Genomic DNA, 55,770 nt, shown 5'->3' on the forward strand with positions numbered 1-55,770 from the left:
GGGTCGACGTCGCCGTGGCGGTCTGCGAGGACCTCTGGCAGGACGGCGGCCCGGTCGCCGTGGTCGGCCAGGCGGGAGCGGGCCTGCTCGTGGTGCCGAACGCCTCCCCGTACGAGAAGGAGAAGGACGACATCCGCCTGGAGCTGTGCGCGCGCAGGGCACGCGAGGCCGGCAGCGCGCTCGTCTACGTCAACCAGGTCGGCGGGCAGGACGAGCTGGTCTTCGACGGCGACTCGCTGGTGGTGGACGCCCGCGGCGAGCTGGTCGCGCGGGCCGCCCAGTTCCGTGAGGAACTGCTGGTCTGCGACCTCGACCTGCCGGTCTCGTCCGCCGGGACCGGTTCCTTCCCGTACGACGCCGGCGACGGCACCACCATCACCGTGGACCGGCTGGTGCTGTCGGACGACCCGCTTCCCGCGTACGAACCGGAGCCCCCGAGCGTGGCCGAGCCGCTGGACACGGTCGCCGAGGTCTACGAGGCGCTGGTGCTGTCGGTGCGCGACTACGTGGCCAAGAACGGGTTCGAGTCGGTCATCCTCGGGCTGTCGGGCGGCATCGACTCCGCCCTGACGGCCACCATCGCCGCCGACGCCATCGGCCCGTCGCGGGTGCACGTGGTGCTCATGCCCTCCCGCTACTCCTCCGAGCACTCGCTGTCGGACGCCCAGGACCTGGTACGGCGGCAGGGCCTGCGGGCGCAGGTGGTGCCCATCGCGGAGATCGTGACCTCGTTCGAGAAGGAGATCGAGCTGTCCGGCCTGGCCTCCGAGAACCTCCAGGCCCGGGTGCGCGGCATGATCCTCATGGGCCTGTCGAACCAGCACGGCCACCTGGTGCTCACCACCGGGAACAAGAGCGAGCTGGCCACCGGCTACTCCACGCTCTACGGCGACTCGGCGGGCGGGTTCGCGCCGATCAAGGACGTGCCGAAGCTCATGGTGTGGGAGCTGTCGAGGTGGCGCAACGGCGGTGGCGACCCGTCGTTCCGGCTCCAGGTGGACGAGCCGATCCCGCCGAACTCCATCACCAAGGAGCCCAGCGCCGAACTCCGCCCCGACCAGCGCGACACCGACTCCCTTCCGCCGTACGAGGTCCTGGACAAGCTGCTGGACGACTACGTCGAGAAGGACATGGGCTCCCGGGAGCTCATCGCCGCCGGGCACGATCCGGCGCTGGTCGCCCGCGTCATCCGGCTGGTGGACCTGGCCGAGTACAAGCGCCGCCAGTATCCGCCGGGTCCCAAGATCACCCCGAAGAACTTCGGCCGCGACCGGCGTCTCCCCATCACCAACCGCTGGCGCGAGACCACGTAGGCCTTCTCCCCTACGGAAAGGCCCGCCGCGCGGCGGGCCCTTCTCCTGGTCAGGGGATCAGCCGCAGTGCAAGTTGTTGAGCTCGAGGATCGTCCAGGCGGGGACGGTCGCGCTGACGTCGATGCACTGGCCGGGCGCCGAGACGTACACCGGGCCGGCGTAGTACTTGTAGTTACCCGCGTCGGTGTCCGCCCCGCTGCCGTCACCCCTCGAGATCGTGACGTGCTTCCAGCTGGTGGTGCCGTCGTACTGACCGTAGCCGTAGGTCAGGGCGCAGTTCTTTCCGGTGCTGGAGCTGTAGTACACCTCCAGCGTGCCCGTGCGGGTGCCGTTCTTGGAGACCGCGTAGACGCCGACCCGGGAGTAGCTGCTGCCGCAGGGTCCGGCGGCGCCGGCCGGGGCCGCGCCCGCCACCAGCGTGGTCGTCGCGGCCAGGGCCGTGCCGGCCAGGAGGGTCGCCAGCTTACGTGTGCGCACGAATATCCTTTCGATCTTCCGTCGGGAAGTTGTCAGGATGGCACTGACTCATGGTTGCCGCCCGCGTGTCGCCCCCGATGTGACTGTTCGCACATTTCCTCCCCGGCCGTCAGGCCAGGAGGAGGGTGAGGCCGCCGAGGGTGTAGCAGAGCATGAGGACGAACAGCGGGATCTGGCCCGCCACCGCCTTGGCCGGGGGAAGCAGCCGGACCGAGCGGTCGTGGGCCGCGACCACGCCCGCCACGTGACCGGCGATGATGGCCAGCACCTGCACGGTGGCGATCACCGGGGGCGACACCAGGTCCGGGTTCACCTCCGCGTCCAGCCCCAGTGACAGGATGACCGCGCGCTGGCCCTCGATGACCAGGAGCGAGAAGTAGTGCGCGATCAGGTAGCCGATGGCGATCGGGACCAGGGAGTGGGCGAAGCGCGGGGCCAGGTCGCGGGCGCCGCCGATCCGGCCGGCCAGCCACAGGCAGGCTCCGTACAGGAGGGCGACGGCGGCGATGGCGGCGAGCAGGCCGGCGGTGCCGAGGCCGGCGCGGCCGAGCGGGCCTGACTGGAGGGCGTCCACCCAGGCAGGGGTGGTGGAGAAGCCGTCGTAGCCGGTGCTGCCGAGGAGCACGCACACGGTGGCGACCAGGCCGGGGGCGGGCCGGATGGCGTCGAGGCCGTCGAAGGGGCCGCGCAGCACGAGGGTGCCGTCGGCGCGGCGGCCGATGGGGGCGAGCTGGCCGGCCAGGGTGGAGTACACCTCGAACGGGTCGCCGCGTTCCAGCCATCCGTGCCCGTACACGAGGGTTCCGGTCGTCTGCGCGGCCGCGTACAGGGTGAGGAAGGCGAGGAGGGTGGGCGGGGCGGCGGGTTCGGGGGCGACGAGCTCCATCCAGGTGAAGGCGAGCAGGCCGAGGGCGGCGGGCCAGTAGCCGAGGCGCGGCGGGAGCGGGCGGCGGGGGCGGTCGGGCAGCAGGCGGAACGGGTTGAGCAGCCGCCACACCGGGCCGAACAGCAGCGACGCGGGGATCAGGCCGACCCAGAAGAGCACATAGACGAGGTACGCGCCGGCGTTCCCTGCTTCGGGGCCGAGCAGCAGCCAGCCGACGGTGTAGGCGGCGGCGACCAGGGTGAGGACGCGGAGCGGGCGGGCGGGGAGGCGGAGGTTCAGGGTCACGCCGGCGCGGTCGCCGCGGAAGCGGGAGTCGGCCCAGAGCAGGCCGAGCGCCAGGAAGGACACGACGAGGGCGGCGAGCGCCCCGGCGTAGGCGTAGAAGAGCGGGATCGGCAGGTCGGCGCGGTCGCCGATGCCGTGCGCGAGCAGCGCCTCCCCTCGCCGGGCGACGTCCGGATACCCCGCCGCCCAGGGCGCCGCCCCGTGCGGGAGCGCCGTCATCGGACCGCCACCTGGACGAGGACCAGATGGCTGTTGTGGGTCTCCACCTCGAACACCCCGGTCATGTCCGCCACGAACCGCACCGTGGCCGGTTCGCCGGGTCGCAGGGCCGCTTCGACGTCGTAGCCGTGCACGTGCAGCTCGTCGGGGACGTCGCTGGTGACGGTGATGCTGACGGTCTGGCCGCGGGCCGCCTCCAGCCAGCCGGACGGGGGCCGGACGCGGCCCGCCTCGACGGTGATCTCGGCGTGCGCCTCCCCCGGCACGGGCGCGGCGGTGGCGACCTCGTGACTGTTCCCTGGCCTGTGATGGGTGTCCGAGAGCGGCCCGCATCCCGCCGTCGCGACCACGGCGATCAGGACCGCGCAGACGCCGCGACCCCTCACGCGACGGCCTCCCTGTCGCCGGGGGTCTTCTCCTCCGTACGGGTGCGGCGCGGGGCGAGGTGGACCACGGCCCAGAGGACCCAGACGCCCGTCAGCAAGCCGCGGATCCAGCCCGGTCCGAGCGGGATGAGGGGGATGAGGCCGACCATCCGGTCGTAGGCGTCCGCCACGGTCAGCAGGCCGAGCACGATCGTGAACCAGGCGAACGCCCCCGGCCGCAGCGCCGCGCCCAGGCAGATCGACCACCCGGCCACGAGCAGCAGCGCCACCCCCGTCAGGTACGGGTCGTCCATGGCGGCCGCGACCACGTCCAGCGCCAGCCCGGTCAGCCCCACGACCGACCCGGCCGAGATGAGGCGCAGCCGCCGCTCCCCCGCCTCGCCCACGCCCGGCGGCACCCCGTTCCCCCCTGGGGTGCCGCGGCGCCGTCTGGCCGCGCGGTGCGCCCGTACCCAGAACAGGACCGCGACCAGCCCGAGGACGAGCGAGCCGCCCAGGGCGAGCTGGGTCTCCACCCGGCCGGGTCCGGAGGCGCCGAACCAGTCGCAGCCGGCCGGCAGGCGGGCCTGGGCGGCGTTGAAGTCGGAGCAGAGGAACAGTTTGGCGATCTTGACGGGTTCGGCGAGCAGCCGGTCGGAGCCGCCCGACAGCTCGGGCGCCCGCGCGCCGCAGCGGGGCAGCGCGGCGGGCGTGGTCAGCGCGACGCCTGGCTGCCAGCAGTTGCCGGTGCCCTGACCGTCCCACCACACGTCCCTGCCGTTGGGCCGCCGCTCGCCGGTGGGCGCGACGCCGAGCACGTTGGCCTCGAACCGGTTGTGGTTGGAGGTGTCGGCCTGTTTGGCCAGGTCACCCTCGCCGCGGATGAACGCGGGGACGCCGAAGAGCTGGAAGGCGGCGCCGCGGTTGTTCCACAGGTGGTTGTTCCTGAACACGTTGTGGTTGCCGCCCGCGACGATGACGCCGGTGCCGGGCGGGACGCCCACCTGGGGGCAGACGACGCCCTGCTCGTAGCCGCGTTCGGCGGGCGGGCGGGAGCAGGTGCCGTCGCGGGTGAAGCGGTAGTAGTCGCGGTTGTTGTCGTAGATCTTGTTGTTCTCGAACAGCGCGTGGTTCTGCGGCAGGCCGGGGTGGTCGGGCCAGAGGCTGTCCATCGTGGCGCCGACCATGTTGTCGTAGAACTCGTTGTCGTGCGCCCATACGGAGTCGCCCGCGGTGCCGGAGTAGCCGAGGGCGTTGTCGTGGCTCTTGCAGCGGCGGATCTCGATGGCGTAGCGGGGGACGTCGTGGCCGCGGCCGTCGTTGATGTTCGAGGCGCTGCCGGGGTAGAGGCCGCCGTCGCCGTTGCCGTACGACTCGCAGTCGGTGTAGAGGCCGTGGTCGCTGGCGAAGGTGAGGAAGCCGTACTCGTCGTTCCAGCGGGTGAGGACGCGGTCGATGGCGAATCCGTCGGTTTCGAGCACGTACAGGGAGTTGAAGGTGGTGCGCTGGGCGGTGAGGTTGCGGAAGTAGATCCCGTTCGTGCGGTCGGCCCTGATGGCGTTCAGCTTGCGGTACTCGGCGTCGACAATCACGTCGAGGGGGCCGGCGCCGGTGCCCTCGATCTGCAGGTTCTCCTTGCCGAGGATGGCGACGAGGTTCTGGTTGTGCGGGCACAGGACCTGCTGCTCGTAGGAGAGGATCTGGTAGCCCCAGTCCGACCAGCGGGCGGGGAGCCGGGCGCACTCGCCGGTGGGCGGGGCCTGGCTCGGCTCCTCGCGGTAGAGGCCGGGCAGGATCGCGATCGTCATGCCCGGCTCGTCGACCCGGTCGACCGCCTCCTGGAGGTGCCTGACCCCGTTCTCCTGGCAGTCTGCGAACAGGCGGAGGTTGCGTTCCCTCAGGTCCGCGGGGAAGCCCGCGACGCGCCGCTCGAAGTCGGCCCGGTCGGTCTTGCAGACCAGCAGGTCGGGATCCTCGGTGCGCAGCACGGGGACGCTGCCGGACCCGTCGGGGAACGTGACCGGCCGTTCCTCGTGCGCCAGCGCCGCGCCGGCGGGCGCCAGCAGGGCCAGGGCGAGCGCGGCGAGCACCGTGATCCTGCGTAAGGGACGCATGATCGCGAGAGTAGAGCAAGGCTCACCTTGTGCCTACCCCTAGCGGCGTGAGACGAGCCCTTCCAGGGCGTGGTCGACGACGCGCTCGGCCAGGTCTTCGGGCAGGTCGCCCTCGGGGCCCCACTTGCTGAACCAGATCATGGCGCCCGACAGCAGCGCCATGCCCAGCTCCACGTCCAGGTCGGGGCGGAGCTCACCGTTGGCGACGCCGCGGCCGAGCACCCGCCTCATGGCCACCCGCCTCGGCTCCAGCGCCAGCTTGAAGAACCGCTCGCTGACCCGCTTGGACCGGTCGGTCTCGCCCATCGCGACGTTCATCACACAGCGGGCCCGCCGCTGACCGGCCTCGCGGCGGACGACGTCGAGCAGGGCGATGAGGTCGTCGCGCACCGACTCGCCCGCCAGCGGCGGGAGCGGCTCGCGGAGCGTCGCCAGCGCGTCGACGACCAGATCCTCCTTGTTGGCCCAGCGCCGGTAGATCGTGGTCTTGCCCACGCCCGCGCGGGACGCGATCGCCTCGATCGACAGCTCGGCGACGCCCATGCCCTCGGCGATCAGGTCGAGGGTGGCCTCGATGATCGCCTTCTCGGCCTTCTCGCTGCGCGGGCGGCCCGCCCGGGCCTGGTGCTGGGTGGTCATGTCGATCTCAGACTACCGCTGGTTCCTGCTGCTCCGGCTGGGAGACCGGGCGTGGCTTGCCGGGCATCCACCGGGCCACCACCGCGGCGCCGGCCAGGGCGATCCCCGCCGAGGCCAGGGAGGTGACGTGCATGCTGTGCACGAACGCCTCGTTGGCCAGGCCCAGCAGCGACTCGCCGCGCTCGCCGAGTGAGTGCGCCAGCGCGGCCGTCGCCATGACGGACTCGCCGCCCGCGTGCTGGACGTCCGCGGGCAGGCCCGCCAGGGCGGGCGCGATCTCGCCGCGGTAGGAGGAGGAGAGCACGGAGCCCAGCACGGCCACGCCGAGCGCGCCGGCGACCTGGCGGACGGTGTTGCTCATGGCCGAGCCGACCCCGGCCTTCTCCCGGGGCAGCGCCTCCATGATGGCGGTCGTGGCGGGCGGCATGATGTTGGCCATCGCGACGCCCTGCACGAAGAACACGGCGAGCAGCACGGGGACCGGCGTGTGCAGGTCGAAGAAGGTGTAGCCGAGCAGGATCGCGGTCAGCACCAGGAGGCTGACGGTGGCCGACAGCTTGGCCCCGAACTTCTCGTTCACCCGCTGGCTGAGCGGCGCGAAGATGAGCTGCGCGACCGCGAACGGCAGCATGAGCGCCCCCGCCTGCACGGGGCTGAACCCCAGCGCCACCTGCAGGTAGAAGGTGAGGAAGAACATCCCGCCCATCATCGCGAAGAAGACGATGCCGATCGTGGCGATGGCCGAGGTGAACCGGACGTCGCCGAAGTAGCGCACGTCGAAGGCCGGGTTGTCGATGCGCCGCTCCCACCAGACGAACGCGGCCAGCACCGCGACGCCGGCCAGCACCGGCACGAACACCTCGGGCGAGGTGACGGTGGCCAGCTCGCCGCCCCGGATGATGCCGTAGACGACGGCGACCAGGCCGATGATCGACAGCAGCACGCCCACCGGGTCGAGCCGCGACGGCCTGGGGTCGCGCGACTCGGGCACGACCGGGCCGATCAGCGCCATGCTGATGAGCACGATCGGCACGTTGATCAGGAAGACCGAGCCCCACCAGAAGCGCTCAAGGAGCAGCCCTCCGGTGATCGGGCCGATGGCGACGGCCAGCCCGACGCCGGCCGCCCACACGCCGATCGCCTTCCCGCGCTCCCGTGCCGGGAAGACGTTGGAGATGATGGCCAGCGTGGCCGGCATGATCGCCGCGCCGCCGATGCCCATCGCCGCCCGCGCCAGGATCAGCTGGGTGGGGTCCTGGGCGTAGGCGCTGGCCAGCGACGACAGGCCGAACAGCACCATGCCGACGAACAGCATGCGCTTGCGGCCGGTGCGGTCGCCGATCACGCCGAAGGTGAAGAGCAGGCCGGCGAAGACGAGCGTGTAGGAGTTGATCGCCCACTCCAGCTCGCTCTGGGTCGCGCCCAGCCCGGCCACCGGGTCGGCGATGGTCTTCATCGCCACGTTCAAAATCGTGTTGTCGAGCACGACCGCCAGCAGGCTGAACACCAGCACGCCGAGGATCGCCCACCGGCGCGGATGTCCCGCGTTCTCGTCCATGAGCACACCCAAATTCCGATACGGTCAAGTTTCGCAACGTGACCGTATCGCAGGGCGTTCCGATACGCAACCGTATCGTTTCGTATCAGGTCAGGCGGGGAGCTCCTCCGGCACCTTCGCGGGATCGGCGGCGACCGGGGCGATCTCCCTGCCGCGCCGCCAGAACGGCAGCGCCACCAGCACCATCACCCCGCCTGCCGCACCGGCGACCACGAACGCCCAGGACGCGCCGTACAGGTCGATGACCTTGCCCGCGATCGGCGCGGAGGCCGCGCCGCCGATCAGCAGCGCGGTGCCGTTGAGGCCCATGGCCTCTCCTCTGGCGCCCGCCGGCACCCAGCGGCTGAGCGTCTCGACAGTGGACGACAGCGAGGGCGCGCAGAGCAGGCCCGACGGCAGCAGCGCCAGCACCAGCCACCACCAGCCGCCGGAGACCAGCGCCACCGGCATCGTGAGCAGCCCTATCAGGCCGATGAGCACGAGCGGCGAGAACCCGCGCGACAGCATCCCGTAGAGGAACCCGCCCAGCAGCGAATAGAAGCACCAGATGCCGACGGCCAGGCCGATCCACTGGGTGTGGCCTGAGTCCTTCATGGTGCCGACCACGGCCAGCTCGGTCGCGGTGAGCACGAACGTCGCGGCGGCGGCGGTGCCCAGCAGCGCGACCATGCGCGGGGTGAGCCACGCCCGCCTGGGGATCCTGACCTCCGGCTCCGCCAGCTCGGCCGCCGACCTGGTCGGCGGGTTGAGCAGCAGGAGCCCGATCCCGGCGCCGGCGGTGCCGACCGCGATGGCGGTCATCGTCGGCCCGCTGCCGAGCACGGTGATGCCCGCCACCGCCAGCGCGGGCCCGGTCATGTAGGACACCTCGACGAACATCGAGTCGAACGAGAACGCCGTGCGGCGCTGCTCCAGCGGCACCATGGCGGCCAGGCACTGGCGGACCACCGAGAACACCGGCAGCGCGAGCAGCCCGGCCACCAGCGCGGCGCCCGTCAGCACCGGGAACGGCAGCTTCCAGGCCGACGACCAGAACAGCGCCTGCGCGGCCGTGGTGACGATCAGCACCGGGCGCAGCCCGTAACGGTCGACCAACCTCCCGGCCAGCGGGGAGCCCACGGCCATGCCGAGCGTGATCGCCGCCGTGACGGTCCCGGCCATGACGTAGTCCAGCTTGAGCGTCTCCACCACATGCAGCGTCAGCGCCATGCTCATGGCCGTGGTGGGGACCCGGGCGGCCAGTCCCACCAGCAGCAGCACGCCCACACCCGGCAGCCGGAAAAGACGCCGGTAAGGTTCGATTGCCATCTAGATTGCTTACCTCCAGGCCCATTGTTCCAGCCCCCACCGACACTTCCGCCACGGGTTTTCCTGCCGGGGCCGCGCCTGGCATCATCGGAGGGAGTCCGGGGACGCCACCAGGGCGCCTCGAGACGCTTTCGGAGGTTGACCTGATGTCCTCAACCACCCTGTACGGCGGCGTTTCCGGCCGCCGGGTCACCGTGCGCGACCTCGCCGCGGCCAAGGAGCGCGGGGAGCGGTGGCCGATGATCACCGCCTACGACGCGATGACGGCCCGGGTGTTCGACGCGGCGGGCATTCCCGTCCTGCTCGTAGGTGACTCGGCCGCCATGGTGGTGTACGGCTACGACTCCACCCTGCCGGTCACCGTCGACGACCTGCTGTCGCTGACCGCGGCCGTGGTGCGCGGCTCCTCTCGCGCGCTCGTGGTCGCCGACCTGCCGTTCGGCTCCTACCAGACGTCACCGGGGCAGGCGCTGGAGTCGGCGGCCCGGTTCATGAAGGAGGCCGGCGCGCACGCGGTCAAGCTGGAGGGCGGCCGGCGGGTGGTGCCCCAGGTGGAGGCGCTCGTCTCGGCGGGCGTGCCGGTCATGGCCCACCTCGGCCTGACCCCCCAGTCGGTCAACGCGCTCGGCGGCTACCGCGTCCAGGGGCGTGGGGAGGCGGGCGACGAGCTGATGGCCGACGCCAAGGACCTGGAGCGGGCCGGCGCGTTCTCGGTCGTGCTCGAATGCGTGCCCGCCGACCTGGCCGAACGGGTGACGGCCTCGCTGTCGATCCCCACGATCGGCATCGGCGCGGGCGCCGCCACCGACGCCCAGGTGCTCGTCTGGCAGGACATGATGGGGCTGACCCCCAGCCCGGCCCGATTCGTCAAGCGCTACGCCGACCTGGGCGCCGAGCTCGACAGGGCCGCGCGGGCGTTCGCCGACGAGGTCGTCGGCGGCTCCTTCCCCGGCCCCGAGCACACGTACAGCTGAGCCCGGGTGGGGGTCAGTAGTAGCCCTTCTCGCCGTCGACCAGTTCCCTGATGGTGTCCAGGTGGCCGGCGTGCCTGGCGGTCTCCTCGACCATGTGGATCAGCATCCAGCGCAGGCTCGCCGCGCCCGAGCGGTAGTCGGGGTGTTTGCCCACGTCGTCCAGCGAGTGGGCGGCGACGATCTCGTTCGAGATCCGGCACTGACACTCGTACTCGTCGAGGAGCTTCGCCAGGGGGACGCCGTCGATCCGCATGTCGGCGTCCTCCTCCGACAGCCCCGCGCACTTCCACTGGACGATCGCGCGTTGCATGTCGAGCCAGCCCACAAGCTGGGTGCGTTCATCGGCGACGAAAGGGGGACGTTCCCGGGACATGCTCATGAGGGGCGACGCTATCCCGGCGATCCCGGCATCGCATCCTGTTTCGTCCTGAAATCACCGCGCGACCGTTCCACCCGACGCCCGGCCCCGTGGACGGTCACTCGGCGGCGAGTGTGGCGGGGTCGGTGTTGGAGCCGCAGACCACCACCGCCACCCGCTCGCCGGGCGCGGGGGTGTAGGCGCCCGACAACAGCGCGGCGTACGCGGTCGCGCCGCCGTGCTCGGTGACCAGGCGGTGCCTCTCCCAGAGGGCGCGGCGGGCGGCCACGATGGCGTCCTCGGCGACCAGCACGCTGCGCGCGCCGGACGAGGCGAGGATCTCGTACGCGATGTCGCCCAGCGCGGTGGCGCCCAGCGAGTCGGCCGCCACCCCGCCCACCTCCACGGGCACCGGCCGGCCCGCCTTGAGCGCCTCGTGGAAGGTGGGGATCCGCTCCGGCTCCACCGCCACGATCCTGGGCCGCCCCTGCCGGAAGCCCTGACCCGAAGCGAACGTGGGCGAGGCCTCCGAGCCGGACAGCGGCGGCTCCTGGGAGGAAGGCGGGACAGCGGAGCCGAGGGCGATGCCCGCGGCGAAGCCGCCGCCGCCGACGGCGACCAGGATGGTGTCGACGCCGCCCGTCTGCTCCATCAGCTCCAGCCCGGTGGTGCCCTGCCCGGCGACCACCTCGGCCTGGTCGTAGGCGTGCACCTTCAGCGCGCCCGTCTCGGCGGCGCGCTTGGCGGCCGCCTCGGCCGCCTCGGAGTAGATCGCCCCGACCTGGTTGATCCGGGCGCCGAGCGCCCGCAGCCCGGCCATCTTGACCGGGCTGGTCACCTCCGGCACGAAGATCTCGGCCCGCGCCCCCAGCGCCCGCGCCGCGTACGCGACCGCCAGCCCGTGGTTGCCGCCACTGGCCGCGATCACCCCGCCCGGCGGCAGCTCGCCCGCCGCCAGCATCCGGTTGAACGCCCCGCGCACCTTGAACGACCCGGAGTGCTGCAGCAGCTCCAGCTTGAGCACGAGCCCCGGCGCGACCTCCAGGACCGGCGTGCGCAGCACGTGCGCCCCGATCCGCCCGGCCGCCGCCACCACGTCCTCGTACGTCACCGTCACAGCTCCCCCTCGATCATCCGTTTGAGCTGTGCTATCCGCTCCTCGTCGCGCCGGTAGAACACCCACTGCCTGATCCGCTTGCCGCGGATGAGGCCGGCGCGCTCCAGGATCTTGAGGTGGCCGGTGGCGCTGGGCTGGGTCATGCCGAGCTTGCCGGCGATGGACCGGCCGCACACCCCGTCGGCCACCAGATCGCCGTCGACCTGGGGCGGGAAGTGCGCGACCGGGTCCTTGAGCCAGTGGAGGATCAGCAGGCGCGGCTCGCTGGCCACGGCGCGGAGCTCGGACAGCACTTAGGCATTTTCCTCAATGCCTAAGGACTAAGTCAACGCCTGCTCGAAGTCCGCCCAGAGATCCTCGGGGTGCTCGATGCCGACGGCGACCCGTACCGTGCCCTCACCGATGCCGTGCCTGGCCAGCTCGGCGGCGGTGAGCGAGCGGTGCGAGGTGGTGGCCGGGTGCAGGATGAGCGTCTCGACGCCGCCCAGCGACGGCGCGACCAGCGCCAGCCGTACCGACCGCATGAACCTCTCCCCCGCCGCGCGCCCGCCCGTCAGGTCGAACGAGAAGAGGCCGCCGAAGTCGGGCAGCAGCTTGGCCGCCACCTCGTGCGACGGGTGCGAGGGCAGGCCCGGCCAGTGCACGGCCGCCACCGACGGGTGCTCGGCCAGGCGGGTCGCGAGCAGGCGGGTGTTGGCGCAGTGGCGCTCCATGCGCAGCCCCAGCGTCTGCATCCCGCGCAGGCTCAGCCAGGCGGCGAACGGGTCCGGCGACGGCCCCAGCTCGATCGCGAAGTGCCAGACGTCGCGGTAGAGCGCGTCGTCGGCGAACACCGCCATGCCGCCGACCACGTCCGTGTGCCCGGACAGGTACTTGGTGGTGGAGTGGACGACGACGTCGGCGCCGTGCTCGATCGGGCGGCACAGCAGAGGGGTGGCGAAGGTGTTGTCGACCACGCTGACCAGGCCCAGCTCGCGGGCCGCCGCGCACATCGCGGGCAGGTCGGCGACCTGGCACATCGGGTTGGCGATGGTCTCCAGGTAGACCAGCTTCGTCCGCGGCCCGACGGCGGCGCGGAGCGCGGCGGGGTCGTGCTCGGGCACGTAGCTGACCTCGACGCCGAACCGCGACACCAGCTCGTTGATCATGCCCGCGGTGCCGCCGTACAGGGCCCGCTGGGCGATCAGGTGGTCGCCCGGCTTGAGCAGGCCGAGCAGCACGGTGTTGATGGCGGCCATGCCGGAGCCGGTGGCGATGGCGGCGACGCCGCCCTCCAGACCGGAGACGGCCTCCTCCAGGGCGCGGACGGTGGGGTTGCTGTAGCGGCCGTAGACGTACGGGCCGTCGGGCCTGCCCATGCCGTCGGCCATGACCGCCGGGTCGTCGAAGGTGAACCCGGAGGTCTGGTAGATGGGCACGGTGATCGGGCGGCTGCCCTCGACCACGGGGTGGGGCACGTGGACCGCGCGGGTTTCAGGACGGTATTCGGTCATGTACGTAAGGATGTCCGGAAAAGTCGCACGAGATCAGAGCCAATCCCACAAGATTGGTCTATGAATGGGGCCAATGTCGACCATCTCGTCGATCTGCTGGGCCGCTGGGCGTCCGGGCGCGGGCCGCTCTACCTGCTGCTCGCGGCCCGGCTGAGGGCGCTCGTGGACGACGGCGTGCTGCCGCCCGGAGAGCTGCTGCCGCCGGACCGGGTGCTGGCCAGACGGCTGGCGGTCGGCCGCGGCACCGTGGTGGCCGCGTACGAGCTGCTCCAGCGGGAAGGGCGGGTGATGCGGCGGCAGGGCAGCGGCACCCGCGTCGCCGAACTCGACCTGCCGGCCACCCGCACCGGCGACGGGGTGACGGCGAACCCGCTGCTGCTGCACATCCTGCACCCGCCCGACGGGGTGACGCTGCTGACCTGCGCCGCCCCGGACGAGCCGCCGCCGGAGCTCGCGGAGGCGTACGAGGAAGCGGCCGGGCGGCTCGCGGGCATGCGCGACCTGGGTTACCAGCCCGTCGGCCAGCCGGATCTGAGGGAGGCGGTGGCCGCCTACTACCGGCGGCGCGGCGTGCCCACGAGCGCGGCGGAGATCATCGTGACCAACGGCGCCCAACAGGCGCTCACCCTGCTGACCGGCCTGCTGGTGTCCCCCGGCGACCGGGTCCTGACCGAGTCCCCGACGTACCCCGGCGCCCTGGAGGTCTTCCGCCACGCCGCGGCCGCGATCCGCCCGGTCACCCTCGACCCCCGGGAAACCCTCTCCCCCGGAGAACCACCCGCCCGCCGTTCCGCTCCGGTCGACCTCGTCCGGGCCGTGCGGGAGCGGCCCGCGCTGCTCTACACGGTGCCGACAGCGAGCAATCCCACGGGGTCGGTCATGGACGGGCCGGCACGCCGCCGGCTGGCCGCGCTGGCCGCCGAGCACGACCTGCCGGTGATCGACGACGAGGTCTCCGCGGAGCTCTGCTTCGACGGCGACACGCCGGCCCCGCTCACCGCCTACACCACCGGCGAGCAGGTGGTCACGATCGCGTCGCTGAGCAAGGTCGTCTGGGGCGGCCTGCGGGTCGGCTGGATCAGGGCGCCGGCGCCGCTGGCCGCCCGGCTCGCCCGGCTCCGCGCCGTGCACGACCTCGGCGGCGACGTGGTCGGCCAGCTCGCCGCCGCCGCGCTGCTGCACCGCCTCGACGACATCAGGCGCGACCGCGTACGGGTCCTGCGCGCCCGCCACGACCACCTGTGCGCCGAGCTGCGCGCGCACCTGCCGTCCTGGTCGTTCGAACCGGCACGGGGCGGCCAGACGATCTGGGTCCGGCTGCCGCGCGGCGACGCCGACTCCTTCGCCCAGGTCGCGCTCAGGCACGGGGTGGCGGTGCCGCCCGGCCGCTCCTTCGACCCGCTCGGCGGCCTCGCGGACCGGATGCGGCTGCACTTCCTGTTCCCCGAGGCGGAGCTGTCGGCTGCGGTGCGGGCCCTCGCCGCGGCCTGGCACGCCTACGACCCCACCGAGCGCCTGCCGTCACGGCCGACCCTCGTCGTCTGACACCGGCCGAGAGCGGATCCGCCAGGAGCTGACACCGCGGCGGGCGGGCGCGCGCGTACGGCAAGGTGTGCAGCATGACCTTCGTGCTCGTACACAGCCCCAGCGTGGGCCCGTCCACGTGGGCGCCGGTGGCCCAGGCGCTGGAGCGCCGGGGCCACCAGGCGGTGGTGCCCGATCTGACCGGAGTCACCGGGGGCGGCCCGCCGCACTGGCCGCGGATCGTGGAGGCGGTGCGCGCCGCGACGCCCGCCGGGGGCCCGATCGTGCTGGCGGCCCACAGCAACGCCGGGCTGTTCGTGCCGGTGATCAAGGAAGGGCTGGGCGACCGGGTGGTGGCGTGCGTGTTCGCCGACGCCCACCTGCCGCCCGAGCGCGGGCTGGTCAGGCCGGGGCAGGACGACTTCCTGCCGTTCCTGCGCGAGCTGGCCGGGGATGACGGCGTGCTGCCGCGCTGGACCGACTGGTGGAGCGAGGAGGACGTGGCGCCCATGTTCCCTGCGGACCCGGCCGTGCGCGACCGGGTGGTCGCCGAGCAGCCGCGGCTGCCGCTCGGCTTCTACACCGACCCGGTGCCGGTGCCCGCCGGGTGGGACGCCGTGCGCTGCTCCTTCCTGTGGTTCGGGCCGCCGTACGACACGGTGGCGGAGCAGGCGCGGCGGCGCGGCTGGCCCGTGCTCCGCGTCCCCGGCCACCACCTCCACCCGGTCGTCGACCCGGAGGCGGTGACCGGCGCGCTGCTCAAGCTCTCCCGCAGGTCGTGAATTCCTCACTGCCGCCGCGCGCCCCGGCCGGGAAGAGTCGCAGGCATGACAGCGATCCTGGTGAACGAGCTCGTCAAGCGCTACGGCGCCTTCGAGGCGGTGAAGGGCGTCTCGTTCGAGGTGCCCGCCGGGCAGATCTTCGCCCTGCTCGGCAGGAACGGCGCGGGCAAGACCACGACCGTGGAGGTGCTGGCCGGGTTCCAGCGGCCTGACGGCGGCTCGGTGCGGGTGCTCGGCCTCGACCCGGTGGCCGACCGGGCGGCGGTACGGCAGCGTACCGGCGTCATGTTGCAGGAGGCGGGGTTCTTCCCCGACCTGACCGTGGCGCAGACCGTCGACACCTGGCGCGACTTCACCTCCGCGCCGCGTCCCCGCGAGGAGGCGCTGGAGCTGGCCGGGCTGAAGGAGAAGGCGGCGACCAGGGTGCGCCAGCTTTCCGGCGGGGAGAAACGGCGGCTCGACCTGGCGCTGGCCCTGCTGGGCCGGCCCGACGTGCTGTTCCTCGACGAGCCGACCGCCGGTATGGACCCGCGGGCGCGTGTGGACACCTGGGAGGTGGTGCGCGAGCTGGCCCGGCAGGGCACCACGGTCCTGCTGACCACCCACTACCTGGAGGAGGCGCAGCGGCTGGCCGCCGCCATGGCGATCATGGACGAGGGCGCGGTCGTGGCCGCGGGCGGCATGGCCGAGACGCTGGCCGGGCTGCGCGGCCGGGTGGCGTTCCGGCTGCCCGCCGGCGTGCGGCCCGATGACCTGCCGCTGCCGGTCTCGCTCGACGGCGAGCTGGCCGTGTGCCGCGCCGACGACCCCGATTTGGCCGCCCAGACGCTGCTGACCTGGGCCGCCGGGCGCGGCCTGCGGCTGGCGGGCCTGGAGGTCCGCACCGCCACCCTCGAAGACCTCTTCCTCGACCTGCCCAGGAGCGCACGATGAGTCTCGCCGCGACCTACCGGCTCGGCACCCGCCTGTTCTGGAAGGACCGGGGCATGCTCTTCGGCTCGGTCGTCACGCCCGTGGGCCTGGCCATCGGGCTGCCGGTCCTGATGCGGAACGTCACCAGCGCGGGCGTGGCCGACGTCGCCCATCTCTTCCACGGCATGATCGCGATCGTCCTGGCGACCACCACGTTCATGACCATGGTCGTCGCCCTCACCATGCGCCGCGACCAGCTCGTGCTCAAGCGGCTGCGTACGACCGAGCTGACCGACGGGCAGATCCTGGGCGGGCAGATCGCCAGCGTCGTGACCCAGACCGTGGTCATCGTCGCGCTGTCGGCGGTGGCTGTGCGGGTCCTGGCGGGCGTGCCGCTGCCGGGCGACCCGCTGCTGTTCGCCGCGGCCGTCGTGGCGGGTTCGGCGGTGATGGCGCTGCTGGCCGCCGCGTACACGGCCGCGATCCCGCGGGCCGAGCTGTCGGCCGCGTTCGCCATGCCGGTGTTCCTGCTGGCCGGGGTGGGCGCGGGGGCGATGGGGCCGATCCCGCTGCCGTCCCTCGTCCAGACGGCGCTCGACCTGCTGCCGACCGCCGCCGTGGTCGCCGCGGTGCGCCACGGCGAGGTGCTGGCGCCCGCGCTGAACCTGGCCGCGTGGACCGTGATCGGGGTCGTGAGCCTGAGGCTCTGGTTCCGGTGGGAGCCGAGGCGCTCATAATCTGACGTCGTGACCTCCACCTCCGCCCGGCGCATGGCGAGCGGCCTGCTGACCGGCGTCGCCATCGCCTACACGCTGCTCGGGCTGCTCTACTACCAGTTCGGCGCGCTGCTGGGGCTCATGGCGACGGCGATGATGCTGACGGTCGTGGCCCTGCACTACGTGAACATGCGGGCGGGGCTGCGCGGCGGGCGGCCTGCCCTGTTCCCGCTCACGCTGGTGCTGCAGACGCTGGTCACCTACGTGCCCGACTTCCTGCTGCCGTCCGGCTACTCGTCGGTGGCGGCGCCGATGCTGGCGGGAAGCGTGCTGGTGCTCCTGCCGCTGCGCTGGGGCGGGCCGCTCGTCGCGGTGATGACGCTGTACGGGGCGAACGCGACCTGGGGCGGCCTGCCCTTCGCCATCGTGTCCTTCTTCTTCACCCTCGCCGTGCCCATCACCGGGGCCATGATCTACACGCTGGTGCGGCTGGCCAGGCTCGCCGCCGACCTGGAGGAGGCCAGGGCGGAGCTGGCCGAGGCGGCGGTTCTGAAGGAGCGGCTGCGCATCTCCCGCGACCTGCACGACGGGCTGGGCCGCAGCCTCACCGCCATCGCGCTCAAGGGCGACCTGGCGTCCCGGCTGCTCGACCGTGACCCCGCGTCGGCGCGGGGCGAGGTGACGGAGCTGGTCCAGGTGGCCAGGGAGGCGGCGCAGGACGTGCGGCAGGTGGCGCGCGGCTACCGCGAGCTGTCGCTGGCGGGCGAGACGGACCGGGCGGTGGCGCTGCTGGAGTCCTCAGGCGTGCGCTGCCAGGCCCACCTGGCGGACGTGACGCCGCCGAAGCGGTCGGACGAGGCGCTGGCCTGGGCCGTGCGGGAGGCGGTCACCAACATCCTGCGCCACAGCCACGCCACCACCTGCACGATCACCACGTCGGCCCGTGACGGGAGGGTGCGCCTGGAGGTGGCAGACGACGGCGTCCCGGACGCTCCGGTCGTCCTCGGGGGCGGGCTGACCGGGCTGGCCGAGCGGGCCGCCCAGGCGGGCGGCACCCTCACCGCGGCGCGCGGCGAGACGGGCGGCTTCCTGCTGGCGATGGAGGTCCCGGCATGACGGCCATCAGGGTGATGCTGGCCGAGGACATGCACATGATCCGGGCCGCGCTCACCGCGCTGCTGCGCCTGGAGTCCGACATCGACGTGGTCGCCGAGGTGACGCGCGGCGACGAGATCGTGCCCGCCGCCCTGGAACACCGCCCCGACGTGGCGATCGTGGACATCGACCTGCCGGTCGTCGACGGCATCACCGCCGCCGCCGAGCTGCGCGCGCGGCTCCCCGAGTGCCGGATCCTCGTGCTGACCGCGCTCGGGCAGCCAGGCCAGGTGCGCCGCGCGCTGGCGGCCGGGATCGGGGCGTTCCTGGTCAAGGACGCGCCCGGCCACCGGCTCGCCGACGCCATCCGGCGCACCGCGGCGGGGCTACGGGTGCTCGATCCCGAGCTGGTGTCGGCGGCGATGGAGTACGGCGAGAGCCCGCTGACGCCGCGCGAGTCGACCGTGCTCAGGGAGGCCGCCCGGGGCGCCTCGGCGGAGGAGATCGCCTCCCGCCTGCACCTGTCGCCCGGCACGGTGCGCAACTACCTGACGGGCGCGATCACCAAGACGGGCGCCCGCAACAAGATCGACGCCATTCGCATCGCGGAAGACGCCGGCTGGCTCTGATCGCGATCCTCTACCACTTGCTGGATCTCACGATGAGGTGCTGCGAACCGTTGACGTTGTTGCCGCTGCCGGCATGGGTGTTGTTGGATTTGTAGGAACGGATCACGTTGGTGAAGTTTCCGCTGTTGACGGACTTTCCCCTGTTCCAGTAGTTCCCCCTGTTTCGGGAATTGCCCCTGTCCAGCGGATGGGTCGCCTCCGCCACGCTGGACGTCGCGGGATTCTGCCGGATCGCCGACTCGGCGGGAGAGGCGGGCGTCCCCGCCGCGAGCAACGCCAGCCCGATACCGGCGATGGCAAGACCAGTCATATGCATTCACACTCCAATGTTTCCCGCTCTTACCGCCGCCGGGTCACCGCACGAGAGACTGGGATCCGTTGGCCGTGTTCCCGCTGTTGGTCGCGTTGTTGCTCGCTGTGGAGCCGTTCACGTTCGAGAAGTTGCCGCTGTTGATGGGGTCCCCCTCGCTGTAATAATTCCCACTGTTGGTGGAGTTACCGCTGTTTTCTGCGCCGTTGACGCATTTCGTGGGAGAATTAGAGGAAGGCGAGTTGTAGTTGACCAGCCGGTTGCCGCAGAAGACGCCGGGGACCATGTGCAACACCGTGCCCAGGTCGGCGCCCAGCAGGCGCGACAGCTCAGAAGGCGCCTGGGGTTCCGGGTCGGCCGCCGACATACCGGATCCGGCCGTCATCATGCCGGAAGCGGTCATTGTCACGACCATGGCGAGCCGAATCAGATTTCTCTGCAGAGATCCCACTACAGCCTCCGAATACCAGTTGCAGGTCGTTTCACGATCGCCGAGCATATAGTCCGCCGCAAAGCGCGCACAACGTTGCCGGCGCCGTGTCGCATTTCTGTGAACGCCGGCCGAATGAAATAGGCCGAGGATTCAGGAAATTGGCCGCGTCTCATGCGGAACCGGCTTCGAAAGGACCCGTCCAGCCGGGTCAGAGGCCGCGCAGGCGGAGGTAGGCGGCGAGTTCGGCCGTGCCGTCGAGCATCGCCCGGCCGCGCCGCCGGAGGCGGGAGCGCCAGGTGCTCAGCGCTTCCTCCAGCGGGCCGATCCCGCCGGCTTCCCGGACGTTCGCGATCGCCCCGGCGATCTGACGCAGCGGGTAGCCGCCGCGCCGGAGCTGGCGGGCCAGGTGCGCGTCGCGTACCGCGGCGGGCGGGTAGCGGCGGTAGCCGGTCACCGGGTCGCGTTCGGCGTGGAGGATCCCGGCCTTCTCCCACTTGCGGAGCGTGGCCGGGTGGATGCCGAGCCGGCGGGCGAGGGCGCCGACGGACGGCGCCCCGCGTACCGGCTCGTCGCCCGCCGGAGCGAGCTCGGTGAGGGCGGCGGTCACCTCGTCCAGCGTGGCCCGGTCGCGCAGGATCTCGGCATGGCCCTGGTCGAGGAGGCGGAAGACGGCCTCCTCGTCGCCCGCGTTGGCGGCCCGCAGGATCGCGGCCGCGCCCTGGTGCCCGAACCCCGGCCGGAGCGCCAGAAAGGCTCGCAGAGCCTGGGCGTGGACCGGCGTGTAGCGGCGGTACCCCTGGTCACCGCGCGGGGCCGGGGGCAGGATCCCGTCATCCTCGTAGTTGCGCACGGCCTGCGCGGACAGCCCGTGCTCCCGGGCAAGGTCACTGGGCCGAAGCCGGTCAGCGCGCGTCACCTGCACCTTCAGGAGGCTCCTGTTCCGGGGCCGGTCGGCGCGCGTCACCTGTGCCTCCGCTTCGTGAGCTCCTGGACGGCCGCTTGGTCCGGCGCTGCCGGATCTGTCCACGTCCGCGACGACGTGCGCGTCCCCTCAGGGCGGATGCCGGTTGCCTCGGCTCACGGTCGCGAGCCGAGGCGCGGTCGGATGGAGGAGGCCGTCAGATGTCGGTGACGCGGATGCCTGCGTGGGCCTTGTAGCGGCGGTTGACCGAGATGATGTTCGCGGTCAGCGCCTCCACCTGGAAGGCGTTGCGCAGCCGCCCGCCGTAGACGCCGCGCACGCCGGGGATCAGGTCGGCCAGCGCCTGCACGGTGTCGGTCGCCTCCCGGTCGTCGCCCAGCACCAGCACGTCGAGGTCCACCTTCTCCACCGCCGGGTCCATCAGCACGACGGCCGACACATGGTGGAACGCCGCCACCACCCGGCTCTCGGGAAGCACCGCCGCCGCCTGCTGGGCCGCGCTGCCCTCCTCGACGGGCAGCGCGTAGGCGCCCTGCTTGTCGAAGCCCAGCGGGTTCACGCAGTCGACCACGATCTTCCCGGCGAGCTGCGTGGCCAGCGACTCCAGCAGCGCCTTGTGCCCGTCGTACGGCACCGCCACGATCACGAGGTCGCACTCGGCGGCCACCACGGCGTTCTCCGCCCCGGTGGCCCCGGCCCCGATGGACTCGGCCGCCTCCCGCGCCCGCTCGGCGCGTCGCGACCCGATCACCACCTTGAGCCCGGCCAGCGCGAACCGCCGCGCCAGCCCCTTCCCCTGGTCACCGGTGCCGCCCAGAATGCCGATGCTCAGCCCGCTCACGTCAGTCATACGACGCATCATGCCAGCACGCCATCAGCGCCCACACACGCCCCCGGCGCGGCGGACGCCACCAGCTGTCAAGGACTGACACGTCGGGGGTGCACGAAGGTCACCGCGAAATCTCTCACCCCGGACGCACCTGTCAGGCACGATGGAGCCATGGATTCAGGGGCGGTCGCACACCTGCGGGAAGTCCTCGCGGAGACGGGCTGGGTTGAGCGCACCCGCGAGCTGGGCCGGGCGCTGCGCACCACCCGCTCCCCCGGCGGGCTGCTGCTGGTGGGCACGCCCGGCGACGAGCCCTGGCACCTGACCGCGCACCTCACCGACGAGGCCCGCCTGTCCGGCCTGCCGCAGCTCGCGCCCACCCTGGTCCGCTGGTCACCGCCCGCCGGCGCCCCCGCCCACCTCCGGGTGGGGCTGGAGCGGATCGAGCGTACGACGCGCGGCGAGACGCTGTTCGTGGTGGCCGGGCAGCAGGCGCCGGCCCCGCTCCTGGAGCGGGTCGACGACGCCCGCCGCGTCGGCGCCACCATCCTGGCCCTGGAGAGCGGCGACGCGGAGCTGGCCGGGCTGGCGCACGACGCGATCGCCGTCCCCGAGCACGCGCCGGTCAGCTTCGACGGCGCCCAGCACCTGGTGAGCATCGCCGCGGGCGAGATCCCGCAACGACCCGGGCTACGCGAGCGGCTGGCCCGCCTGCTCGACAAGATGAGCGGCCCCCGCGTCTCCGACTGACAGCGGGCGGCATCTCGCCGCTCGGCGCGGACTCCGTAGTCGTTCCGCGGCAAGGCGCGCACGACGCCGGCCTGCTGCCCGGCGACACCCTCGCCTGCCGCGCCGGCCGCCCCGCTGTCCAGCCGGGCACGCTCCGCGGTGGTCAGCCGGGGACCTCGTCGCGGGGCTGGCCGAGGCGGGCGCTGAGCGAGGATTCCAGCTCGGCGGTGGCGCGCTCGATGGCGGCGATGACCACCGCCTGCACCGGGTCGGGTTCGCCCGAACGGGTCCGGCTCACCCGCGTGACGGCGTCGATCCGGCGGGCGCCCACGTCGCGGATGTCGCTGACCAGCACCTCGCCCTCCCGTACGTCCAGCAGCGCCAGCGTGGGCACGATCGCCACCCCGCGCCCGGCGGCCACCAGCGCCAGGGTCGGCGCGAAATCGGTGATGACGTGCAGCTTGCGCGGCTCGAACCCGTGCAGCCCGGCCAGCCGGTCGAGCGCCTGCCCACAGGCGAGGTGCGGCTCGCTCGCCACCCACGGCACGTCCGCCAGCTCGGAGACGTGCCGGGGCGGCTCCGGCCAGTCAGGCGGCACCACGACGCGATATTCGTCGACGAACAGGGCGCGCGTGGCCAGCGAGGGCTGCGCGAGCACGGGCCGGCTCATGTCCTGCTCGGTGATGAGCACGTCCGCCTCCCCCAGCCGCAGCTCCTGCAGCGCTGGCGGCCCGAAGACCTCGTGGATGGCGGGCTCGATCCTCGGGTGGCGGGCGGCGAGGTCGCGCAGGGCCGGCACCAGGATGTGCTGGATCACCGTGGGGAACGCGGCGATGCGCACCGGCCCGGCCAGCCGCTCGGTGAAGCGGGTCAGCTCCCGCCTGGCCTCGGCCAGCTCCTCCTCGACCCGCTCCGCGTATCCGGCGAGGACCCGCCCGGCGGGGGTGAGCGAGACGCGGCGCTGCGAGCGGTCGACGAGCGCCAGCCCGACCTCCCGCTCCAGTTGCACGAGCTGCTGGGAGACCGCCGAGGGGGTCAGATGCAGCGCCTCCGCGGCCCGCATGACGCCGCCGCGCAGGTGGACCTCGCGCAGCACGCGTAACCGCCGGGGGTCGATGTCCATGAAGCCGACCTTACGCGTGTCTTCAATTTCCGTTGATTGCCCTTCAGCTCGGCGGATCCGCAGAATGTCCTGATGGATCTTCTCCTTGAGGCCATCGGCTGGCTCGGCGCCGCCCTGCTCCTGACCGGTTACGCCCTGGTCTCGTCCGCCCGGGTGCACGGCGACGGGCTCCTCTATCAGCTCATCAACCTGGGCGGCGCGGTCGGCCTCATGGTCAACAGCGCCTACAACGACGCCTGGCCCTCGGCGGGGCTGAATCTGGTGTGGGCCTCCATCGGCGTGGTCGCACTGGTCAAGCTGATGAGGCTGGCCCGGTCGGCACGCGCTGACGGTACGGGCGATTCCGCTCCCGCCTTGAACGAGTGACACCGCTCACGTCAAGACGGTTACCCAAACGTTATTGAATTTCTCTGGCCGACGCTGACCTGGGGGTGGCAGCGTTGACGTCAACGCGGGAACGTTCTCGCAAGGTCGAACTAGGACAAAACAACCAGCTCAAGGATAGGTATGCCTTCCCCTGCCCTGCCCCTGCGCCCCATCGCGTCGGACATCGCGTCGACTCTGCGCACCACCGTGGGCCAGCGCGCGCTCACTCAGGAGATCGCCGCCGAGGCGGTGCGCCGTGACGTCGACACCGTGCTCTTCGCCGGAGTCGGCGGGTCATGGGCGTCGTCGGTCGCCGCCACCATGTCGCTCGGCGCCAAGGCCACCGGGTTCGGCGTGCAGAACGTCAACGCCGGCGAGTTCCCGCTCACCCACCTCGGCCGCACCGGGCGGCGCACGCTGGTGATCGCCTCCTCGCACTCGGGCGGCACGCCCGAGACCGTCGCCGCGGCGCAGGCCGCCGCCAAGGCCGGCGCGCTGGTCGTGAGCGTGGCCAGGGACGCCGACAACGAGCTGGCGCGGGCCGCCGAGTTCAGCCTCGTCTACGGCAGCGAGAGCACCGCCACCGGCGGCAAGTACGAGCTCCTGGAAGAGATGTCCTGCTCCCTGCTGGAGGCCCACGGTCTCAAGGACGGGGTGGACGAGCTGCGGGCGGCCCTCGACCTCATCCCCGACGCCACCGCCGCGGCCGTGGACGAGACCGAGCGGGCCACCGCCGAAGCCGTGGCGCGGCTCTACGACGCCGACAACATCTTCGTGCTGGGCACCGGCCGGCTGCTGGGCCTGGCGTACATGCTGTCGGTCTGCTACCTGGTCGAGATGCAGCGGCAGAAGTCCACCCACCTCAACAGCGCCGACTTCTTCCACGGCCCGTTCGAGATCGTGGACCCGCGCAGCACGCGGGTCATCCACCTCATGAGCGAGGACGAGACGCGGCCGATCTCGGAGCGGGTCAACGCCTTCCTCTCCCGGTACGGCCGCGAACACTACGTCGTGGACCCGGCGAAGCTGACCCTCCCCGGGATCGACCCGGCGGTCCGCGGCAAGGTGGCCCACATCGCCATGGCGTCGGTGGCCTCCCGCATCGCGTACCACTTCGAGCCGCTGACCGGTCACGATCTCGACATCCGCCGATACATGCACAAGGTCGAGTACTGAGCCCCATGACGACACGCATGTGCGGCGTGGGGGACAACGTCGTCGACCGTTACCTCCACGCCGGTCTGATGTATCCGGGAGGCAGCGCGGCCAACGTGGCGGTGCACTCCCGGCGCCTGGGCGCGACCGCCGGCTACCTCGGCGTCCTCGGTGACGACGAGGCGGCGGCGCACGTGCTCAAGGCGCTGCTGGCCGAGGACGTCGACGTCACGCGGGTGCGGCACCGGGCGGAGCCCAACTCCTTCGCCGACGTCACGCTCGACGACGAGGGCAACCGCTTCTTCGGAACGTTCCAACCGCCGGTGACCCGCATCGAGCTCGAGGACCGGGATCTCGCCTATCTCTCCGGCTGCGACTGGGTCCACACCGGGCACAGCAGCTTCACGGTCTCCGAGGTGCCGAAGATGCACGCGGTCACCGCCGTCGCCTACGACTTCTCGTACCAGGGCCTCGACGTCGCGGCCCCGGTCCTGCCGTTCGTGACGGCGGCGATGTTCTCCCGGGCCGACGACACCGAGGCCGAGTGTCTCGGCCTCGTCGAGGAGGTCCGCGGCCTGGGGCCGGACACGGTCGTGGTGACCCGCGGCACCCGCGGGTCGATCGTCTGGCGGCGGGGCGAGCTGGTCGTCCAGCCCGCCGTGCCGGCCCGTGCGGTCGACACGCTGGGCGCGGGCGACGCCTACTTCGCCGCGCTCATGTGCGGCCTGTCCGACGGGCTCGCCCTGCCGGACGCGACCGCGCGGGCGGCCGCGTACGCCGCCGCGGTCTGCGAGCACTTCGGTGCTTTCGGCCATCCCACCGCCATCAGCGACTCCCGGAAGGAGGCGGCCAGATGACCGCACCCCCACCTGTCCTGGACGTGGCCGGCGTCACCAAGAGCTACGGCCACGTGCAGGCGCTGCGCGGCGTCGATCTCCAGGTTCGGCCCCGCGAAGTGCACGCCCTGGTGGGCGACAACGGCGCCGGCAAGTCCACCCTCATGAAGATCATCGCCGGCGCGGTGTCGCCCGACTCCGGCACCATCGCGGTCGACGGCCGCCCGGTGACCTTCGCCAGGCCCGCCGACGCGCAGGCGGCCGGGATCGAGACCGTCTACCAGGACCTGGCGCTCGCGCCCACGCTGACCGCCGGCGAGAACCTGTACCTGGGCCGCGAGGTGCTCAAGCCGGGGCTGCTGGGCCGGCTGGGGTTCGTCGACCGCGCCGCCATGAACCGGTCGGCCGAACGGCAGCTGTCGACGCTGGGCGCCAAGCTGCAGTCGCTGGCCTCGGAGGTCGGCTCGCTGTCCGGCGGCCAGAAGCAGGCGGTCGCGGTGGCCCGCGCCTCGCTGTGGGGCAGCGCCCTCATCATGCTCGACGAGCCCACCGCGGCGCTCGGCGTCTCCCAGACCGAGTTCGTGCTCAAGCTGGTCGAGCAGCTGCGCGACGAGCGGGGCCTGTCGGTGCTGCTCATCTCGCACAGCATGCCGGACGTCTTCAGGGTCGCCGACCGGGTCACGGTGCTGCGCCTGGGCCAGACCGTGCTGACCGAGGAGATCTCGGCCCTGTCGACCAACGACCTCATCGCCGCCATGACCGGCGCGGGAATTCCAGCGGGTGGACCGACGACATGAGCACGATCACGAGCCCCGGCGTCAAAGCGGGGCCTTCGCTCACCGCGCGGCTGCTGGCCAGCCAGCGCTTCTCCAATCTGACGATCTTCGGACTGCTGGTCGCGATCATCGTGTTCTTCACGGTGGTCACCCCGTCCGGGACGTTCTTCTCGAACTACAACCTGACCAGCATCGCGCTGGCCGGGTCCCAGCTGCTGATCCTCTCGGCCGGCGTCACCTTCCTGCTCATCGCGGCCGGGCTCGACCTGTCGGTCGGTGCGGTGGTGGTCTTCTCCTCGGTCCTGGCCGCCAAGCTGATGCTGGGCCTGACTTCCGGCCTGGCCGGCACCGCCCAGGGCGGCGCGGAGCTGTGGCTGCCGATCCTGGCCGGCGTCGGGGCGGGTGTCGTCACCGGCGCGGCCTGGGGCCTGGTCAACGGCATGCTGGTGGTGAAGTCGAAGATCCCGTCCTTCATCGTGACGCTGGCGACCAGCACGATCATCCTCGGCCTGGCCCAGGTCTGGACCGGCGGCATGAACGTCAGCGGGGTGCCGCAGGCGCTCACCGACGCCTTCGGCATGGGCACCCTGCTCGGCGTCCCGTGGCCGGTCGTGACCGCCGCCGCGGTCACCGGCCTGCTGTGGGTCGTGCTCGCCCGTACCCGGTTCGGCCTGCGCACGTACGCGATCGGCGCCAACCCCGAGGCGGCCCGCAGGGCCGGCATCAACGTCGACCGGCACCTGCTGGCGATCTACTGCATGGTCGGCCTGCTGGCCGGGCTGGTCGGGATGATCGACATCTCGCGCTTCTCCACCGCGTCGGTCTCCGGGTACGCGAACATCGCGCTGCAGAGCATCACCGCGGTCATCATCGGCGGCACCTCGCTGTGGGGCGGCCGCGGCAAGATGTCCGGCACGGTCGTCGGCGCCTTCATCCCCGCGACCCTCACCAGCGGGTTCGTGATCATGAACCTGCAGCCGTTCTGGCAGAACGTCGCGGTCGGCTGCGTCCTCATCTTCGCCGTCTTCGTCGACCAGTACCGCAGACGGGCGATGAACGTCACCTGAACACCCGGCTCAACCCCCCTGCCTGGCCCAGAGCCGGCGAATGAGAGGAACTCCATCATGTTGCGGAATATCAAGAAGGTCGCCGTACTGGCACTGGCCGGGCTGACCCTGGCCGCGTGCGCCACCGAGGCGCCGGACACCGCCGCGAAGGCGGGCGGCACGGACGGCGCGGACGGCGCGGGCGCCAAGCCGCGGGTCGTCATGCTGCTCAACGACCAGTTCGACCCCTACTACCTGACGCTGGCCAAGGGCGCCGAGGAGAAGGCGGCGGAGCTCGGCGTCGAATTCTCCTGGCAGGCTCCGACCACGCTCGACGTGGCCGCCCAGACCCAGTTGCTGCAGTCGATCGCGGCCACCAAGCCGGACGGCATCATCATGTCGGCCCTCGACGCCAAGGCGATGTCGGCCCCGATGCGGCAGGTGAACGAGCAGGGCATCCCGATCGTCACCGTCGACGCCGACGTGGAGGACCAGGACGCCCGGCTGGCGACCTTCAAGTCCGACGGCGTCGTCAGCGGCGAGATGGCCGCCGACACCGTGAACGAGCTGCTCGCGGGCACCGGGAAGGTGGGCTACGTCGGCTACATCCCGGGCATCCAGAGCGTGGACATCCGGCTCAAGGGCTGGCAGGAGCAGCTGAAGAAGCACGCCGGCCTGGAGAACAGCGGCGAGGAGTACGCCGGCGCCGACATCTCCGAGAACGTCGCCAAGACCTCGGCCCTGATCTCCAGGGTGCCCGACCTGAAGGCCGTCTTCGCCTCCTGGACCAACGCCGCCATCGGCGCGGCCAAGGCGGTGCAGCAGGCCGGCAAGACCGGCGACATCAAGGTCGTCGGCGTGGACGCCTCCCCCGACCAGGTCGACCTGCTGCGCCAGGGCCTGGTCGACGCGCTGGTCGTGCAGAAGCCGTACGACATGGGCAAGGACGCGGTCGAGGCGCTGACCGCGTACACCAAGGACGGCACCCGCCCGCAGGGCGAGAAGCTCTACGACTTCGTCGTGGCGACCAAGGACAACCTCGACACCCCCGAGATCAGCCAGTACCTGTACGTCAAGCCGGAAGGGAAGTGAGCGATGGCCAGGCTGGGAATCGACGTCGGCGGCACCTTCACCGACGTCGTCGTCCTGCACGAGGACGGCCGCCGGGTCGTCGAGAAGGTGCCGAGCACGCCGCATGACGCCTCGGTCGGCATCCTCGACGGCATCGCCCAGATCCGGCGCACCCGCGGCGTGGACGTCGCGGCGCTGGACACGTTCAGCCACGGCTCCACGGTGGCGACCAACGCCCTGCTGGAGTCCAAGCTGCCCCGCACCGCGCTGGTGGTCACCCGCGGCTTCCGCGACGTGCTGGAGATCGGCACCCAGCTCCGCGGCGACCTGTTCGACCTGCGGGTCGCCAAGCCCCGCCCGTACGTGCCCCGGTCCCTCGTCTTCGAGGCCACCGAGCGCGTGGACCGGCTGGGCGAGGTGGTGACCCCGCTGACCGACGCCGAGATCGCGCGCCTGGTCGAGGAGGTACGGGCCGCGGACGTCGAGGCGTGCGCCATCACCTTCCTGTTCGGGTTCCGCAACGAGGAGCACGAGCGGCGGCTCGCCGCGGCGCTCAGGGAGGCGATGCCGGAGCTCTCCGTGGCGGTCGGCTGCGAGGTCGCGCCGGAGATCAAGGAGTATCCGCGCGCCTGCACGACCGTGGTGAGCGCCGCGCTGCGGCCCCTGGTCGCCCGTTACATGTCCGGCATCCTGAGCGGTCTGGAGCCGGCCGGGGTCACCTGTCCCACCTTCATCATGCAGTCCAACGGCGGCGTGATGAAGGCGGAGGAGGCCGCCGCGAACGCGCACCGCATGGTGCTCTCGGGACCCGCCGCCGGGGTCCTGGCCGCCACCCAGGTGGCCAGGCAGTCGGCGTACCCGAACCAGATCACGTTCGACATGGGCGGCACCTCCACCGACATCTGCCTGATCCACGAGGGCCGGGCCAGGGTCGAGCGGGAGAGCGTGTTCGAGGGGCGGCCCATGCTGGTGCCCCAGTTCGACATCCACACCATCGGCTCGGGCGGCGGCTCCCTGGCGAGCGTCGACGAGGCCGGCGGGCTGCGCGTCGGGCCCGAGAGCGCCGGCGCGATGCCCGGCCCCGCCTGCTACGGCCGGGGCGGGACGCGTCCCACCACCACGGACGCGCACCTGGTGCTGGGCCGGATCGACCCGGCGGCGTTCCTCGGCGGCGAGATGCCCCTGGACGTGGAGGCGGCCAGGCGGGCGGTGAAGACGCACGTGGCCGACCCGCTCGGCGTCGACGTCGACACCGCGGCCATCGGCATCCTCGACGTGGCCGACGCGATCATGGCCCGCGGCGTCCGCGTGGTCAGCGTCAACCGCGGCCACGACCCGCGCGACTTCTACCTGCTGCCGTTCGGCGGCGCCGGGCCGATGCACGCGCTCAGCGTCGGCGCCCTGGTGGACGTCGGCGGCGTGCTGATCCCGCCGAGCCCCGGCACGTTCTCGGCGGTCGGGCTGGCCGGCTCCGACATCAAGTACACCTTCGCCCGCGTGGTCGACGCCGGCGTCGGCGACGTGCCGGCGGAGGACGTCGAGGCCCTGTACCAGGGCATGGTCGAGACGGCCGCCGAGCGGTTCGCCGGCACCGGCGTCAAGCGCGTGGACCACGTGCGGCTGGCCCGGTTCCGCTACGCCTGGCAGGACAACGACGTCGAGGTGCTCATCGACGCCCCGGAACTCGACGCCGGCGCGCTGGCGGACGCGGTCAAGCGCTTCCACGAGCAGCACCGGTTCGAGTTCGGTCACAGCAACCCCGAGGAGCGGGTGGAGCTGGTGGCCGTCGGCCTGGAGGCGTACGGGATCCTGGACCACGGCCCCGGCGTCCCGGCCCGTACGGACGAGGCGAGCGGGGAGCCCACCCGCCACCGCGAGGTCTACTTCAAGGGCCCCGGCCGGGTGCGGACCCCGGTGTACGAGCGCGGCGCGCTGGCGCCGGGCACCGTGCTGCGCGGCCCGGCGATCGTCGAGGAGCGGGAGGCCACCACGGTGGTCGTCCCCGGCACCACGCTCCGGGTCGACGACGACCTCAACCTGGTCATCACCTATGACAAGCCCGGCGAGGAGGCATGATGACGCCGCGCGAGAACGGCGCCGACCCGATCACCACCGAGGTCGTCCGGCATGCGCTGGAGACCATCGCCGAGGAGATGGGCACCGCGCTGCGCCGCACCGCGCTCAGCGTGGTGGTCAAGGACATGCGCGACTACTCCTGCGCGCTGTTCGACGCCCGGGGGCGGATGCTCGCCGCCGCGCTCGACATCCCGAGCCTGCTCGCGTCCATGGCCCCGGCGCTGCGCGCCTGCCTGGACAAATGGGGTGAGGACATCCATCCCGGGGACGTCTTCATCAACAACCATCCCTACCTGGGCGCCTGCCAGACCAACGACATCAACATCTTCGTCCCGGTCTTCGACGCCGCTCAGACGCTCGTCGGGTTCACCGGCGTCATCGCCCACCACGCCGACTGGGGCGGGCGCACCCCCGGCACGGCCGCGGCCCGGTCGGAGTCGGCGTACGAGGAGGGCGTGCTCCTCCCGGCGCTGAAGGTGGAGGTCAAGGGGGTTCCCGAGCGGGGCCTGCTGGACATCATCACCGCCAACACCCGTCACCCGGCCCAGAACCACGGCGACCTGCGGGCGCAGATCGCGGCGGCCCGCTCCGGCGCCGGCCGGTTCGCGGGCCTGGCCGGGAAGTTCGGCACCGGCCTGCTGCTCGACACGTTCGAGGAGCTGTTCGCCTACACCGTGCGGCGGACCCGCGCGGAGATCGCCAAGCTTCCGGACGGCGACTACACGGCGGAGGGCTGCCTGGACAACGACGGGCTCGACCTCGACGCCCCGGTGAGGATGGTGGTCAAGGCGGTGATCTCGGGCGAGGAGATCCACTTCGACTTCACCGGCTCCGACCCGCAGATGCGCGGCGGGATGAACATCCCCGACTCGACCCTGCGCTCCGTGGTGCACTATGCGGTGAAGTGCCTGATGCCCTCCGACGTGCCGTTCAACGAGGGCTCGCTGGATCCGGTCTCCTTCCACGCGCCCCGCGGCACGGCGGTCAACCCCGAGTTCCCCGCCGCGGTCGGGGACCGGCACCTCGCCTCGCAGCGCCTGGCGTCCATCGTCACCCGGGCGCTGGCCGCGGCGGCGCCGCACCGCGCGTCCGCGGAGTGGTTCGTGGGCTGGCCGGTGCTCATCTGCGAGTCCCGCTCCCCCAAGTCGGGAGACGGCGTGGTCCTGCTGGCCAACGTCGCCGGCGGCGCGGGCGCCTGCGTGGACCACGACGGCGCCGACGCCCTCGACGTGCACATGGCCAACTGCCAGCTGATCCCGGCCGAGGTGATCGAGTCCTCCTACGAGCTGCGGGTGGAGCGGTACGCGCTCATCCCCGACTCGGGGGGCGCCGGCCGTCACCGGGGCGGGCTCGGCATCCGGGCCGACTACCGCAACATCTCCAGCAAGCCGCTGGGCTTCCTGTCGGAGGCCGAGCAGACCCGGCCGGAGTTCGCGCCGCAGGGGCTGACCGGCGGCCGGCCGGGGATGCCCGCGTCGCTGGCGCTGATCCACGAGGACGGCACCGAGACCGCGCTCCCCTCCAAGGGCCAGGGCTCGGCCCTGCCGGGTGAGATCGTCAGCCTGCGCGCGGGCGGCGGCGGCGGTTACGGCGACCCGGCCGAGCGCCCGGCCGAGCTGGTCGAGGCCGACCTCAGGGACGGCCGGATCACCGCGGCGGGCGCGGCCGCCTACGAGAGGACGCGCTGACATGGCCGCCGGGTTCCTGGGCGTGGCGCACGTCGGGATCGTGGTCGACGACCTGGAGGAGGCCGTCGCGGCCACCACGCCCGTGGCCGGCGGGTGGAGCGACATCCTGGAGTGGGACACCGTGGTCCGCTTCCCCGACGGCTCGCGCGAGGAGCGTCCGGTACGGTTCGTCACCGCCGCGAGCGGGCCCGCCCACGTCAAGATGATCGAGTCGGCCGAGGGCAGCGTCTGGGCCCCCACCGGCGGGGTGCAGCAGCTGCACCACCTCACCTACTGGGTGGCGGACATCGAGGAGGCCACGGCCGGGCTCCTGGCGACCGGCAGGTACCGCGTCGAGGCCGACGGGCTGGAGCCTGACGACAGCGTCCGGTTCCGCTACCTGCTCAACGACCTCGGCCTGCGGATCGAGCTCGGACTGCTGGCCAACAAGCCCGGCTTCGACAGCTGGGCGGCGGGCGGCGAGCACGCCTGACCGCGCGCGGGGCCCGGCGGAGATGTCCGCCGGGCCCCCGCACGTTCTCAGACGGCCGCCACCGACTCGCGGACCAGGAACGACGTGGGCAGCTCGATGAGCTCGGGCGGGCCCTCGTCGCCGTTGAGCCGGTCGATGAGCTTGCGGGCCGCCCTGGCCCCGATCTCGTGCACCGGCTGCTCGATGACGGTGAGGGCGGGCCGGACCAGCGTGGTCCAGTCGAGGTTGTCGAAGCCCACGAACGACAGGTCACGCGGCATCTCGATGTCGAGCTCGCGCACGGCCTGGTAGGCGCCGAGCGTCATCATGTTGTCGGTGGTGACCAGGGCCGTCGGCCGGGCCGGCGAGGCCAGCAGGCGCCGGGTGGCCTCGGCCGCGCCCTCGACGTCGTAGCCGCCCGTCCGGCCGACCAGCGACGGGTCCACCTCCACCCCGGCGTCGCGGTGGGCGCGCAGGTAGCCGAGCAGCCGGGCGGCGCTGGCGTTGATCTCCCCGCGCAGGCGGTCGAGCCCTGGACGGAGCAGCGTGGCCCAGTCGGCCTCGCGCTCGATGCGCAGCTCCGTCAGGATGCCGATGCGGCGGTGACCGTGGCTCAGGAGGTAGGTCACGGCCTCCCGCATGGCCGCGACGTCGTCGACGGTGACCGCGTCGGCCCCGACGGCGCTGCTCGGCCGGTCGAAGAGCACCACGTGCTTGCCGTGCGACCGGACCGCCCGCAGGTGCTCGACGTCGCCGACGTCGGCGGTGGCGACGATCAGGCCGTCGACCTGCTTGTCGATCAGCAGGTTGACGGCCTCCCGCTCGCTGCGGACGTCCTCGTCGGTGTTGGTCAGCAGGATGCTGTAGCCCGACTTCCTGGCCTCGTCGGTGATGCCGCGCACCACGCCGGAGAAGAACGGGCTGCTGATGTCGGCGCACACCACGCCCAGGGTGTCGGTGCGCCGGGTCACCATGCTCCTGGCCACGCTGTTGGGCCGGTAGCCCAGGGTCTCTATCGCGTCGAGGACGCGCTTCCGCGTCGCCTCGCTGAACCGGCCGTAGTTGCCCAGCACGCGGCTCGCGGTGGAGGTGGACACCTTGGCCAGCCTTGCCACGTCGTGGATCGTCGGAGGCTGAGCGGATGAGGCCATGAGGGAACGTTATCGCAGCTTGAGAGCCGGAGGCCACGGGCCGGAACCCGTGGCACTCCCGTCAGTCGTCGTCCTGGTCGGCCTCGTCCCACGCCTTGTTGCGCTCGGCCGCGCGCTGCAGCGCCCCCGCCGCCTCCTGCTCGGTCGCGTACGGGCCCATCCGGTCCTTGTTGGGGCAGCCCACGTCGGGCTCGACCCGCATGTGCTTGAGGCAGAACCACCACTGGCCATCGGTCATGAGGTCGATTCTGCCCCGTAGACTCAGGTTTCATGACGACACTGCTCCAGCCCGGCCGAATTTCGCCCATGCGAAAGGTTCCCGCCCACATCGAGCGGCCGGAGTACGTCGGCAAGAAGCGCCCCAAGACCGGCGAGTCCGACGTGAAGACCCCCGAGATCATCGAGCGCATGCGGGTCGCGGGCCGCATCGCCGCCCAGGCGCTCGAAGAGGTCGGCCGGAACGTGCGGCCGGGCGTCACCACCGACGAGCTCGACCGCATCGGCCACGAGTTCCTCGTCGACCACGGCGCCTACCCCAGCACGCTCGGCTACAAGGGCTACCCCAAGTCGCTGTGCACCTCGATCAACGAGGTGATCTGCCACGGCATCCCCGACGACACCGTGCTGCGCGACGGCGACATCGTCAACGTCGACATCACCGCCTACATCGGCGGCGTCCACGGCGACACCGACGCCACCTTCCTGGTCGGCGAGGTCGACGAGGAGTCGCGGCTGCTGGTCGAGCGCACCCGCGAGGCGATGATGCGCGCTATCAAGGCCGTCGCGCCGGGCCGCCAGCTCAACGTGGTCGGCCGGGTGATCGAGGCGTACGCCAAGCGGTTCGGCTACGGCGTGGTGCGTGACTTCACCGGCCACGGCATCGGCACCAGCTTCCACTCCGGCCTGATGGTGCCCCACTACGACGACCCGTCGCTCCGGGTGGAGCTGGTGCAGGGCATGACGTTCACCATCGAGCCGATGCTGACGCTGGGCACGATCGACTACGACATCTGGCCCGACAAGTGGACCGCGGTGACCAAGGACCGCAAGCGCACGGCACAGTTCGAGCACACGATCGTGGTCACCGCCACCGGCAGCGAGATCCTCACCGCGCCTTAGGCACGACCCCCGTCACGGTGGTGCCCTCGCCGGGCACGCTGTTGACCGACAGCGACCCGCCGGCCTCGCCCAGCGCCGCCCGCATGCGGGCGATCCCGCGGCCCGCCCGCGAGAGATCGAAGCCCCTGCCGTGGTCGCTGACCGTCATACGCAGACCGCCGCGGCCCACCGTGACGGCGATCGACACCGTCGTGGCCTCGCTGTGCTTGTGCACGTTGTCGAGCGCCTCGGCCAGCGCCTCCAGAACCCCCTTGGCGACCCGCGGCCGCACGTCGGCCGCGGGCAGCGCCCACACCTCCACCGCGATCCCCGTACGCCGCGACCATTCGGCCAGGTTGCCCTCAAGGGCTTCGGCCAGGCTTTCACCCCCGCGCATGCGCGTCACTTCCATCACCGCTCCACGCCTTCCTGAGGCCCGAGCGCGCCGGCTCCACCGCCGGCGCCGAAAGCGCGGAGCGCCACCCCCCACGGCAGGCTCGCGCCACCCCCTATCGGGAAAGGCTACCCGCCGTGCCGCCGTCACACCGGGTGAAGATAGCAGGCCCTGCCTGAACGGCTACTCGCGTTTGTCGAGCTCGTTGAGCCTGGCCAGATAGTCGTTGTACGAGGTGAGCTCCGGATCGCCGGAACGCGCGGCGGACCGGTCGTCGCGCCGGGCCTTGCGGTCCTCGCTGCGGTACCACTGCACCGCGATGGCGAGCAGCACCATGAGGGTCGGGATCTCCCCGAACCCCCACGCGATCGCGCCGCCGTTCTGCTGCTCCTGCAGCAGCGGCCCGCCCCAGGACCGGTCGAGCTGTTCGTACCAGCCGGGCGCGATGAGCGTGCCGGTCATCATCAGCGCGATGCCGAAGAACGCGTGGAACGGCATGGTGACGAACAGCAGCAGCAGCCTGCCCACGTACGGGAGCTGGTGAGGGCCGGGGTCGACCCCGATGACCACCCAGAAGAACAGGCACCCGCTGACCAGGAAGTGGAGGATCATGAGAATGTGGCCGAGGTGCTCCTCCATGGCGGCCTCGAACAGCGGCGTGAAGTAGAGCGCGTAGGTGGACGCGATGAAGATCGCGGTGGCGATGCCCGGATGGGTGACGACGCGCGCGTAACCGCTGTGCAGGATCGCCATCAGCCACTCGCGCGGCCCGCGGTCGCCGCGCCGGGCGGCGGGCTTGAGCGCGCGCAGCGCGAGCGTGACGGGGGCGCCGAGCACCAGGAAGATCGGGACGATCATGGCCAGCGTCATGTGCTCGATCATGTGCACGTCGAACATGACCTTGGCGTACCGCGCCACGCCGCTCTGGGTGGTGAAGACCAGGATGGCCACGCCGGCGAACCACGACGCGGTGCGGCCCCACGGCCAGGCGTCGCCGCGCCGCCGCATCCGTACGACGCCCGCGCCGTACAGCCCGGCCAGGACCGCGGCCAGCAGCGCGAAGAACAGGTCGAACCACCACAGCGAGAGGATGTTCGCGGCCGAGATCGGCGGCGGGACCGGGTGGCCGAGGAGGTCGAAGGCGCGGTCGGCGGGCAGGCTGACCGGCGGGGGCGGGGTGCGCGACAGCGCCACCGCCAGCCCGATCGTCGCCAGCATGAGCATGAGCTCGCCGGCCGCGAGCCGGGCGAACGCGCGCGGGCGGCCCGCGCCGAGGTCGACGAGCGTGCGCTGGCGGTGCCACCAGCCGACGTAGCCGAGCAGCACGAACGCCACGGTCTTGGCCACGATGAGCACGCCGTAGCTGGACGTCCACAGGTCGGACAGCGACGTGAGCCGCGCGAGCGTGCTGAACACGCCCGACATCCCCACGCCGATGTAGACCCACAGCGCCATCCGCGAGAAGCGGGAGGCCGCCACGTCGAGCTGCGGCCGCTTCAGCGCGGCGTGCAGGGCCAGCACGGCCAGCCCGCCCACCCACAGAGCCAGCGTCAGCAGGTGGAGGGTGACCGAGGTGATGGCCAGGCCGTGGTTGGGCGAGGAGGCGGAGTGGCCGGTGAGCGCCGGCGGCATGAGCGTGACCAGCGCGAGCACCAGCAGCCCGGCCGCCGCCCCGGCGGTGATGACGCCGCGGGAGAACAGCGCGATCGACAGCCCGAACAGCACCACGAGGGTGAGCGCGATGCCGGGGCTCTCCTGGGTGGCGAAGCCGACCAGGAAGTTGCGGTTGAGGATCTCGGGGACCGAGCGCGCCCACACGTCGGAGACGCTGAAGACCATGGTGAGGAAGGCCGCGCCCGCCCAGGCGAGCCCCGTCCAGGAGGCGGCCCGCAGGTAGCCCTGCGCGGTCTTGCCGAGCACGCCCTTGTCGTTGGGCAGCAGCAGGGCGGCGGCCAGCAGCAGGCCGACCGTGGCGACGCCCGCGACGTCCATGGCCAGCTTGGAGACCGGCAGCCCCCAGCGCGTCACGACGCCTGACGAGGGCACGCCGAGGATGATCCTGGGGAACGCCGCGCCTCCGGCGATCATGGCGATCACGAGGGCGGCGATCGCCGCCCCGGCCGCCGCCAGCGCGAGACGCGCGGCTCTGGTCACGGCTGCTTCTTCTTCCTGGCGCTCATGAGGAACCCGATGCCGATGCCGACGAGCGCGCCGACCACGATGAGGAGCCAGACCGGGAAGGTGGCGGCGTCGCTCTCGGCGGACACCTCCTCGGCGGGCTGGGCCTCGGCCGGCTCGGTGGCGGTGGGGGCCGGCTCGGCGGTGGTCGCCTCGGCCGTCGGCGCCGTGCTCCCCTCAGGAGTCTCCGCCGGGGACGGGCTCGCGCCCTTGACGGTGAACGGGATCTCGCCCTCGATCGGGTGGCCGTCGGACGAGACGACCCGGTAGGCGATGGTGTAGTCGCCGTCGGGCAGCTCGCCCTTCAGCGCCTGCTTCACCTTCACCCCGTCGAGCTCCGGGTCGCCGGCCTGGTGCTGGGTGTCACCCGGCCCGCGGACGCTCACGAAGGGCATGCGGATCTTGCCGGTGAACTCCAGCGTGATCTCGTCCACGGACTCGACCGTGGCGTCCTTGGCGGGGTCGCTGCTCTTGAGCGCGTCGTGAGCCAGAGCCGGCCCGGCGGTGACGAGGACGAGCAGCGTGGCGAGGATCGCGGTGAGGGCCGCGAGCGGGGAACTCTTCATGGCGCCTTCAAGGCTACCGAGCACCCCGCCCGGTTCGTACCCCGATCAGAGACCCGCGCAGGCGAGCGCCCGCTGGTAGGCCTCGACGCTGGCCTCGGCGTCGCCGATCTCGTAGAGCGTCTCCGCCGTGGCGTACCACGCGCCGGCCGAGAGGAAGGACGGCGGGACCGAGTCGAGGGCGTCGCGGATCGTCCGCAGGTGCCTGTCGGCCTCGGCGGCCTCGCCGCGCACGCTGTGCGCCCGCCCCAGCAGCAGGTGCGTCTGCGGCACCTGGGCGACGGCGGCGCCGGACAGCAGGCCGCCGGCGGTGTGGGCGTGCTCCAGGGCCCGGTCGAGGTCGCCGGTCATGAACTCGACGTGGGCCAGCTCGGTCAGCGCCCGCGCCCGGTCGGTCACGCTGGTGGAGCTCTGCTCCTGGTCCCTGATGGCGCGGTTGACGTGCTCCAGGAGCGAGGCCGCCTCCTCGGGCTGCACGCGGCGCCGCAGCTGGACGTACGCGACCCGCATCATGGCGAGCAGGCGCGGGTGACCGGACTCGGCCACCAGCGCCAGGGCCCGCTCGGCGAAGACGAGCGCCTCCTCCCGGTGGCCGGTGTAGTCGGCCGCGAAGGCGGCGTTCCAGTTGGCCGCGGCCATGGCGCGCGGGGAGCCGAGCGCGTCGGCGGCGTTGAGCAGCTCGGCGGCGAACTGCCGGGCGCGCAGGTGGTCGCCGCGCACGAAGTAGGCCGCCAGCAGGGTGGCGCCCAGCTCCACCAGCAGGTCGGACCACGCGGGCCGGTTGGCGCCGCCCAGGATGCGCTCGCCGATCTCGACGGCCTCCACGAGCCGGTTGCTCTGCCGGTAGACGCGGCACAGGGCGATGGCGATCTCGATCCGGCGCTCGGCGGGGACGTCCTCGCCCTGCAGCCGCTGCAGGATGGCGATCGCCTCGTCGCTGTCGCCGCACGCCTCCGTGGCGAGGGCCAGCCCGAATTCGGTGTCTTGACGAAGCTCGGTCAGACCTGTCAGGTTGTTGTCCGCGAGCAGCTCGGTGAAGCGGTTGCGGGCCTCGGCGACCTCGCCGTTCTCCAGCGCGATCCGGGCGTAGCCGAGCGAGAGTTCGATGTCCTCCATCTGCTCGGCCGTCACACCGTTGATCAGATAGGAGAGCGAGCAGTCCAGTTTCTGGGCCAGCAGCTCCAGGACCGCCGGCGTGGGAGTACGCTTGCCACTCTCGATCAAGGAGACGTAACTGTCAGACAACTCGGGGTGCGCGAGCTGTGCCTGCGAGAGGCCGCGCTGCCGCCGCACCGTCTTGATACGGAGTCCGACTAGGTCAGATGTGGTCACGGTCGTCGCTCCCTGAAATGATAAGTTCCAAGCAAGTCCCGTAGATCCGCGAGGGAGATCCTCATGCGCACGCGCCTCACGATGTCCGCACTTGTTGCCTTGCTCGGGGCCGTGGTGGCCGTTGCAGGCAATAGTACGGTCGCGAATGCGGAAACGTCTGCCCCCGCAGCAGTCTCCGCCGTCTCTCTCGCCGTCCTCGGCGACGCCTATTGTTGCTGAGCACGCGGGTGAGACCGGCGGCGGGGCCGCCATGTCAGGTGAGAGCCATCTCCTGCGTGTCACACCCCCGTCGCCGCTGCCCTCGTTCTCTCCGCTTCTCCGCGCATCACCCGTAGAAGTCTCCGCGCATTCCCCGTAGGCGAGCAGCCTAGGCGGGGCATCTACATTTCCTCTAGACGTCGCCACGTCGGCCCGATCGGCCCTGCTCCCTCACCGTGATCCGGTCTACGCCGCCGTGGTCAGCTCCACGGGTGGGAGAGTCCGTTGGCCGAGGGCGTCATCGTCCGGCTCCTGGGGCCGGTCACCGCCGCGCGCGACGGCAAGGAGATCGATCTCGGTCCACCCCGCCGGCAGGCGCTGACGGCGATCCTCGCCGCGTGGCCGGGGCGCGTGGTGCCGATTCCGCGCATCATCGACGGCATCTGGGGCGACGACCCGCCCAAGACGGCCGAGCAGAGCGTCTACACCTACGTGGCCGGGCTCAGGAACGCGCTGGAGCCGTCCCGGGGGCGGCGCGAGCCCTCGAAGCTGGTCGTCGGCGCCGCCGGGGGCTACCGGCTCCGCCTCGACGGCTCCCGGGTGGACGCCATCGCCTTCACCGAGCGGCTCGACCACGCGCGCCGCGCCGTCCTGCGGGGCGACCACGCGGGCGCCCTGCCCGACCTCGAAGAGGCCCTCGCCCTGTGGCACGGCGAAGCGCTGCCCGGGGTTCCCGGGCCCTTCGCCGAGAGCGAGCGCGCCCGGCTGACCGAGGCGCGGCTCGCCGCGCAGGAATACCGCGCCGAGGCGTTGCTCGGGCTCGACAGGCCGCAGGACGCGCTGGCCCCGCTGCGGGCCATGACCTACCGCCATCCCCTCCGCGAACGGCCGCGCGAGCTGCTGATGCTCGCCCTGGTGCGGTGCGGCAGGCGCGCCGAGGCCCTGGTGGTCTACGAGGAGAGCCGGCGGCTGCTCCGCGAGGAGCTGGGCGTGGACCCGGGAGAGGCGCTGCGCCGTTCACACCGGCTGGCGCTGGCGGCCGGGCCCCGCGAGCGGCCCGGTGACGGGCCGCCCCCGCTGCCCCGCCAGTTGCCCCGCGACCTGGCCGGGTTCGTGGGCAGGACCCAGGAGGTCATCCGGCTCAAAGGGCTGCTGGCGCCGTGGGACGACACCGAGCCGAACCCTCTCGTGGTCATCTCCGGGCCGCCGGGCGTGGGCAAGTCGGCGCTGGCGGTGCGGATCGGCAACCTCGTCAAGGACCGCTACCCCGACGGCCAGCTCTACGTGAACCTGCGCGGAGCCACGGTCGGGCTGCCGGGCCTCGACCCGCTGGACGTGCTGGGCAGGTTCCTGCGCGCGTTCGGCATCGACGGCGACGCCATCCCCGGCGACGTGGACGAGGCCGCGGCGCTGTGGCGCAGCACGCTGTCCGGCAGGCGGACGCTGATCCTCCTGGACGACGCCGCCGGGCTCGGGCAGATCCTGCCGCTGTTACCGGCTCCGCGCGGCACCGCGATCGTGGTGACCAGCCGCGAGACGCTCGCCGCCGGCGACGACTGCGTCCAGCTCCACCTGCCTCGCCTGTCCCTCCCGGAGTCCGTCACGGTGCTGGCCAAGCTGGCCGGGGCCGAGCGGATGGCGGCGGACCCCGAGGAGACGGCCGGTCTGGTGCGGCTCTGCGACGGCCTGCCGCTCGCGCTGCGCATCGCGGGCGCGCGCCTGGCCGACCGCCCCGCCTGGAGCGTGTCGGCGCTGACCGGCCGGCTGCGCGACGAGCGCCGCAGGCTGCACGAGCTGGAGGCGGGCGAGCTGGCGGTACGGGCGAGCCTGGCGTCGAGCTGGAGCGCCCTGGCCGGCAGCGCCAGGCCGATCGACCGGGTCGCCGCCCGCGCTCTGGGTCTGCTCGGCCTGCTGCACCTGCACGACGTGACGGCGGAGGTGGCGGCGGCGCTGCTCGGCACCGGCGCCGACGAGGCCGAGCGGGCGCTGGAACGGCTGGTGGACGCCCACCTGCTGGAACACCTCGCGGGCCCGGGCCGCTACCAGCTCCACGACCTGGTCCGGCTGTTCGCGGCCGAGATGGCGCCGGGCGACGCCGCCGGGCCGCTCGCCCGGGCGCTGAGCTTCTACATCGCCTCCGCGCGGCTGGCCGTCACCACCATGGACCCGCACCGGGTGCAGGCCGAGGGTCCCGAGGTCGACGCCGTGCCGCACGCCGTCGGCGGACCGGACGAGGCGATCGCCTGGCTGGCCGGCGAGGAGACCAACCTGGTGGCGGCGGCCGGGCAGGCCATGGCCGGCCCTGACTCCGGGCTGGCCGCGCTGGGGGTGGCGCTGTGCTTCTCGCTGTTCTGGTATCAGCAGTACGCGCACGAGCCCGTGCCTCTGATCGCGCTGAACCGGCGGGCGCTGGACGTCTGCGAGCGGCTGGGCGACCGGCTCGGCGCCTATCACGCGCACGGGCACGTCGCCTGCGGCCTGGCCCTGCAGGGCAAGGCGGAGGCCATGGGCCATCTGGAGGCGCAGCTCATCCTGGCCAGGGAGCTGGGCGACCGGTTCAGCGAGCAGCGCACGCTGGGCAACCTGGCCAACCTGTCGGTCGAGCGGGGGCTGCACGAGCAGGCGCTCGGCTACGCCGGCCGGCAGCTCGCGCTGGCGCGGCGGATCGGCGCGGACGTGGGCGTGCGTTACGCGCTGATGATGAGAGGGCTGGCCTGCCAGAAGCTCGGCCGCCCGGCGGAGGCGCGGGGGCCTCTGGAAGAGGCGCTCGCCGCCGCCGAGAGCATCGGCGACACCGGTCACGAGATGAACATGCGCCGGATACTCGGTGAGCTCTGCCTCGACGAGGGCAAGCCGGGCGAGGCCGCGGACCACCTGGAGCGGGCGCTGGCGGCGAGCCGGGCCCATCGCAACCGGCTCGGCGAGCTGGAGTGCCTCGTCCTGCTGTCCCGGGCGCGCCGGGAGCTGGGCGACGCACACGCGGCCCTGCCGCACATCGCCGAGGCGATGCCGCTGGCGGCGGAGCTGGAGAACGCCAAGTGGCGGATCGAGACGGAGAACGAGCAGCGGATCGTGCACGAGCTGGTCGGCGTCCCCACCGTGCGCGTGTGACGGCCGGTCATCTCGCCCTGAGCGCGAGGAAGAGGTCGACCCGGTCGGCCATCGTCGACAGGTCCCTGCCGGTCAGCTCCTCCACCCGCTTGATCCGGTAGCGCACGGTGTTGACGTGCACGTGCATCCGCTCGGCGCACGCGTTCCAGGACCCGGCGCAGTCGAGGAAGGTGGCGAGCGTGCGCACCAGCTCCGACTGGTGGCCGGTGTCGTAGTCGAGCAGCGGGGCGAGCAGCCGCCCGGCGAACGACCTGCGCACGTCGCCGGGGACGGTGGCCAGCAGCAGCGCGTGCGTGTAGATCTCGTCGGACGTCACCACCCCGCCGTCGCGGGCCTCGGCCAGTCGTCTGGCGTGACCGGCCTCCTCGACGCCGCCTCGGAGTGCGGCCGCGCCGGTGAGTGCGCCGCTCAGGCCGAGACAGACGCGGGCGTCCGGCAGCGCCGACAGGATCGCGGCCCCGGCGCGCAGGCGGGCGGCCAGATCGGCGACGTCCCCGCCGCGCAGCGGCACCACCGCCACCGCCCCGTCGGCGCCCGGCGGTGCGACGATCTCCCGGCCCAGCAACTCCTCCAGCACCTGCCCCCCGAGCACCCCCGGGCCGTGCTCGCGGGGCGCACCGTGCCCAGCGGAGCGGGCGCCCCCGGCCACGCCGGGCTCGCCGTGACCGGACACCGCGTCCGGCCGGGCGAAGCCGGGCGCCACGTCCGGCCGGGCGAAGCCGGACACCGCGTCCGGCCGGGCGAAGCCGGGCGCAGGGCCGGGGTGGGTGACGGTGGCGTTGACGATCGCGTACGGTTCGGCGGTGTCCAGGCCGGAGGTGCGGAAGCGGGCGTTCAGCTCCGCGGCGTCGGCGCCGGCGAGGGCGGCGGCCAGGAGTTCGCCGGCGAGCCGCCGTTCCACCCGCCGCCCCTCCTCCATGCGGCTGCGTTCCAGCGCCACGCAGGCCGCCAGCTCGTAGCCCAGGTCGGCCCGATCGAGCAGGTCGCCGTCGCAGGCGAGCATCCAGCCGCCCGCCCGGTGGCCGCGCCCGACGCCGAACAGCGTGTGGCCGCCGGCCAGGCACGGCAGCCGGGTCGCGGTCAGGTAGGCGCGCGCCAGGCCGGCGGGGTCGTCCGGCGCGCCGACGATGACCTCGCCGGCGGCGGACACGACCGCCCCGGTGACGCCCAGCTCGGCGGCGGTCAGCGCGAACAGCTCGGGCAGGTCGGCGCCCTCGGCCACGGCGGCGACGAGCCTGCGGTGGCGGCCGAGCGCCTCGCGCGCGTCGCCCGTCAGGCGGTGCCCGGCCTGCTCGGCCAGGGTGCGGAAGGACACCTCGGTGGGCACCTCCAGCAGCGGCAGCCCGGCCCGCTCGCACGCCGTCACGAGGTCGGCGGGGATGTGGCCGAGCCACGCCTGCCCGGCGCCGAGCCCGGCCACCCCCGCCTCGACCAGCGCGGCCACGAACCGGGCCGAGTCCTCCGGCCCCTGGCGCCACATCAGGCCGGTGAGCACGAGCTCGCCGCCCGACAGGTAGCGCCCCGGCTCCGGCAGGTCGGTGATGTGGACCGAGGTGAACGCGCGGTCCGGGTCTCCGGTGAGCAGCCGGAGACGCGGCTCGCCGACGGCCAGCAGGTCACGTATCCGCATTTGGAGGAATATACAAGCCCGCCGGTGGCCGCGCTTACCCCGATTTCACCTGGCGCGCATACCGCCCGCACCGGGCCGGTGCTCTACTCGAAGGATGACGGAGACGGCGAGTTCGCTGCGGCTGGGCGTCGGCGAGAGCGCGCGGCGGCCGGACGCGGTGCTCAAGGTGACGGGCGAGTTCGCCTACGCCTCTGACCTGTGGCTCGAAGGCATGGTGTGGGGGGCGACGCTGCGCAGCCCGCACCCGTCGGCGTGGATCAGGTCCATCGACGTGGGACCGGCGCTGGCCGTCCCTGGCGTGCGCGCGGTCATGACGCACGAGGACGTGCCGGGCGAGAAGTTCTACGGGCTGGAGCGCAAGGACCAGCCGGTGCTCGCCGTCGACCAGGTCCGCTACCAGGGCGAGCCGGTGGCGCTGGTGGCCGCCGACCATCCGGAGACCGCGCGGCGGGCGGCGGACGCGATCGTGGTGGACTACGAGGTGCGCGAGGCCGTGACGGACCCGCGCCTGGCGACGGAGCTGGTGCGCCACCAGCCGGTGCGCACGGGCGAGGTGTTCGAGGCCGAGGTCGTGGTCAGCGGCGAGTACGAGGTCGGCATGCAGGACCAGGCGTTCCTCGGCCCGGAGTCGGGGCTGGCGGTGCCTGCCGAGGACGGGGGCGTCGACCTCTACATCGCCACCCAGTGGCTGCACGTGGACCGCGACCAGCTCGCCCCCTGCCTGGGGCTGCCGCCGGAGAAGGTGCGGCTGACGCTGGCCGGGGTCGGGGGCGCGTTCGGCGCCCGCGAGGACCTGTCGATGCAGGTGCACGCGTGCATGCTGGCGCTCCGGCTGAACCGTCCCGTCAAGATCGTGTACGGGCGCGAGGAGTCGTTCTTCGGCCACGTGCACCGCCATCCTGCGCGGATGCGGTACGAGCACGGCGCCACCCGCGACGGCCGGCTCGTCTACGTCAAGGCCGCCATCCTGCTGGACGGCGGCGCCTACTGCTCCTCCTCCCCCGCCGTGGTGGGCAACGCCGCCTCGCTCGGCGTGGGCCCGTACGAGGTGCCGAACGTGCTGGTGGAGGCCACCGGCGTCTACACCAACAACCCGCCGTGCGGCGCGATGCGCGGGTTCGGCGCGGTGCAGGCGTGTTACGCGTACGAGTCGCAGATGGACCGCCTGGCCGAGGCGTGCGGGCTGTCGCCGGTGGAGATCCGGCGGCGCAACGCGGTGTCGCAGGGCTCGGCGCTGATCACCGGGCAAGTGATCGACTCGCCGGCGCCGCTCGCCGACATGCTGCGCGAGCTGGAGTCGTTCCCGCTGCCGCCGCCCGCCGGCGACGACCTGCGCGGGCTGCCGGGCGGCGTGTCGCAGACCACGCACGGCGAGTCGGTGCGGCGCGGCGTCGGGTACGGGGTCGGGATCAAGAACATCTGCTTCTCGGAGGGGTTCGACGACTACTCCACGGCCCGGGTGCGGGCCGAGCTGGTCAACGGCGAGCCGCACGTCACCGTGCACACCGCGGCGGCCGAGGTGGGCCAGGGGCTGGTGACGATCCAGGCCCAGATCGCCCGCACCGAGCTGGGCGTGGAGCACGTGACGGTGGCGACCGCCGACACCTCGGTCGGGTCGGCCGGGTCGTCGTCGGCCTCGCGCCAGTCGTACGTGACGGGCGGCGCGGTGAAGGCGGCCTGCGAGGCGGTACGTGAGCGGTTCGGCGGGCTGCCCGTGCGGGAGGCGCTGGAGAAGTTCGGTCCCGTCGAGGAGACGCGGGAGTTCCGGCACCGGCCGACGTTCCCGCTGGACCCGCTCACCGGGCAGGGCGACTCGCACACCCAGCTCGCGCTCTGCGTGCACCGGGCGGTGGTGGACGTGGACCTGGAGCTGGGCCTGGTCAAGGTGGTCGAGCTGGCGGCCGTGCAGGACGTCGGTCGGATCCTGAACCCGCAGGCGCTGGAGGGCCAGATCCACGGCGGGTCGGCGCAGGGCCTCGGGCTGGCCCTGATGGAGGAGATCCAGGTCAGGGACGGCAGGGTGCTGAACCCGTCCTTCACCGACTACCTGATCCCCACCATTCTCGACATGCCGCCCATGACGATGAAAATCCTGGAAAATCCAGACCCTGCTGCCCCGTACGGATTGCGTGGCGCCGGTGAGCCCCCGACACTCTCCTCCACCCCCGCGATCGCGGCCGCGGTGCGCGCGGCGACCGGCCTGCGGTTGACGCGCGTTCCGATAAGACCCGAAGATATCGCCTTGGCCCACATCGGGGGCTGAACGACCACGGGGAGGACCCTTATGGCTGACGCACGCGAGGCGGCCAAGGCGGAGTTCGAGCGGTTCGACGCCGACGGCGACGGTCTGCTGACGACCGCCGAGATCAGGAAGGCCAACGAGGCCATGGGCGGCCTGGGCGCCTCGGAGGCGGAGATCGAGGCGTTCATCGAGGCCGCCGACCGCGACGGCGACGGCCGGATCGGGCTGGACGAGTTCGCCGCTCTGGTCGGCGGCGGCAGGCACGAGAAGGCATGATCGGTTCCCCCGCCGGGTAGGGCACCGGGCGATCCCCCGCGTCGCTGAAGGGGGATGCCGGTGCTCGACAGGTTCTTCGAGCTGTCCCGGCGGGGGAGCACCGTCGGCCGTGAGGTGCGCGGTGGTGTCACCACGTTCATGGCCATGGCGTACATCATCCTGCTCAACCCGATCATCCTCGCGGGCGCCCACGACGTCACCGGCGCCAAGCTGACCATCGCGCAGCTCACCACGTCGACCGCGCTGACCGCGGCGATCTCGACTCTGCTCATGGGCCTGGTCGGCAACGCGCCGCTGGCGCTGGCCGCGGGCCTGGGGCTGAACGCGGTGGTCGCCTACCAGGCCGCCCCGCACATGACCTGGCCTCAGGCGATGGGCCTGGTCGTGCTGGAAGGCGCGGTCATCATCGTGCTGGCCGTGAGCGGCCTGCGCGCGCTGATCATGAACTCGATCCCGCTGGCGCTCAAGCACGCCATCAGCGTCGGGATCGGGCTGTTCATCGCGCTGATCGGGCTGGTGGACTCCGGTTTCGTGACACGCGGCTCGGGCACGCCGGTGCAGCTCGGCACGACCGGCCACCTGACCGGATGGCCGGTAGCGGTGTTCTGCTTCGGGCTGCTGCTGATGATCGCCCTGTACGCGCGGCGCACGCCTGCGGCGATCCTGATCAGCATCGTGGTGACGGCGATCGTGGCGATCGTGGTGAACTCGGTGGCCACGGTCGACCAGGCCGACTGGGGGGTGGTGGCGCCGCGGGTGCCCGAGTCGGTGGTGTCGGCGCCGGACTTCGGGCTGGTCGGGCAGGTCGACGTGTTCGGCGGGTTCGTCACGGCGGGCGCGCTGACCGCGACCGTGGTGCTGTTCACGCTGGTGCTGTCGGGGTTCTTCGACGCGATGGGCACGATCATCGGCGTCAGCGACGAGGCCGGGCTCGTGGACGAGCGGGGGCGGGTGCCGCGGCTGGGCCGGATCCTCACCGTGGACGGCGTGGCCGCCATGATGGGCGGGGTGTCGAGTTCCTCGGCGAACACGGTGTTCGTGGAGTCGGCGGCGGGCGTCGGCGAGGGCGCGCGGACCGGCCTGGCGAGCCTGGTCACCGGGGCGCTGATGGCGCTGGCGCTGTTGTTCACCCCGCTGGCCGCGGTGGTGCCCGCGGCGGCGGCCGCGCCCGCGCTGGTGCTGGTCGGGGCGCTGATGATGATGCAGAGCAAGAACGTGCCGTGGGACGATCCGGATCTGGCGCTGCCGGCCTTCCTGACGATCGCGCTGATGCCGTTCACGTACTCGATCACCAACGGGGTGGGCGCCGGGGTGATCGTCTACACGCTGATCAAGGCGGCGCGGGGGAAGTTCGGCGAGATCCCGTGGCTGCTGTGGGTGGTGTCGCTGGTGTTCGCGGCCTACTTCGCGATCGACTGGGTGGGCGGGTTCTTCAGTTAGCGCAGGTCGCCGGAGTTGCAGGCGACGCCGTTGCCGTCGACGTCGGCGTACCACGCGTACTCCTCGTGCGTGCCCTTGGTGTAGGGGCCGAAGCCGGCGGCCGTGGCCTCCTGGCAGCTCGCGAACCGCTGGTCGGGGGTCCGGGTCCCGGTGCCCGTCGTCTGGCCGGTCCCGGCCGGGTCGCCGGTGCCGGTCGGATCGCCCGTGCCCGTGGGGTCACCGGTGCCGGCCGGGTCACCCGTGCCGGCGGGGTCACCCGTGCCGGCGGGGTCACCCGTACCGGCCGGATCGGTGGAGGCGGGCGGCGAGGAGGGCGGGGCGGCGTCGCCGAGCACGCGGGTGGCCAGCGCCTCGGCCTCCTGCTGGGTCATCCCCGCGATGCTCAGGCTGTCGCCGTCCATGCCCTGGGTCACGATGGGCGCGGCCAGGACCGTGCGCGGCACCAGCACGACGGCGATCTGCCGCTGGTCGGACACCTGCTCGTCGATGAGGTCGACGAGCTTCTGCTTGTACGCGGGAGCGACCGCGATGCGCACCGAGTAGGTGCCGTCACGACCGCGGACCGCCTCGACGGCCTGCACGGCGTTGACCGTGACGCCGTCCTCCAGCAGGTAGCAGGTGGTCTGCGTGTCGTCGAGCGCCGCCTCCTCGCCGGGGCACGGCGCGGCCTTGGTCTCGCGCACGGGGGCGAAGTGGATCGGCGTGGACAGCCGCTGCGGCGGGGCGCCGCCGAGGAGCGGGGCGTCGGGCGTCCGGGTCATCAGGACGGCGACGGTGCCGAGCACGCCGGCGATGAGCACGATCAGGACGAGCGAGACGATCAATATGACGGTGGTGACCTTGCTGGCCCTCGGCGGCCCCGGATCCGCTGCCTTGGGCGGCTCTTCCGCCTTGTCCATCGTCGACGTCCCCATCCTGACTACGGGCTGCGGTGAGCTTATCGAGGACCGGTCGGTGCCGGGTAATCAGCCGAACATTTCTCGAGTTCGTGTTCAGAAGCCGGGGATGGAGAAAGAATTACGGCAACCGCGCGCCCGCCCGGGAAAGGGAGTGTCCTCATGAAGGTCGGTGTTCCCCGCGAGGTCAAGGACGGCGAGTACCGCGTGGCGCTCACCCCCGCGGGCGCCCACGAGCTCGTGCGCCACGGCCACCAGGTGTTCGTCGAGCGGGGCGCGGGCGCCGGCTCGTCGCTCCCCGACGAGGACTTCGAGGCGGTGGGCGCGGCCATCCTGCCGGACGCCGACGAGCTGTGGGCCGGGTGCGAGCTGATACTCAAGGTCAAGGAGCCGGTCCGCGAGGAGTACCACCGGATGCGCAAGGGCCAGGTGCTGTTCACGTACCTGCACCTCGCGGCCTCGCCGGCGTGCACGAAGGCGATGCTCGACGCGGGCGTCACCGGCATCGCGTACGAGACGGTGCAGACGCCCGGCGGCGGGCTGCCGCTGCTCGCCCCGATGTCGGAGGTGGCGGGCAGGCTCGCCCCGCAGGTGGGCGCGTACCATCTGATGCGCTCGCGGGGCGGCAGGGGCGTGCTCATGGGCGGCGTGTCCGGCGTGCGGGCCGCGCACGTGGTGGTCATCGGCGCGGGCGTGTCGGGCATGAACGCGGCCGCGATCGCCCTCGGCATGCAGGCCGAGGTGCTGCTGCTGGACAAGAACGTCGACAAGCTCCGCCAGGCCGACCTGATCTACCAGGGCCACTGCCAGACGGTGGCCTCGAACACGCTGGAGATCGAGCGGGCGGTGCTGGAGGCGGACCTCGTCATCGGCGCCGTGCTGGTGCCCGGGGCCAGGGCTCCGAAGCTGGTGCCGGACGAGCTGGTCGCGCGGATGAAGCCGGGCTCGGTGCTGGTCGACATCTCCATCGACCAGGGCGGCTGCTTCGAGGGCTCGCGTCCCACCACGCACGCCGACCCGACCTACGGGGTGCACGACTCCGTCTTCTACTGCGTGGCCAACATGCCGGGCGCGGTGCCGCACACCTCGACGTTCGCGCTGACGAACGTGACGCTCCCGTACGCGCTCGCGATCGCGGACCTCGGCTGGGCCGCGGCGCTGCGCGGGGACCCGGCGCTGGCGCTCGGCCTGAGCACCCACGAGGGCCACCTGACCAGCCGCCCGGTCGCGCAGGCGCACCGCCTGGAGTGGACGCCCCCGCAGGAGGTGCTCAGCTAGCCTCCAGCAGCGCCTTCAGATGCGCGTTGCGCCGCACGATCAGCGCCTCCATGTAGCGCCCCAGCACCACCGCCTCGGCCACCCGCCCGAGGACGCCCAGCGGCGCCGCGAACTCCACCGCGTCACGCATGACCGTGCCCCCGCCGCCGTCGTCGGCGAAGCGGTGCTCGTGCCGCCACCTCCGGAACGGCCCGGCGACCTGCTCGTCCACGAAGAACACGGGAGCGTCGTAGGCGCTGATCACCGAGGTCATCCGCCACGCGACCCCGAAGTGCCTGGCCCGCCACGTGACCTGGTCGCCGGGGCCCATCCGCCCCGACGTCACCCCGCCCACGGCCCGCTCCCCCGAGCCCGCCATGGACGCCATGTGGGCCTCCACGGACAGCGACTCCTCGAACACCCGGCGGGGAGCCGCCCGGATCAGCGTCACCACGTCGAACCGGATCACCCGCCCATCCTGCAACGCGAAAGGCCCGGCGGTCGAGGCCGGGCCTTTCGGGAGGATCGGGTTACTGCTGGGACTGCGACGGCTGCGGAGAGGCCGTGTCCATCGGGGTCTGGCTCTGGCCCGTGGGCTCCGGCGGGAGGGGGGCCTGGTCGGCGGTGGTGACGATGGCGTCGGGGCCGCCGCAGGTCGCGCCCGGCTCTGGCGTGTCCGCGCCGTTCTGGTAGCGCTTGATGAACGCGCCCAGCTTCGGGTCGTCAGGGTTGTCGAACTTGTGCTGGTGGTTCCAGGTGCTGGCCACGATCGGCGCCGGGAGTCCCTCGAACGGGCTCATCAGCATGTAGTCCTGCTGACCGGTGCTGGTGGCCACGTCCTTCAGCTTCGCGATCTGGTCGGCGGGCAGGTCGGGACGGTAGGTGATCCAGACCGCGCCGTGCTCCAGCGAGTGGACGGCGTGCTCGCTGTGGATGGGCTTGTCGTAGATGTCGCACTGCTGCCAGTAGTTGTTGTGCTCACCGCCCACGGGCGGGGTCTCCTTGTACGCGACCTTGTTCCAGACATGCTGGCCACCGTCGTACTTGACGCTCACCACGGCGTCGAGCGACGTCTCGCGCGCCTGCTTCACCAGATAGAAGCCCACCACACCGACGAGCAGGACGATGACCAGACCGCCTGTCCCCCACATCAGGAATGCGGTGCGGCGTTCTTTGCGCTGCTGCTCGGCGCGCATCCTCTGCAGATGCTCCCGCCGCGCCTGCGCCTTCTCCTTTGTCATCGTTCCTCCATCGGCGAACCAACAGGGGTCACTTTATGCCCTCCGGGCGTATGCGGAGAATAAGAGCGTTGTAAGCGTCCGATCACGACCCGCGCGTGGCGATGGGTACGCTGGACAACGCCATGGAAAAGCCCGCTCGTAACTCAATGTTCGCCGTCGTCGCCGTGCTGGTTCTCGTCGCGGCGGCGGCGCTGCTCCTCTTCGGCGGCCGGGGCACCCCCGGCGACAACTCCGCCGAGGCCGGTTTCGCCCGCGACATGGCGACCCATCACGCCCAGGCCGTCGACATGTCGTTCACCATCAGGGACAAGAGCCAGTCCCGGGAGATCAGGTCCCTGGCGTTCGACATCATCAACACCCAGGCCAACCAGCGCGGCATGTTCCTGGGCTGGCTGCAGCAGTGGGGCCTGACGCAGGCGACCGACATGCGGTCGATGGCGTGGATGAGCGGCCACGCCCACGCCTCCTCGGCGCGGCCCGGAGATCCGATGCCCGGCATGGCGTCCGCCGAGGAGCTGGCCAAGCTCCGCGAGCTGGAGGGCACCGAGGCCGAGGTGCTGTTCCTGCAGCTGATGATCCGCCATCACGAGGGCGGGGTGGAGATGGCCGAAGGCGTGCTCCGGCTGTCCGGCCGGGACGAGGTGACCGGCATGGCCCGCAAGATCGTCACCGGGCAGCAGGGCGAGATCAAGCTGATGACCGACATGCTCCGCCACCGCGACGCGCAGCCGTTCCCCTCGATCCTCGACTGACCTCTCGCGGGCCCCGCTTCGGGGTACCTGAACACGGCAGGGGACTCGGGTCCGATGAGCGGGGGGCGGGCGGGTGAGCGTTGACGCGGTCGTGGTGGGGTCGGGGCCGAACGGGCTGGTCGCGGCGGTCAAGCTGGCCGAGGCCGGGCGGCGGGTGCTGCTGCTGGAGGCGGCCGACGCGTTCGGCGGCGGGCTGCGGTCGGCGGAGCTGACGCTGCCGGGCCTGGTCCACGACGTGGGCGCGACCGTGATGGCGATGGCGCTGGCCTCCCCCGCCCTGCGCGACCTGAAGCTGAAGGGCGTCGAGTACGCCCACCCGCCGCTGCCCGCCGCCCACCCGCTGGACGACCGTCCCGCCGTGCTCGTGCACCGTGACGCCGGCCGTACCGCGGCGGGGCTGGGACGCGACGCGGCGGCCTGGCGGGCGACGGCGGGAGCGGCGGCGAGAGCCGGGTTCCCGCTGGTGGACCTGCTGCTGCGACCGCTCGGGCCGTGGCCGGCGGGGCTGGCGCGGCCGTCCGCCCTGGTCGCGGCGGCCCGGTTCGGCGCGGCGGCTGCGCTGCCCGCGACGACGCTGGGGCGGCTGGCGTTCCGCACCGTGGAGGGGCGCGCGGTGCTGGCGGGCATGGCCGCGCACTCCCTGCTCGACCTGCGGGCGCCGATCACGAGCGGCTACGGGCTCATGCTCGCGGCCACGGCCCACCTGGTCGGCTGGCCGGTGGTGAAGGGCGGCTCGCAGCGGCTGGCCGACGCCCTGGTGGCGCGGCTGCGCGAGCTGGGCGGCGAGGCGGTGACCGGCCACCGGGTGCGGCGGCTGGCCGAGCTCGACGCGGAGACGGTGGTGCTCGACGTGTCGCCGCGCCAGTTCCTCGGGATGGCCGACCTGCCGCCTGCTTACCGCGACCGGCTGGCCCGGTTCCGCCACGGGCCGGGGGTGTTCAAGCTGGACTGGGCGCTGGACGGGCCGGTGCCGTGGCGCGACCCGGCGGTGGCGGGGGCGGGCACCCTCCATCTGGGCGGCACGATGGAGGAGATCGCGCTGAGCGAGGCGGAGACGGCCGCCGGCCGCCACTCCCCCAGGCCGTACGTGCTGCTGGTGCAGCCGTACGCGGCGGATCCGACGCGGGGCGGGCACACGCTGTGGGCCTACTGTCATGTCCCCAACGGCTCGACCGTGGACATGACAGCCCCGATCGAGGCGCAGATCGAGCGGTACGCGCCGGGCTTCCGCGAGCGGGTGCTGGCCCGTCACGCGATGGGGCCGGCCGAGCTGGAGGCGGCCAACCCCAACCTGGTCGGCGGCGACATCGGCGGCGGGCTGGCGAGCCTGGGCCAGTTCCTGAAGCGGCCGGTGTGGTCGCCCGCGCCCTGGCGCACCCCGCTGCGAGGGGTGTTCCTCTGCTCGGCCTCGACCCCGCCGGGGCCCGGCGTGCACGGGGTGGGCGGCTGGCAGGCCGCCCGCCTCGCGCTCCGCTGACGTGCCGTGGCCGGGCTCAGGCGCCGAGTTCCTCCGCGAGTGCGGCGGCGAAGGCGTCGACGTCGTCCTCGGTGGTGTCCCAGGCGCACATCCAGCGCACCTCGCCGGTGGACTCGTCCCAGGTGTAGAAGCGGAAGCGCTTCTGCAGCCGGGCGGTGACGTCCTTCGGCAGGATCGCGAAGACCGCGTTGGCCTCGACCGGGCGCGGCACCTCGACGCCGGGCAGGTCCCTGACGGCCTCGGCGAGCCGCCGTCCCATGGCGTTGGCCCGGCGCGCGTTGCGCAGCCACAGGTCGTCCGTGAGCAGCGCCTCGAACTGCGCCGAGACGAACCGCATCTTGGACGACAGCTGCATGAACGTCTTGCGGATGTAGTCGACGCCGGTGGCCGCCCCGGGGTTGAGCACCACGACCGCTTCCCCGTACAGCAGCCCGATCTTCGTGCCGCCGAAGGAGAGCACGTCGACGCCGGCGTCGGTGGTGAGCGCCCGCAGCGGCACGTCGAGCGCGGCGGCGGCGTTGGTGAGGCGGGAGCCGTCGAGGTGGACGAGCAGGCCGAGGTCGTGCGCGTGCGCGCAGATCGCGGCGATCTCGCCGGGGGTGTAGACGGTGCCGAGCTCGGTGGTGTTGGAGATGGACACCACCTTGGGCTGGGCGCGGTGCACGTCGCCGAACCCCCACGCCTGCCGGTCGATCAGCTCGGGGGTGAGCTTGCCGTCGGGCGTGGGGACGGTCAGCAGCTTGATGCCGCCGGCGACCTCGGGGGCGCCGCCCTCGTCGGTGTTGATGTGGGCGGTCTCGGCGCAGACGACCGCCTCCCAGTGGGCGGTCATCGCGCGCAGCGAGACGACGTTGGCGGCGGTGCCGTTGAAGACCGGCCAGGCCCGCGCCGTGTCGCCGAAGTGTCGCCGGAAGACCTCCTGCAGCGCCTCGGTGTAGACGTCGTCGCCGTAGGAGGTCTGGTGGCCCCCGTTGGCGTCGGCGATGGCCTGGAGGATCTCCGGGTGCACTCCGGCGTAGTTGTCGCTGGCGAAGCCCTTGAGCCGGGGGTCGTGCCGGACGGTCACGTGGTGAGGTCCAATCTGGTGCCGTTGAGCTGGGTGGCGGGCTGGTCGTAGAGGCGGCCGATCGCCTCGGCGAGGTCGCGCACGTCGGTGAACCCGGCGAACGCCGCCTTCGGCTTGGCCGCCCGCATGGCGTCGTTGACCAGGGCCTTGACAACGAGGATGACGGCCGCGGACGAGGTGTCGCGCAGCGCGTCGGCCAGCGAGAGGGTCCACGCCTCGGCGGCGGCCTTGGCCGCGGCGTAGGGGGCACCGCCGGCGGTGGGACGCTGGGCGGCCTTCGCGGAGACGATCACGAACCGGCCGTTCGCGCTCTTGCGCAGGAGCGGCTCGAAGGCCAGCGAGACGTGCTGGAGGGTGCGGACGAGCAGGTCGTGCAGCGTGTCCCAGTCGGCGAGGTCGATCTCGCCGAAGGTGGACGCGCCGCGCCAGCCGCCGACGAGGTGGACGACGCCGTCGACGTGGCCGTGCTCGGCCTCGACGCGGGCGGCGAGGGCCTCGACGGCGGCGCGGTCGAGCAGGTCGACGTCATGCTTGTCGACGCCGATCACGGTGTGGCCCTGCTTGGCGAAGTGTTCGCGGACGGCGGCGCCGGTGGGGCCGGCGGCCCCCGTGACCAGAATGATCATGCCCTGATCCCCCTCGTCGACTCGACCACATCGGCCAGCTTACGGCGCAGCGCCTCGTAGAACATGCTCAGGGGGAACTCGTCGGGGAGCACCGCGTCCACCTTCGCCTTCTGCTCAGCCGGCAGCGCGTCGGCGCCCCTGGCCCAGAGGGAGGAGGGGTCGGGCGCGACGTAGGCGCTCACCAGCTCGTGCGCGGCCAGCCAGTGGGCGACCTTGGAGCGGTCGATGCTGTCGCGGTAGAGCTTCTCCACCTCGCCGCGCAGGTCG

Annotated in this window: 55 protein-coding genes (2 of these 55 cut by a window edge); 26 read left to right on the top strand and 29 right to left on the bottom strand. The window is 72.5% G+C overall.

From position 1 onward, the window contains the following. A protein-coding gene (locus ABD999_RS17505; protein WP_271278761.1) for an NAD+ synthase crosses the window boundary here: on the top strand, positions 1-1,313 show its 3' portion. It extends 457 nt beyond the left edge of the window; only the last 1,313 of its 1,770 coding nucleotides appear in the window; its start codon lies off the left edge, out of view; its stop codon occupies positions 1,311-1,313. Between the two features lie 57 nt (positions 1,314-1,370). On the opposite strand, the gene ABD999_RS17510 is transcribed toward ABD999_RS17505, so the two are convergent. The 7 genes from ABD999_RS17510 to ABD999_RS17540 form a co-directional block, all read right to left on the bottom strand. Then, on the bottom strand, positions 1,371-1,790 hold the full coding sequence (locus ABD999_RS17510) for a hypothetical protein (RefSeq protein WP_271278760.1): 420 nt from the start codon (positions 1,788-1,790) through the stop codon (positions 1,371-1,373). A gap of 109 nt (positions 1,791-1,899) precedes the next feature. After that, the gene (locus tag ABD999_RS17515; protein ID WP_271278759.1) at positions 1,900-3,180 is read right to left on the bottom strand and encodes a hypothetical protein; all 1,281 of its coding nucleotides are present in this window, start codon (positions 3,178-3,180) and stop codon (positions 1,900-1,902) included. Further along, on the bottom strand, positions 3,177-3,566 hold the full coding sequence (locus tag ABD999_RS17520; protein ID WP_219544720.1) for a cupredoxin domain-containing protein: 390 nt from the start codon (positions 3,564-3,566) through the stop codon (positions 3,177-3,179). Before ABD999_RS17520 ends, ABD999_RS17515 begins: the two co-directional genes overlap by 4 nt. Further along, positions 3,563-5,659, bottom strand: coding sequence for a right-handed parallel beta-helix repeat-containing protein (locus ABD999_RS17525; RefSeq protein ID WP_271278758.1), 2,097 nt, complete (start codon positions 5,657-5,659; stop codon positions 3,563-3,565). The genes ABD999_RS17520 and ABD999_RS17525 overlap by 4 nt, the downstream gene beginning before the upstream one ends. A 39-nt stretch (positions 5,660-5,698) precedes the next feature. Beyond that, positions 5,699-6,298, bottom strand: a complete 600-nt coding sequence (locus tag ABD999_RS17530; RefSeq protein ID WP_148032871.1) for a TetR/AcrR family transcriptional regulator — start codon at positions 6,296-6,298, stop codon at positions 5,699-5,701. A gap of 7 nt (positions 6,299-6,305) precedes the next feature. Then, on the bottom strand, positions 6,306-7,856 hold the full coding sequence (locus ABD999_RS17535) for an MFS transporter (RefSeq protein ID WP_271278757.1): 1,551 nt from the start codon (positions 7,854-7,856) through the stop codon (positions 6,306-6,308). A gap of 90 nt (positions 7,857-7,946) precedes the next feature. Further along, a complete protein-coding gene (locus ABD999_RS17540; RefSeq protein WP_271278756.1) occupies positions 7,947-9,164 on the bottom strand; it encodes an MFS transporter in 1,218 nt (405 codons plus the stop codon). Between the two features lie 146 nt (positions 9,165-9,310). Here ABD999_RS17540 and panB point away from each other — a divergent pair, with 146 nt between their 5' ends. Beyond that, positions 9,311-10,138 (top strand): 3-methyl-2-oxobutanoate hydroxymethyltransferase, encoded by an 828-nt coding sequence (gene panB / locus ABD999_RS17545; RefSeq protein WP_148032873.1) that lies wholly within the window; start codon positions 9,311-9,313, stop codon positions 10,136-10,138. A gap of 13 nt (positions 10,139-10,151) precedes the next feature. On the opposite strand, the gene ABD999_RS17550 is transcribed toward panB, so the two are convergent. The 4 genes from ABD999_RS17550 to ABD999_RS17565 form a co-directional block, all read right to left on the bottom strand. After that, complete coding sequence (locus ABD999_RS17550; protein ID WP_271278755.1) at positions 10,152-10,517, bottom strand: mycothiol transferase; 366 nt, start codon at positions 10,515-10,517, stop codon at positions 10,152-10,154. A gap of 97 nt (positions 10,518-10,614) precedes the next feature. Continuing rightward, entirely contained in the window at positions 10,615-11,613 is a 999-nt protein-coding gene (locus ABD999_RS17555) for a threonine/serine dehydratase (RefSeq protein WP_271278754.1), read from the bottom strand. Then, positions 11,610-11,906, bottom strand: a complete 297-nt coding sequence (locus ABD999_RS17560; RefSeq protein ID WP_271278753.1) for an ArsR/SmtB family transcription factor — start codon at positions 11,904-11,906, stop codon at positions 11,610-11,612. Before ABD999_RS17560 ends, ABD999_RS17555 begins: the two co-directional genes overlap by 4 nt. Before the next feature lie 27 nt (positions 11,907-11,933). Next, a complete protein-coding gene (locus tag ABD999_RS17565) occupies positions 11,934-13,106 on the bottom strand; it encodes a trans-sulfuration enzyme family protein (protein WP_148032876.1) in 1,173 nt (390 codons plus the stop codon). Positions 13,107-13,166: 60 nt separating this feature from the next. Between ABD999_RS17565 and ABD999_RS17570 the strand changes: the two genes are divergently transcribed. The 6 genes from ABD999_RS17570 to ABD999_RS17595 all read left to right on the top strand — a co-directional run bounded on the left by ABD999_RS17570 (position 13,167) and on the right by ABD999_RS17595 (position 18,764). Then, positions 13,167-14,651, top strand: a complete 1,485-nt coding sequence (locus ABD999_RS17570) for an aminotransferase-like domain-containing protein (RefSeq protein ID WP_345482797.1) — start codon at positions 13,167-13,169, stop codon at positions 14,649-14,651. A gap of 74 nt (positions 14,652-14,725) precedes the next feature. Beyond that, positions 14,726-15,412: an alpha/beta hydrolase gene (locus ABD999_RS17575; RefSeq protein ID WP_271276327.1), complete on the top strand. Its 687-nt coding sequence runs from the start codon at positions 14,726-14,728 to the stop codon at positions 15,410-15,412. A gap of 45 nt (positions 15,413-15,457) precedes the next feature. Beyond that, positions 15,458-16,345: an ABC transporter ATP-binding protein gene (locus ABD999_RS17580; RefSeq protein ID WP_271276328.1), complete on the top strand. Its 888-nt coding sequence runs from the start codon at positions 15,458-15,460 to the stop codon at positions 16,343-16,345. Beyond that, positions 16,342-17,061, top strand: a complete 720-nt coding sequence (locus ABD999_RS17585) for an ABC transporter permease (protein WP_271276329.1) — start codon at positions 16,342-16,344, stop codon at positions 17,059-17,061. The genes ABD999_RS17580 and ABD999_RS17585 overlap by 4 nt, the downstream gene beginning before the upstream one ends. A 9-nt stretch (positions 17,062-17,070) precedes the next feature. Next, entirely contained in the window at positions 17,071-18,156 is a 1,086-nt protein-coding gene (locus ABD999_RS17590; RefSeq protein WP_271276330.1) for a sensor histidine kinase, read from the top strand. Beyond that, positions 18,153-18,764 (top strand): response regulator transcription factor, encoded by a 612-nt coding sequence (locus ABD999_RS17595; RefSeq protein ID WP_271276331.1) that lies wholly within the window; start codon positions 18,153-18,155, stop codon positions 18,762-18,764. The genes ABD999_RS17590 and ABD999_RS17595 overlap by 4 nt, the downstream gene beginning before the upstream one ends. A gap of 10 nt (positions 18,765-18,774) precedes the next feature. Here the strand turns inward: ABD999_RS17595 and ABD999_RS17600 are convergent, their stop codons facing one another. The 4 genes from ABD999_RS17600 to npdG all read right to left on the bottom strand — a co-directional run bounded on the left by ABD999_RS17600 (position 18,775) and on the right by npdG (position 21,279). Further along, a complete protein-coding gene (locus ABD999_RS17600; protein ID WP_271276332.1) occupies positions 18,775-19,074 on the bottom strand; it encodes a hypothetical protein in 300 nt (99 codons plus the stop codon). A gap of 43 nt (positions 19,075-19,117) precedes the next feature. After that, complete coding sequence (locus ABD999_RS17605; RefSeq protein WP_271276333.1) at positions 19,118-19,477, bottom strand: hypothetical protein; 360 nt, start codon at positions 19,475-19,477, stop codon at positions 19,118-19,120. Positions 19,478-19,715: 238 nt separating this feature from the next. Beyond that, positions 19,716-20,423 (bottom strand): MerR family transcriptional regulator, encoded by a 708-nt coding sequence (locus ABD999_RS17610; protein ID WP_271276334.1) that lies wholly within the window; start codon positions 20,421-20,423, stop codon positions 19,716-19,718. Positions 20,424-20,625: 202 nt separating this feature from the next. Continuing rightward, positions 20,626-21,279 (bottom strand): NADPH-dependent F420 reductase, encoded by a 654-nt coding sequence (gene npdG / locus ABD999_RS17615; protein ID WP_148032885.1) that lies wholly within the window; start codon positions 21,277-21,279, stop codon positions 20,626-20,628. 150 nt (positions 21,280-21,429) lie between these two features. Here npdG and ABD999_RS17620 point away from each other — a divergent pair, with 150 nt between their 5' ends. Then, positions 21,430-22,008 (top strand): hypothetical protein, encoded by a 579-nt coding sequence (locus ABD999_RS17620; protein ID WP_148032886.1) that lies wholly within the window; start codon positions 21,430-21,432, stop codon positions 22,006-22,008. Between the two features lie 142 nt (positions 22,009-22,150). On the opposite strand, the gene ABD999_RS17625 is transcribed toward ABD999_RS17620, so the two are convergent. Continuing rightward, a complete protein-coding gene (locus tag ABD999_RS17625) occupies positions 22,151-23,110 on the bottom strand; it encodes a LysR family transcriptional regulator (RefSeq protein WP_271276335.1) in 960 nt (319 codons plus the stop codon). A 72-nt stretch (positions 23,111-23,182) separates the two neighbouring features. On the opposite strand from ABD999_RS17625, the gene ABD999_RS17630 reads away from it, so the two are divergent. The 9 genes from ABD999_RS17630 (at position 23,183) to ABD999_RS17670 (ending at position 32,596) form a co-directional block, all read left to right on the top strand. Beyond that, positions 23,183-23,476 carry a CBU_0592 family membrane protein gene (locus tag ABD999_RS17630; protein ID WP_148032888.1) on the top strand — a complete coding sequence of 98 codons (294 nt, stop codon included), beginning with the start codon at positions 23,183-23,185 and terminating at the stop codon, positions 23,474-23,476. Between the two features lie 141 nt (positions 23,477-23,617). After that, on the top strand, positions 23,618-24,652 hold the full coding sequence (locus ABD999_RS17635; RefSeq protein ID WP_148032889.1) for an SIS domain-containing protein: 1,035 nt from the start codon (positions 23,618-23,620) through the stop codon (positions 24,650-24,652). A gap of 5 nt (positions 24,653-24,657) precedes the next feature. Then, the gene (locus ABD999_RS17640) at positions 24,658-25,488 is read left to right on the top strand and encodes a PfkB family carbohydrate kinase (protein ID WP_271276336.1); all 831 of its coding nucleotides are present in this window, start codon (positions 24,658-24,660) and stop codon (positions 25,486-25,488) included. Continuing rightward, the gene (locus tag ABD999_RS17645) at positions 25,485-26,264 is read left to right on the top strand and encodes an ATP-binding cassette domain-containing protein (protein WP_148032891.1); all 780 of its coding nucleotides are present in this window, start codon (positions 25,485-25,487) and stop codon (positions 26,262-26,264) included. The genes ABD999_RS17640 and ABD999_RS17645 overlap by 4 nt, the downstream gene beginning before the upstream one ends. Next, on the top strand, positions 26,261-27,310 hold the full coding sequence (locus ABD999_RS17650; protein ID WP_271276337.1) for an ABC transporter permease: 1,050 nt from the start codon (positions 26,261-26,263) through the stop codon (positions 27,308-27,310). The genes ABD999_RS17645 and ABD999_RS17650 overlap by 4 nt, the downstream gene beginning before the upstream one ends. A 57-nt stretch (positions 27,311-27,367) precedes the next feature. Further along, on the top strand, positions 27,368-28,381 hold the full coding sequence (locus ABD999_RS17655; protein WP_271276338.1) for a substrate-binding domain-containing protein: 1,014 nt from the start codon (positions 27,368-27,370) through the stop codon (positions 28,379-28,381). 3 nt (positions 28,382-28,384) lie between these two features. Next, positions 28,385-30,436: a hydantoinase/oxoprolinase family protein gene (locus ABD999_RS17660; protein WP_271276339.1), complete on the top strand. Its 2,052-nt coding sequence runs from the start codon at positions 28,385-28,387 to the stop codon at positions 30,434-30,436. Further along, positions 30,433-32,124, top strand: coding sequence for a hydantoinase B/oxoprolinase family protein (locus ABD999_RS17665; protein ID WP_271276340.1), 1,692 nt, complete (start codon positions 30,433-30,435; stop codon positions 32,122-32,124). Before ABD999_RS17660 ends, ABD999_RS17665 begins: the two co-directional genes overlap by 4 nt. Position 32,125: 1 nt before the next feature. Further along, positions 32,126-32,596: a VOC family protein gene (locus tag ABD999_RS17670; RefSeq protein ID WP_271276341.1), complete on the top strand. Its 471-nt coding sequence runs from the start codon at positions 32,126-32,128 to the stop codon at positions 32,594-32,596. A gap of 47 nt (positions 32,597-32,643) precedes the next feature. Here the strand turns inward: ABD999_RS17670 and ABD999_RS17675 are convergent, their stop codons facing one another. Next, on the bottom strand, positions 32,644-33,726 hold the full coding sequence (locus tag ABD999_RS17675) for a LacI family DNA-binding transcriptional regulator (RefSeq protein ID WP_148032897.1): 1,083 nt from the start codon (positions 33,724-33,726) through the stop codon (positions 32,644-32,646). A 61-nt stretch (positions 33,727-33,787) separates the two neighbouring features. Further along, on the bottom strand, positions 33,788-33,964 hold the full coding sequence (locus ABD999_RS17680) for a hypothetical protein (protein ID WP_187281273.1): 177 nt from the start codon (positions 33,962-33,964) through the stop codon (positions 33,788-33,790). Between the two features lie 32 nt (positions 33,965-33,996). Here ABD999_RS17680 and map point away from each other — a divergent pair, with 32 nt between their 5' ends. Next, positions 33,997-34,845 carry a type I methionyl aminopeptidase gene (gene map, locus ABD999_RS17685; protein WP_148032898.1) on the top strand — a complete coding sequence of 283 codons (849 nt, stop codon included), beginning with the start codon at positions 33,997-33,999 and terminating at the stop codon, positions 34,843-34,845. On the opposite strand, the gene ABD999_RS17690 is transcribed toward map, so the two are convergent. The 4 genes from ABD999_RS17690 to ABD999_RS17705 form a co-directional block, all read right to left on the bottom strand. Continuing rightward, the gene (locus ABD999_RS17690) at positions 34,832-35,236 is read right to left on the bottom strand and encodes a sensor histidine kinase (RefSeq protein ID WP_148032899.1); all 405 of its coding nucleotides are present in this window, start codon (positions 35,234-35,236) and stop codon (positions 34,832-34,834) included. The genes map and ABD999_RS17690 overlap by 14 nt on opposite strands. A 165-nt stretch (positions 35,237-35,401) precedes the next feature. Next, entirely contained in the window at positions 35,402-37,372 is a 1,971-nt protein-coding gene (locus ABD999_RS17695; RefSeq protein ID WP_271276342.1) for a bifunctional copper resistance protein CopD/cytochrome c oxidase assembly protein, read from the bottom strand. After that, entirely contained in the window at positions 37,369-37,962 is a 594-nt protein-coding gene (locus ABD999_RS17700) for a copper resistance CopC family protein (RefSeq protein ID WP_148032901.1), read from the bottom strand. Before ABD999_RS17700 ends, ABD999_RS17695 begins: the two co-directional genes overlap by 4 nt. A gap of 45 nt (positions 37,963-38,007) precedes the next feature. After that, complete coding sequence (locus ABD999_RS17705; RefSeq protein WP_261808698.1) at positions 38,008-39,291, bottom strand: helix-turn-helix domain-containing protein; 1,284 nt, start codon at positions 39,289-39,291, stop codon at positions 38,008-38,010. A gap of 483 nt (positions 39,292-39,774) precedes the next feature. Between ABD999_RS17705 and ABD999_RS17710 the strand changes: the two genes are divergently transcribed. After that, complete coding sequence (locus ABD999_RS17710) at positions 39,775-42,600, top strand: AfsR/SARP family transcriptional regulator (RefSeq protein ID WP_271276343.1); 2,826 nt, start codon at positions 39,775-39,777, stop codon at positions 42,598-42,600. A 7-nt stretch (positions 42,601-42,607) separates the two neighbouring features. Here ABD999_RS17710 and ABD999_RS17715 read toward each other — a convergent pair whose 3' ends face one another. After that, entirely contained in the window at positions 42,608-44,230 is a 1,623-nt protein-coding gene (locus ABD999_RS17715) for a PucR family transcriptional regulator (protein WP_271276344.1), read from the bottom strand. 94 nt (positions 44,231-44,324) lie between these two features. Here ABD999_RS17715 and ABD999_RS17720 point away from each other — a divergent pair, with 94 nt between their 5' ends. From ABD999_RS17720 to ABD999_RS17730, 3 genes are read left to right on the top strand one after another with little or no spacing between them, the layout of a single operon-like run. After that, entirely contained in the window at positions 44,325-46,493 is a 2,169-nt protein-coding gene (locus tag ABD999_RS17720; RefSeq protein ID WP_271276345.1) for a xanthine dehydrogenase family protein molybdopterin-binding subunit, read from the top strand. A 21-nt stretch (positions 46,494-46,514) separates the two neighbouring features. Continuing rightward, a complete protein-coding gene (locus ABD999_RS17725; RefSeq protein ID WP_148032906.1) occupies positions 46,515-46,748 on the top strand; it encodes an EF-hand domain-containing protein in 234 nt (77 codons plus the stop codon). A gap of 54 nt (positions 46,749-46,802) precedes the next feature. Further along, complete coding sequence (locus ABD999_RS17730; protein WP_271276346.1) at positions 46,803-48,188, top strand: NCS2 family permease; 1,386 nt, start codon at positions 46,803-46,805, stop codon at positions 48,186-48,188. On the opposite strand, the gene ABD999_RS17735 is transcribed toward ABD999_RS17730, so the two are convergent. Continuing rightward, entirely contained in the window at positions 48,185-49,087 is a 903-nt protein-coding gene (locus ABD999_RS17735) for an excalibur calcium-binding domain-containing protein (RefSeq protein WP_271276347.1), read from the bottom strand. The two genes, ABD999_RS17730 and ABD999_RS17735, sit on opposite strands and share 4 nt — an antisense overlap. A gap of 159 nt (positions 49,088-49,246) precedes the next feature. Here ABD999_RS17735 and ald point away from each other — a divergent pair, with 159 nt between their 5' ends. Then, the gene (gene ald, locus ABD999_RS17740) at positions 49,247-50,362 is read left to right on the top strand and encodes an alanine dehydrogenase (protein WP_271276348.1); all 1,116 of its coding nucleotides are present in this window, start codon (positions 49,247-49,249) and stop codon (positions 50,360-50,362) included. On the opposite strand, the gene ABD999_RS17745 is transcribed toward ald, so the two are convergent. Then, on the bottom strand, positions 50,355-50,810 hold the full coding sequence (locus ABD999_RS17745; protein WP_271276349.1) for an SRPBCC family protein: 456 nt from the start codon (positions 50,808-50,810) through the stop codon (positions 50,355-50,357). The genes ald and ABD999_RS17745 overlap by 8 nt on opposite strands. Before the next feature lie 61 nt (positions 50,811-50,871). Beyond that, on the bottom strand, positions 50,872-51,582 hold the full coding sequence (locus ABD999_RS17750; protein WP_148032911.1) for a thioredoxin-like domain-containing protein: 711 nt from the start codon (positions 51,580-51,582) through the stop codon (positions 50,872-50,874). Positions 51,583-51,728: 146 nt separating this feature from the next. Here ABD999_RS17750 and ABD999_RS17755 point away from each other — a divergent pair, with 146 nt between their 5' ends. Both ABD999_RS17755 and ABD999_RS17760 read left to right on the top strand, forming a co-directional pair. Continuing rightward, entirely contained in the window at positions 51,729-52,334 is a 606-nt protein-coding gene (locus ABD999_RS17755) for a DUF305 domain-containing protein (RefSeq protein ID WP_148032912.1), read from the top strand. 73 nt (positions 52,335-52,407) lie between these two features. After that, entirely contained in the window at positions 52,408-53,811 is a 1,404-nt protein-coding gene (locus tag ABD999_RS17760) for a phytoene desaturase family protein (protein ID WP_271276350.1), read from the top strand. A gap of 16 nt (positions 53,812-53,827) precedes the next feature. Here the strand turns inward: ABD999_RS17760 and ABD999_RS17765 are convergent, their stop codons facing one another. The 3 genes in view from ABD999_RS17765 to ABD999_RS17775 are tightly spaced (each overlapping or abutting the next) and all read right to left on the bottom strand, a layout consistent with a single transcriptional unit that may run on beyond the window. Beyond that, the gene (locus tag ABD999_RS17765) at positions 53,828-54,877 is read right to left on the bottom strand and encodes a threonine aldolase family protein (protein ID WP_148032914.1); all 1,050 of its coding nucleotides are present in this window, start codon (positions 54,875-54,877) and stop codon (positions 53,828-53,830) included. Beyond that, positions 54,874-55,503 carry an SDR family NAD(P)-dependent oxidoreductase gene (locus ABD999_RS17770; protein WP_219544755.1) on the bottom strand — a complete coding sequence of 210 codons (630 nt, stop codon included), beginning with the start codon at positions 55,501-55,503 and terminating at the stop codon, positions 54,874-54,876. Before ABD999_RS17770 ends, ABD999_RS17765 begins: the two co-directional genes overlap by 4 nt. Continuing rightward, positions 55,500-55,770: the 3' end of a DUF6421 family protein gene (locus tag ABD999_RS17775; RefSeq protein WP_271276351.1), read on the bottom strand. Its footprint extends 1,790 nt past the window's final position; 271 of the gene's 2,061 nt are visible here — the last part of the coding sequence; its start codon lies beyond the right edge, outside the window; the stop codon is at positions 55,500-55,502. Before ABD999_RS17775 ends, ABD999_RS17770 begins: the two co-directional genes overlap by 4 nt.

The organism is Nonomuraea ferruginea (assembly GCF_039540635.1).
GTDB classification, from domain to species: domain Bacteria; phylum Actinomycetota; class Actinomycetes; order Streptosporangiales; family Streptosporangiaceae; genus Nonomuraea; species Nonomuraea ferruginea.

Bases quoted from the DNA above. Each gene is read 5' to 3' on its own strand.
- ABD999_RS17595 (WP_271276331.1), top strand. From the start codon at position 18,153: ATGACGGCCATCAGGGTGATGCTGGCCGAGGACATGCACATGATCCGG.
- ABD999_RS17570 (WP_345482797.1), top strand. From the start codon at position 13,167: ATGAATGGGGCCAATGTCGACCATCTCGTCGATCTGCTGGGCCGCTGG.
- ABD999_RS17720 (WP_271276345.1), top strand. From the start codon at position 44,325: ATGACGGAGACGGCGAGTTCGCTGCGGCTGGGCGTCGGCGAGAGCGCG.
- npdG (WP_148032885.1), bottom strand. From the start codon at position 21,279: ATGACTGACGTGAGCGGGCTGAGCATCGGCATTCTGGGCGGCACCGGT.
- ABD999_RS17735 (WP_271276347.1), bottom strand. From the start codon at position 49,087: ATGGACAAGGCGGAAGAGCCGCCCAAGGCAGCGGATCCGGGGCCGCCG.
- ABD999_RS17525 (WP_271278758.1), bottom strand. From the start codon at position 5,659: ATGCGTCCCTTACGCAGGATCACGGTGCTCGCCGCGCTCGCCCTGGCC.
- ABD999_RS17730 (WP_271276346.1), top strand. From the start codon at position 46,803: ATGCCGGTGCTCGACAGGTTCTTCGAGCTGTCCCGGCGGGGGAGCACC.
- ABD999_RS17680 (WP_187281273.1), bottom strand. From the start codon at position 33,964: ATGACCGATGGCCAGTGGTGGTTCTGCCTCAAGCACATGCGGGTCGAG.
- ABD999_RS17755 (WP_148032912.1), top strand. From the start codon at position 51,729: ATGTTCGCCGTCGTCGCCGTGCTGGTTCTCGTCGCGGCGGCGGCGCTG.
- ald (WP_271276348.1), top strand. From the start codon at position 49,247: ATGAAGGTCGGTGTTCCCCGCGAGGTCAAGGACGGCGAGTACCGCGTG.
- ABD999_RS17515 (WP_271278759.1), bottom strand. From the start codon at position 3,180: ATGACGGCGCTCCCGCACGGGGCGGCGCCCTGGGCGGCGGGGTATCCG.
- ABD999_RS17725 (WP_148032906.1), top strand. From the start codon at position 46,515: ATGGCTGACGCACGCGAGGCGGCCAAGGCGGAGTTCGAGCGGTTCGAC.
- ABD999_RS17585 (WP_271276329.1), top strand. From the start codon at position 16,342: ATGAGTCTCGCCGCGACCTACCGGCTCGGCACCCGCCTGTTCTGGAAG.
- ABD999_RS17540 (WP_271278756.1), bottom strand. From the start codon at position 9,164: ATGGCAATCGAACCTTACCGGCGTCTTTTCCGGCTGCCGGGTGTGGGC.
- ABD999_RS17550 (WP_271278755.1), bottom strand. From the start codon at position 10,517: ATGAGCATGTCCCGGGAACGTCCCCCTTTCGTCGCCGATGAACGCACC.
- ABD999_RS17635 (WP_148032889.1), top strand. From the start codon at position 23,618: ATGCCTTCCCCTGCCCTGCCCCTGCGCCCCATCGCGTCGGACATCGCG.
- ABD999_RS17655 (WP_271276338.1), top strand. From the start codon at position 27,368: ATGTTGCGGAATATCAAGAAGGTCGCCGTACTGGCACTGGCCGGGCTG.
- ABD999_RS17770 (WP_219544755.1), bottom strand. From the start codon at position 55,503: ATGATCATTCTGGTCACGGGGGCCGCCGGCCCCACCGGCGCCGCCGTC.
- ABD999_RS17665 (WP_271276340.1), top strand. From the start codon at position 30,433: ATGATGACGCCGCGCGAGAACGGCGCCGACCCGATCACCACCGAGGTC.
- ABD999_RS17715 (WP_271276344.1), bottom strand. From the start codon at position 44,230: ATGCGGATACGTGACCTGCTGGCCGTCGGCGAGCCGCGTCTCCGGCTG.
- panB (WP_148032873.1), top strand. From the start codon at position 9,311: ATGTCCTCAACCACCCTGTACGGCGGCGTTTCCGGCCGCCGGGTCACC.
- ABD999_RS17580 (WP_271276328.1), top strand. From the start codon at position 15,458: ATGACAGCGATCCTGGTGAACGAGCTCGTCAAGCGCTACGGCGCCTTC.
- ABD999_RS17645 (WP_148032891.1), top strand. From the start codon at position 25,485: ATGACCGCACCCCCACCTGTCCTGGACGTGGCCGGCGTCACCAAGAGC.
- ABD999_RS17620 (WP_148032886.1), top strand. From the start codon at position 21,430: ATGGATTCAGGGGCGGTCGCACACCTGCGGGAAGTCCTCGCGGAGACG.
- ABD999_RS17605 (WP_271276333.1), bottom strand. From the start codon at position 19,477: ATGACCGCTTCCGGCATGATGACGGCCGGATCCGGTATGTCGGCGGCC.
- ABD999_RS17630 (WP_148032888.1), top strand. From the start codon at position 23,183: ATGGATCTTCTCCTTGAGGCCATCGGCTGGCTCGGCGCCGCCCTGCTC.
- ABD999_RS17690 (WP_148032899.1), bottom strand. From the start codon at position 35,236: ATGGAAGTGACGCGCATGCGCGGGGGTGAAAGCCTGGCCGAAGCCCTT.
- ABD999_RS17640 (WP_271276336.1), top strand. From the start codon at position 24,658: ATGACGACACGCATGTGCGGCGTGGGGGACAACGTCGTCGACCGTTAC.
- ABD999_RS17625 (WP_271276335.1), bottom strand. From the start codon at position 23,110: ATGGACATCGACCCCCGGCGGTTACGCGTGCTGCGCGAGGTCCACCTG.
- ABD999_RS17600 (WP_271276332.1), bottom strand. From the start codon at position 19,074: ATGACTGGTCTTGCCATCGCCGGTATCGGGCTGGCGTTGCTCGCGGCG.
- ABD999_RS17650 (WP_271276337.1), top strand. From the start codon at position 26,261: ATGAGCACGATCACGAGCCCCGGCGTCAAAGCGGGGCCTTCGCTCACC.
- ABD999_RS17565 (WP_148032876.1), bottom strand. From the start codon at position 13,106: ATGACCGAATACCGTCCTGAAACCCGCGCGGTCCACGTGCCCCACCCC.
- ABD999_RS17535 (WP_271278757.1), bottom strand. From the start codon at position 7,856: ATGGACGAGAACGCGGGACATCCGCGCCGGTGGGCGATCCTCGGCGTG.
- ABD999_RS17660 (WP_271276339.1), top strand. From the start codon at position 28,385: ATGGCCAGGCTGGGAATCGACGTCGGCGGCACCTTCACCGACGTCGTC.
- map (WP_148032898.1), top strand. From the start codon at position 33,997: ATGACGACACTGCTCCAGCCCGGCCGAATTTCGCCCATGCGAAAGGTT.
- ABD999_RS17530 (WP_148032871.1), bottom strand. From the start codon at position 6,298: ATGACCACCCAGCACCAGGCCCGGGCGGGCCGCCCGCGCAGCGAGAAG.
- ABD999_RS17750 (WP_148032911.1), bottom strand. From the start codon at position 51,582: ATGACAAAGGAGAAGGCGCAGGCGCGGCGGGAGCATCTGCAGAGGATG.
- ABD999_RS17575 (WP_271276327.1), top strand. From the start codon at position 14,726: ATGACCTTCGTGCTCGTACACAGCCCCAGCGTGGGCCCGTCCACGTGG.
- ABD999_RS17675 (WP_148032897.1), bottom strand. From the start codon at position 33,726: ATGGCCTCATCCGCTCAGCCTCCGACGATCCACGACGTGGCAAGGCTG.
- ABD999_RS17700 (WP_148032901.1), bottom strand. From the start codon at position 37,962: ATGAAGAGTTCCCCGCTCGCGGCCCTCACCGCGATCCTCGCCACGCTG.
- ABD999_RS17670 (WP_271276341.1), top strand. From the start codon at position 32,126: ATGGCCGCCGGGTTCCTGGGCGTGGCGCACGTCGGGATCGTGGTCGAC.